Below are 56539 nucleotides of genomic sequence, written 5' to 3'. Positions count from 1 at the left end.
CGGCGGCCGCCGCCGATATCGAGGGTAGGCCGTCGTGGCTCGCCAGCCGCCCGATGGTCTGGCTCGGTGACATCTCCTACGCGTTCTATCTGGTGCATCAGGTGGCGCTGTACAGCATGTACCGGCTCTACGGCACCGAATTCCAGCCGACGCTCGCGCAATCGATCGGGCTGTGGGCAGTGGGGCTCGGCGGGACGGTCGTATTGGCATGGGGGATGCACCGGCTCGTGGAGCTCCCGATGCAGCGCCGATTCTCCACTCCGCGCAAGCGGACAACGCCCGACGCACCGCGGCTGACGCCTTCCTGACCGGCTCCGAAAAATTTCTATATGCGAGCATCCCCCGGGCTTGGTTAGAGTGTCCGAGAAGCCCGCTCGAGAATCACCCGGGGACGTATTCGCTTTCGTGTCAAGGAGATTGGAGGGACTTGTGAAGATACTCGTGCCGACCCGACGCTCTGAGAACGCCGACCTGCCGGTGCACACCGCGAAATTCGCTGCCGGAGTGGGGGTGTGGACGATGCCGTCCACCATGCCCACTCGGGCAGCGAATCGTGGTGGGGGAGCGGAGGCCGATCCGGTTCAGCGCAGCCGGGCCGCGGTGCCGGCCAGCATGGCGGGACGGGTGGTGCGGGTGAGAACGTGGGCGTCCTCGTCGACACCGAGGATCGCCGCGTGCAGTTCCTGCAGGCCACGATCCGGATCGAGCCCCAGCTCGTTGACCAGGGTGACGCGCAGGCGGTGGAACACCTCCAATGCCTGTGCACGCCGCCCGCTGAGATGCAGCGCGCGCATGTACTGCCCGTGCAGCCGCTCGTTCAAGGGGTATTCCGCGCACAGCGCGGCGAGCCGGGACAGGACTTCCCGATAGCGACCCAACCGGAGTTCGCCGTCGACCATGTATTCGATCGTGACAAGCCTCGACTCGGTCAGCTGGAGCGCCTTGGACTCCAGTACCCGCCCCGCGGTGATATCCACCAAGGCTGGGCCGCGCCACGTGCGCAGGGCGGCATCCAGATCGGCGATGCCCTTCTCGTCGTTTCCGGTGGCCAGCGCGGACAGGCCGGAATCGACCAGAGCCTCGTACCGATGCATATCGAGCGCATTCGGTTCGACGTGTAAGAGGTACCCGCCGGGCCGGGTGATCAGGATGTTCTTGGCGACCTCCGTCGCGGACAGGCCGGTGACGCCGACGAAATACTTACGCAGGTTGAGTACATATGTCTGGAGGGTGGTGAGACCGCTGGCCGGTGGCTGTTCGTCCCAGAGGTCGGTGATAAGTGAGGACACCGGCACCACCTGATCCGAGTGGACCAGCAGCATTGCCAATACGGTGCGGAGTTTTGGAGCACTGGGGACATTCGACCTCCCGTTATGTTCCACCGCGAGCGGACCGAGCACGCCAAATTCCATACTTCCCCCTTAAGGGCGGCACCCTTTTCCGGCGCCTTGGCCTCGAGAATTGGGGACTTTGCGATCCCCGTGGGTCCTGGAGTCTGCCCAGACCGAAATGGTCGGTACTTTTTGTCAGTACGTTTGTACGCTATACCGTTTCGTCCGGATTCGTCAACGGATTGCGTAGATATCGAGCTCTACTGTCCCCGTTGACATTTGGTGGCTTTCACCGAGAGAGTGGGGGCTTGACTGATCCGTGGGATCTAGTAAGGGGGCGCGACACCGGGAGCCGCACGAGTTGACACGATGAGGACGAAACGCTCTGTGAGACAGGCGAATTGGATCATGCGCCCGTCGAATCCGCTGGTCCGCAACGAGATACGTTACGGTCTGTATGTAACAGACTGCGCCACAGATGTACTGGTGTACCCGAGGTGAGCGCTAGAGTGCTTCTCTACCAGGCTTCGAGCGATGGCGGTGGGTCGGGTAGGGGTACGAAGACGCGACGCGTTGCCGGGGCGTGTCCGGCGGACTCGTGGACGAATGTCCAAGAATGCGATCCCGAATGCGGAATGCGCCGCAACGCCGCAGCGTACGACGGGCCGCGCACGTTCTATGTGCGCGAGTGCCCGGTGCCGGGATAGCTTGTTGGGCATGAAGATTCTTGTTACAGGTGCCACCGGAAACATCGGCCGCATGGTCGTGAACCACCTCGTGAATCTGGGGGCCGATGATATTCGCGCTCTGTCCAACCACCCGGAGCGCACCTCGTTCCCGCCCGAGGTCGAAGTGGTCAAGGGCTATCTGAAGCGGCCGTCCTCACTGCCCGCCGCCTTCGAGGGCGTCGACCGGATGTATCTCGCGCCGAGCCGGGAAACCGCCGGTGAGGTCCTCGAATTGGCGCGTGCGGCGGGGGTCGGGCACATTGTCGCGCTGTCCGGTGACGAGACCTCCACCTGGTCGGGCATCGCGGAGGCGGTCGACAAGTCGGGTCTGGGTCATACGCATCTGTTCGCATACGAATTCATGGAGAACGCCACCGACTGGGCGGATCAGATTCGCGCGACGGGTGAGGTGCGCGAGCCGTATCCGGATTCCGCGGACGCCCCCATCGCCATGGAGGATATCGCCCGGGTCGCCGCGACGGTGCTGGTCGGCGAGGGGCACCTCGGCAAGACCTACAAGCTCACCGGCCCCGAAACCATCAGCCGGGTGCAGCGTCTCGAGGCCATCGGCCGGGCGATCGGGCGCGATCTGAAGTTCGTGAAGGTCTCGCGCGACGAGCTCATCGAGCAGCTCGAGCCCGCGATGGGCGAATACTTCGTCCGGTGGTTCGTCGACGGCCTCGCCGCCCGGGTCGAGAACCCGCAGCTCGCCACCACCACCGTGGCCGACCTCACCGGTCGCGCCACCACATTCGCCGAGTGGGCGCAGGCGAACGCCGACCTGTTCCGCTGAGTCGAGCGATCGGCGTGCCGAAATGGGCGCGCTCGCACCGAGCTCGGTGGTCGGTGCGAGCGCGCCCGCGCGGCCCCACCGAAGTTCGAGTGTCTTTCGAACCGACCCTCTAGGCCGGTGCGGCAGGGTGGGTGCGGGTTCGCCTGCATCGGGTCGGCCTATGCACCCGGGCGGACCCGACGACATACGCCGCGCCGGTTCGCGCTGTCGGCGGGTCCCACCAGAAAGGAAGCGTGAATTCCATGGCAGAACGCGTCGTCTCCACAGCCGATCTCCGCCTGTGGACCGAAGATTTCGGCGACTCCGGCGATCCCCCGGTCCTGCTGCTCGGCGCGCACAGCTCGCGGGGCTGGCCCGACGAGTTCGTGGAGCGACTCGCGGCGAAGGGTCTGCACGTCATCCGGTACGACCACCGCGACACCGGGCGCACGGTGTCACTGAACGCCGACGAAAAGCCCTATACCTTCTACGAACTCGCCGCCGACGCGGTAGCGGTACTGGACGGCTGGGGCATCGATCGGGTGCACCTGGTCTGTTTCGCGCTGGGCGCCGCGACCGGGCAGCTCATCGCCATCGACTATCACGACCGGCTGCGCAGCCTGACCATGACCGGCGCGGCCGCGCTGAGCGTGGACTTCTTCACCAGCTGCGACTGCGCCTACAGCGGCGAGCCGACCCCGAGCGGGCTGCCCGCGCCGCGGCGCGAGGTACTCGACCTGATCATGCAGCCGCCGCTGGTCGACGATATCGACGCCGAGCTGGATCGGCGGGTCGCGTTGGCGCGGGCCATGTCCGGCTCCGTGCTGCCGTTCGATCCGGCCGAGTTCCGGCGCTGGGAGGAGCGGGAGATCGCGCACTCCGGCACGGCGGCACGGCGCGAGCCGAATATCGACGAGACCGCCGACCTCACCAGCCGCGGAGGCGAATTGGCCAATGTCACCGTGCCCACGCTGGTGATCCAGGGTCCGGAGGATCCGGTGCACCAGCCGCCGCACGGCGCGTTCCTCGCCGAGCAGATCCCGGGCGCCCAGCACCTGGTCATCCCCGGCCTGGGCCACACCTTCCCGACCGCCGTGCACGCCGCACTGGCCGATGCGATCGCCGAGCACATCCGGCGCGCCGAAGCGGTCGCCACCGTCTGATCTCACGCCGAAAGGACTTGCGCATGACGCATTCACATACGGATGAACGATGGGAATCCGCCTATCAGGTGCAGGTTTCCGAGGTCGAGGAGGAGGCCCCGCCGTGGAGTATCGGGGAACCTCAGCCCGATATCGCCGCGTTGATCGACGCGGGCAAGTTCCACGGGGAGATCCTCGACGCCGGATGCGGTGACGGCGCGACGTCGTTCTACCTCGCCGAGCGGGGTTTCACGACGGTGGGCCTGGATCTGTCGCCCACCGCGATCGAGCTCGCGCGCGCCGAGGCCACCCGGCGCGGCTTGTCCAATACCAGTTTCGAGGTCGCCGACATCGCCTCGTTCACCGGTTACGACGGCCGGTTCGGCACCATCGTGGACAGCACCCTGTTCCACTCGATGCCGGTCGCACTGCGGCGGGGCTACCAGGAGTCGATCGTGCGCGCGGCGGCTCCCGGGGCGTCCTACTTCGTGCTGGTGCTCGACAAGGCGACCGTGCCGGTCGACCCGATCCAGCCGGTGACCGAGGAGGAACTGCGCGCGGTGGTGGGCGCGTACTGGGAAATCGACGAGATCCGTCCGGCCCGCGTCCACGCCAACTTCCCCGCCAGCTTCCCGAACTTCCGCGACGTCGTCGGCCACGACGTGCGGGACGAAGGCGGTATCCGCAAATCCATGCCCGCCTGGCTGCTGTCGGCGCATCTGCCCCAGTAGCCCGGACGCTTCGAACAGGCCCGCGACCCCGCTTGGGGCGCGGGTCTTTTCGTGTGCCCGGCACGCCCGAGGGCTTCTCCAGCGGACCTCGACCGAGTACCGCCAGGTTTAGGGAAACAGTCCCAGTCGAGAGGCGGTAGGTCCGTGAGTGCAGTGGTAGGGGAGAAGACGTACGAGGAGATCTGCGCCGAGGTGGGCAGGTTCTACGCCCGGCACACCCAGTTGATGGACGAGGGGCGCGCCGAGGATGCCGCCGCCACCTTCACCGAGGAGGCCAGCATGGTCTCCCCGCCCAAGATCTCCACCCCGATCGTCGGGCGGGCAGCGTTGGCGGAAGCGCTGCGGCGCAACGCCGATCAGCTGGCCGCCGAGGGCATCCAGTACCGGCGGTGTTACAGCATGATCCTGGTCGAGGTGCGCGACGACGGGTCGATATTCGCCCGGTCCTACGTACAGGTCGTCAAGACCGAGCGCGGCACGGGGTCGCAGCTGCATGCCATGTGCGTCTGCGAGGACGTGCTCGTGCGCACGGCGGGCGAGTTGCGGGTCGCCGAACGGGTTGTCACGCGCGACGATTCGATCTGACCGCCATCCGATCTCCACCGTGCTGCGAGCGGGCATCCCTAATTTCGGGATATGACCTCGACGCAAAGACGCGGTGTGATCGTCACCGGCGGCGGAACCGGAATCGGACGGGCGCTCGCCCGTGGCTACGCCGCGGAGCACGATGTGCTCGTGGTGGGGCGGACCGAGTCCACCCTGCGGGAAACGGCCGCGGGACACAACAACATTCACGTGCTCGCGGCGGATATCACCGATCCCGGTGCCGCCGACCTCGTCGTCAAGACGGCACAGCGGGTGCTGGGCCGGGTCGATGTCCTGGTGAACAATGCGGCGACGGCGGCTCCGGCCCCGCTCGCGGACATCGACCGGGCCGCCGCCGAGAGCGAGGTGGCGGTCAATCTGCTGGCGCCGATCTTCCTCACCCAGGCGGCGCTCGACGCGCTCGCCGAAACCCGCGGCACCGTCCTGAATCTGAGCAGTTCCGGGGCGTCCGGCGGGCGCGCCTGGCCGGGGTTCTCCAGCTACGGCGCCACCAAGGTCGCGCTGGAATTCCTCACCCGGACCTGGTCACTCGAATTGGCGCCGAGGGGAATTCGCGTCGTGGCGATCGCGGCCGGAGTCGTGGCGTCCGGGATGGGCGTGCGCATGGGCTCCACGCCGGAGCAGTACCGCGCCTTCCTGGCCGACATCGCCGGACGCACGCCCGCGGGCCGCGTCGGGCAGCCGGAGGAACTCGCCTGGTGGGCGCGGCAGCTGACCGCGCCCGAGGCCGAGTTCGCCACCGGCTCGGTCGTCGTCGTGGACGGGGGTTTGAGCCTGATATGAGCCGAGATTCGAGCCGGGTACGAGTCGGCCCGAGCAACGTGGGTGCCAGAGCGAAAACGACCTTAGGAGCACAACGATGACGGCCTCGGCCCAGGATGCCAAGCAACGCTACGACGCCACCGACAAGGGCGTGGTGACCTTCGTCAACACCTTCACCGTGACCGGCGATCCGCTGGAGTTCGAGGAGGCGTTCGCCAAAATCGCGGAGTTGCTGGCCGAACAGCCCGGCTTCCTCCAGTTCACCCTGTCCCGGCATGTGGATCCCGCGCGGGCCAACGAGTACGTGAACATCGCGCTGTGGACCGACGTCCAGTCGTGGAAGGACGCCATCGCCGCGCCCGGTTTCGCCGAGCACGCCAAGGAGATCCGGGCCCGGGCGACCAACGTCGCCAACATGTACGAGCCGCGGCAGGAGTACGTGAAGGCCTGAGGCCGACCCGCAACCGTGAAGGACGTCTGAGAGATGAAACGTCGTGTCGTCATGACCGGCATCGGGGTAGTAGCGCCCGGTGGCACCGGTGTGAAGCCATTCTGGGATCTGCTGTCGTGCGGCCGCACCGCGACGCGGCGGATCAGTACGTTCAACGCGGAGCAGTTCCGCTCGCAGGTGGCCGCGGAGTGCGACTTCGACCCGGTCGCCGAAGGCCTTACCCCGCAACAGATTCGGCGGATGGACCGGGCCGCGCAGCTGGCCGTGGTCAGCGCCCGCGAATGCGTGTCCGACAGCGGTGTGGATCCGGCCGCGCTGGACCCGGCCCGGACCGGTGTCGTGGTGGGCAGCGCGGTCGGCTGCACGATGGGCCTGGAGCAGGAGTACGTGGTGGTGTCCAACGGCGGGCAGCACTGGAACGTCGACGAGGCCTACGCGGTCCCGCATCTGTACAACCACTTCGTGCCCAGTTCCCTTGCGAGCGAGGTCGCCTGGGAACTGGGTGCGGAGGGCCCGGTGGCCACGGTGTCCACCGGCTGCACCTCCGGGCTGGACTCGGTGGGCCATGCGGTGGAGCTGATCGCCGAGGGTGCGGCCGACGTGGTGGTGGGCGGCGCCACCGACGCGCCGATCTCGCCCATCACGCTGGCCTGCTTCGACGCGATCAAGGCCACCACGCCGCGCAACGACGATCCGGAGCACGCCTCCCGGCCGTTCGACCGCAGCCGCAACGGTTTCGTGCTCGGCGAGGGCTCGGCGATGTTCGTCTTCGAGGATTACGAACACGCCCGCCGCCGCGGCGCGCGGATCTACGCCGAGGTCGCCGGATACGCCTCGCGCTGCAACGCCTACCACATGACCGGCCTGCGGCCCGACGGCGCGGAGATGGCCGAGGCCATCCGGGCGGCCATGGACCAGGCGCGGGTGAATGCCGAGGACGTGGACTACATCAACGCCCACGGCTCGGGCACGGTGCAGAACGATCGGCACGAGACGGCCGCGTTCAAGCGCAGTCTCGGCGAGCACGCGTACCGCACGCCGGTCAGCTCCATCAAATCGATGATCGGCCACTCGCTGGGCGCCATCGGGTCGCTGGAGATCGCCGCGTGCGCACTGGCGATCCGCGACAACCTGGTGCCGCCGACGGCGAATCTGCACGAGCCGGATCCGGAATGCGATCTGGACTACGTGCCGCTGACCGCCCGCGAGGTGTCGGTCGACACGGTACTGACCGTGGGCAGCGGGTTCGGCGGCTTCCAGAGCGCCATGATCTTGCGCAGAGTCGCATGAGGACGGTCATCACCGGGATGGGCGTAATCGCCCCGACCGGCCTGAGCGCGGCCGAGCACTGGGCGAACACCCTTGCCGGACAACGGAAGATCGGGCGGATCACGGCCTTCGACCCGTCCGGTTACTCGGCCACCCTGGCCGGGGAGGTCCCCGGGTTCACCGCCGCCGACCATCTGCCCGGCCGACTGCTGCCGCAGACCGACCGGGTGACGCAGCTGTCGCTGGTGGCCGCCGATCACGCGCTGGCCGATGCGGCGGTGGCGGGTGCGGAGCTGACCGGGTTCGACGTCGGCGTGGTGACGGCGAGTTCGGCGGGCGGCTTCGAATTCGGCCACCGCGAGCTGGACAAGCTGTGGCGCAAAGGGCCGCAGCATGTCAGCGCCTATCAGTCCTTCGCGTGGTTCTACGCGGTGAACACCGGCCAGATCTCCATCCGACACGGCATGCGCGGGCCGAGCGGCGTGGTGGTCACCGACCACGCGGGCGGACTGGACGCGCTGGCCCTGGCCCGGCGGCGCGTGCGCACCGGACAGCCCGCGATGGTGTGCGGGGCGGTGGACGGCTCGCCCTGTCCGTGGGGCTGGGTCGCGCAGCTCACCAGCGGCCGGGTCAGCACCAGCGACGATCCCGCCCGCGCCTATCTGCCGTTCGACGCCGCCGCCCGCGGCCACGTGCCCGGCGACGGCGGGGCGCTGTTCGTCATGGAGTCGGCGGACGGGGCGCGCAGGCGCGGCGTGCGGTCCTGGTACGGCGAGGTGGCGGGCTACGCGGCCACCTTCGATCCGCCGCCGGGCTCGGGGCGGCCGTCGACGCTGCGCCGCGCCATCGAGGGCGCGCTGACCGACGCCGGGCTCGAACCCGCCGATGTGGACGTCGTTTTCGCCGATGCGGCGGGCACGCCGGAACTGGACCGGCTGGAGGCCGACGCGCTGCGCGCGGTATTCGGTCCGCACGGAGTTCCGGTCACCGCGCCCAAGACCATGACCGGCCGACTACACAGCGGCGGGGCGGCCCTCGATGTCGCCACCGCCCTGCTGGCGATGCGCCACGGCCGGATCCCGCCCACCACAGGTGTCACCGATCCGGTCCCCGGCTACGAGCTGGACCTGGTTACCGAGACCCGATCGCAGCCGCTGTCGGTGGCCCTGGTCGTGGCGCGCGGACTGGGCGGCTTCAACGCCGCGATGGTGCTGACCGAGCCGGAGCACAGCGCTGTCCGGCAAATCACCGAGGAGGAAGCAGCATGACACAGATGACGCTGGACGACCTGACCCGCATTCTGCGCGAGGCCGCGGGCGCGGACGAGGCCGTCGACCTCAGCGGCGACATCCTGGACACCCCGTTCGACGATCTGGGTTACGACTCGATTGCCATGCTGGAGACCGCCAGTCGCATCCAGGTCGCGTACAAGGTGGTGCTGTCCGACGACGCCTTCATCGGGGCCGAGACGCCGCGCGAGCTGATCGACCTGGTGAACGGCCTGCTGACCACCGCGCCGTCGACATGACCCGCACGGACACCGACCTGGGCAGGCAATTGCTCACCGAGCGCGGCATGCAGTGGCTGTTCGCGCACGGTGACGACCCGTACGCGGTGCTGTTGCGCGCCGAGGACGAGGACGTCGCGGCGCTCACCGCCCGCATCCGGGAGCGGGGGCCGGTGTACCGCAGCCGCCCCGGCGCCTGGGTGGTCAGCGATCCGGACCTCGCCGAGCGGGTGCTCACCGATGCGCGATTCGGGACCGAGCTGCCGTCCGGGCATGTGCTCGCGGCGGCCGACCCGTTTCCCGAAACGGATTGGACCGCACCGCCTTCCGCCGGGGGAGTGACCCTCGACGGGCTCGGCGCCGAGTTCGACCTGATGCGCGATGTCGTGCGCCCGGCGGTGGCCGGGCTGGCCGCCGAGGTGCTGTGTGTGCCGCGGACGGACCTGCCCGCGTACATCGGATATGCCGTGGCGGCCGGACCGGCGGTGGACGCCGTGCTGTGCCCGCCGCGGCTGGCCGATGCCCGCGCGATCGTCGCCGCGTGCGCGGGTCTGCGAAAGCTGGTGCCGGACTTCGCCCTCCCGCTGTCCATCCGCGGCGTCGAGCTGGCGGCGACGCTGGCCGGTGCGGCGGCACACGCGCTGCTGGCCGAGCCCGGGCGCTGGCAGGCGCTGGCCGCCGATCCGGTGACGGTCGGCCCGGTGCTCGACGGCGTGCTCGCCGAGAACCCGCCGATGCAGCTGGACCGCAGGGTCGCTCGCGCCGACCAGGACCTGGGCGCGGAGCGGATCGCGGCGGGCGAGGAGGTCGTCGTGCATATCGGAGCGGCCGGGCTCGGACTGCGCGGGGTGCCCCGGCTCGCGGCGTTCGTCCGCGGCGCGGCGGCGACGGTGCTGGCCACCGTGGCGGTCCGCTATCCGGGGCTGCGCCCCGCCGGTACGGCGGTGCGCAGACTGCGGGCGCCGGTGACCGGGGCATTGGTCCGCCTGCCGGTCGGCGACTCGAAATCCCTTACCTCACAATGATTCAGGAGCTGGCCGCATGCGCGTACTCATGACGTCCCTGGCGGTGGAGGCACACTTCAACGGGACCGTGCCGCTGGCGTGGGCGCTGCGCGCGGCCGGACACGAGGTGCGCTTCGCCAGTCAGCCCGCGCTCACCCGGGCGATCACGCAGGCCGGGCTGACCGCCGTCCCGGTCGGCGCCGACCACACCCACCACGAGATCGTGCGCGAGCTGGGGGCCGAGCTCACCGGCTTCTACCGCGATATCGATTTCACCGGCGAGCGCGGCGGGCCGCGCGACCGCAAGGCCGCCAACGTCCTGCTCACCGCCACGTTCTATGCCCAGGCCAACAACGACTCCATGGTGGACGACCTGGTCGCCTACGCCCGCTGGTGGCAGCCGGATCTGGTGATCTGGGAGCCGTTCTCCTTCGCGGGCGGGATCGCCGCCCGGGCCTGCGGCGCCGCGGGCGCCCGATTGCTGTGGGGGCCCGACCTTTTCGGCCGGATGCGGGACGCGATCCGCGCGGACACCGCCGCATCGCCGCCGGAGCGGCGCGACGACGCCCTCGAGGAGTGGCTGACCTGGACCCTGGCCCGGCACGGCCTGGACTACGACGAGCGGGTCGTCACCGGGCATTTCAGCATCGACCAGATGCCCGAGGGCGTGCGGGTGCCCGGCGCGGAGGAGATCGTGCCCATGCGGTACGTGCCCTACAACGGCGTATCCGAGGTGCCCGGCTGGCTGCGGGAAACGCCGGTGCGGCCCCGGATCTGCCTGACCCTGGGCATCACCTCGCGGGATATGGCCTACCCCAACCTGATCTCCCCGGGTGAACTCTTCGACGCGGTCGCGGATCTGGACGTGGAGATCGTGGCCACGCTCAACGAGGCCCAGGCAGCCGAGGTCGGCAAGATACCCGACAACACGCGGGTGGTGGATTTCGTGCCGCTGCACGCTCTCCTGCCCACCTGCGCGGCCATCGTCCACCACGGCGGCGCGGGCACCTGGTCGACCGCAGCGGTGTACGGCGTGCCGCAGTTGGTGGTCGCGGGCATGTGGGACAACGTCTATCGCGCCCAGCGGCTCGCCGACCTGGGCGCGGGCCTGTTCCTGCCACCGCACGAGCTCACCGGAAACCGGTTGCGGGAGGGCGTGATCCGACTGCTCGAGGAGCCCGCGTTCCGCTCCGGGGCCCTGGCCCTGCGGGACCGGATGCGCGCCGAACCCAGCCCGGGCGAGGTCGTGGAAACCCTGGTCGCCGCCGCTGCCCGCCACGGCGCCCGGCAGACGCACTGACAGTACCGACAAGCGAAGGAGCAATCATGGCGTTGTTCGCCGTTCTGGCCACGCAGGCCCCGGCCCCGGGCGAGGCGAAGGAGTTCCGAGAGCGTCTCGGCGAGGGCTTCGCCTACACGCGAAACCTGGTGGAGAAGGGCATTATTCGGCACAGCTGGATCCGGGTCGGTGCGTCCGGCGGGCTCAATATCTACGACGTGGCCTCACACGAGGAACTGCTGCGGGTGCTCTACGACAACCCGATCAGCCCGCATCTGAAGTTCGAGGTCATCCCGCTGGCCAGCCCCGACGCCTTCGACCGGCTGGTGGTCTGGAACAAGCGGGCGGAGCAGTCGTGACCGCGCTCCTGGACCGCCTGCTGCGCGCGGGCACGGCCTCGGACGCGGACATCTCCGTGCTGGCCAAGGAAGCGGGCGTGGACGCGGTGCTCGCCGCCCTGGTCGACGAAATCCTGTTCCGCGCTTCGGTTCCGGCCAATCCGGAGCCGGTGCACATCGCCTTGGACGTCACTCACGACACCGAGGTGCGGCGCGTGCTGTTCCACTGCGTCGGGGGCGAGCGCATCACGCGCTGGGACGGCGAGACACCGGCCGAGATCTGCCGCGAGCTGGGCATGTCGCTGACGCATCTGGTCCGCCGCCTCTACGGCCGCCCGGATCAGCGCCGCACCGGGGACTTCAGCGACGTCTTCCTGCCGACCCGCCCCGAGGATCTGTCCCGGCTGCCCGGCCTGGTCGCCTCGACCAGCCTGGCCTCGGGCGCGCTGATGACCGGGCTGAGCATCCCCCGCGACGATCTGGGCGCGCTGTGCGCGGCGTCCGGTTCGGACAAGTGGGCCAGTTTCCACTGGTACACCGGGCATTACGAACGGGAGTTCGCCCCGTACCGCGACGAGCCGGTGCGCATTCTCGAGATCGGCATCGGCGGTTTCGACGGCGACCTGGGCGGCGGCTCGCTGCGGACCTGGAAGCGCTACTTCCACCGCGGCCAGGTGTTCGGAATCGACCTGTTCGACAAGTCCGCGCTGAACGAGCCTCGGCAGACCGCGCTGGTCTGCGACCAGAGCGATCCGCGGGCGTTGACCGCGCTGGCGCGCGAGTACGGGCCGTTCGACATCGTCATCGACGACGGCAGCCACCACAACGAGCATGTGCGGATCTCGTTCGACGCGCTGTTCCCGCATGTGAAGCCGGGTGGGCTCTACGTCATCGAGGACATGATGACCGCCTACATCCCCAGCATGGGCGGCACCGCGGGCCCGTCGGCGGGCCCCGACACGTCCATCGGCCTGATCAAGCGGCTGGTGGACGACCTGCATCACCACGAGCACACCCCCGGCGGCACCCCGACGGTGACCCAGCGGGATGTCGTGGCGGTGCGGGCTTACCGCAATATCGCCTTCGTCGAGAAGGGCACCAACGGCGAGGTCGGTATTCCGCCGTGGATGGACGACGCCGCGTGGGCGGCGCTCGGCGCCCTGCCGCCCACCGAGTGACCCGCAAGGAGACCGCAGTGACCACAACCATTCGTCCCGGGCCCGCACCCGACCAGTCGGCGACCGAACTGCTGGCCGCCGTGCGCGCGTATGCGGAGCCCGATCCGCCCGCGCTGAGTCTGCCGCCGCAGATGTTCACCTCGCCCGAGGTGTACGAGTTGGAGCGGCAGCGGATCTTCAACCGCTCCTGGATCATGGTCGCGCACACCGATCAGCTGACCGCGCCCGGCGATTATGTGGCGCTGTCCATCGCGGGCGAGCCGGTGGCGATCACCCGCGGCGAGGACGGGCAGCTGCACGGCATGTCGCCGGTGTGCCGCCACCGGGCGATGCCGCTGGTGGAGCCGGGCGAGGGCACGGTGAAGGACTTCACCTGCTCCTACCACCTGTGGCGCTACAACCTGGACGGCTCGCTGCGCGCGGCGACCTATATGCGCGACAACCCCGACTTCGACCCGGCCACCTGCCGCCTGCCCGGTTTCGCGGTGCGCGAGTGGCACGGCCTGGTGTTCGTCAACCTCGACGCCGAGGCCCGCTCGTTCGAACCGGATCTGGCCGTCGCCGAGACCGAGATGACCAATTACCGGCTCGACGACATGGTCCAGGTGAACCACTGGACCGAGGAGTGGGCCTGCAACTGGAAGGTCGCGGTCGAGAACGGGTACGAGAACTACCACGCCATCGGCTTCCATCCGGAGACGGTGCGCCCGTTGATGACGGGCGGCATCGATATGACGGTGTACCAGGACTCCGAGTGGGTGACGCGGCTGCTCAGCGGAACGGGCAGCCCGTTCGAGGCGAAGATCCTGCCGCTCACCGAGGCCGAGCGTTCCATCATGTACAGCTTCCGGCTCTTCCCGGGCGGCGCGGTGGCGACCTTCGGCGAGACCGTGGCGTGGATCAGCATCATTCCGATCTCGTTGGATCGCACCCAGGTTCGCGGCGGCACCCTCGTTCCCCGCCAGGCGCTCGAACATGTCGACATCGAGGTGATGCGCAAGGAGGTCGAGTCGATCACCAGCGTCATCAACGCCGAGGACCGGACCGGCCTGGAGGCGGTGCAGCGCACGCTCGGCTCCCGCTTTCTGCAACAGGGGCATCTGAGCCCCAAAGAACCCGGCGTGCTCGCGTTCTACCGCAAGCTCGCGCTCGCACTCATCCAGGAGGCCTGATCCATGGGCGGTCCGCATATTCCCCCGAAACTGCGCACGATGATGGACGACTATGCGTACCGCCGCGTGCACGAGCCGGTCCGGTTCGACGAGCCGACCGGCCGCTGGGAGGTGCTGCGCTATGCCGACGGGCTGCGGGTGATCTCCGATTCGGAGGTCTTCTCCAACGACCTCACCGAGTTCATTCCCGACAACGAGGAACTGCGTGCCTTCCGCAAGGGCAACTTCCAAGCCATGGACGAGCCGCGGCACCGGGAGTTGCGGGGACTGGTCAGCCAGGGATTCACGCCGAAGTTCGTGCAGAGTCTGGTGCCCCGAGTCGAGCAGGTCGCGGCGGAACTGCTCGACGCGATGCTCGAGCGCGGCCGGCGGCGGGTCGACATCGTCGCCGAGCTGGCGGCCGCGCTGCCGGTGATCGTCATCGCCGAGGTGGTGGGCCTGCCGGTGAGCGACCGGCACCTGTTCCGCAAGTGGGCGGATGCCCTGCTCGTCGACAACGGCGTGGACGCGCTGTTCAGCGAGGAGGGCGTGGCCGCGATGGCGCCGTTCATCCGGGAGATGAACGAGTATCTGCTCAGCCACGTCGACAGCTATCGCCGCTCCGGTCAGGAGGGTCTGATTCGCGACCTGCTGGACGCGGAGCTGGACGGTCGCAGGCTGGACGACTACGAGATCATCGGATTCCTCGCGCTACTGCTCATCGCCGGGCATCTCACCACGAGCACCGTGCTCACCAACGCGCTGCTGTGCCTGGACGAGAATCCGAATCTGATCAAACAGTTGCGCGCCGAGCCCGCGCTGCTGGGCCCGGCGATCGAGGAGGTCATGCGGTATCGGTCCCCGCTGGTGTGGGTGGACCGGCGCGCGCTCACCGACGTCGAGCTGGGCGGCGTGCGGATTCCGAAGGGGTCGCTGGTCAGCGCGTCGCTGATCTCGACCATGCGCGACGAGGCCGAATTCGCCGAACCGGATGTGTTCGACATTCACCGCAAACAGGCGCGACATCTGGCCTTCGGTAAGGGCATTCACTTCTGCCTGGGCGCGCCGCTGGCCCGCCAGGAGGTCCGGATCGCGCTGACCGGCATGCTCGAGCGGTTGGAGGACTTCCGGGTGGCCGAGGACGAGGAGATCGTGTTCCACGACCCCAAGGACTTCAACGGCGCCAAGAAGCTGCCGATGGATCTGGTGCCCCGATGACCGGCACCCTCGATCGCACCGCCATCACTCCGGACGACCCCCGCTACGCCGAGGTCACCACGGCCGCCAACGGCCGCTTCCGGTGCACGCCGCGCCTCGTCCACGTGCCGGGCACAGCCGCCGAGGTGGTGGCGGCGGTGCAGGCGGCGGCCGATACCCGCGCGCGCCTGGCGATCCGCAGCGGGGGGCACTGTCTGGAGGACTTCGTCGACTCGGCGGAAACCGAAGTGCTGCTCGACCTTTCGCGGCTGAACCGGGTGGACTACGACCCGCGGATGGGCGCGTTCGCCATCGAGCCGGGCGCGCTGCTCGGGGATGTCTACCGCGGTCTGCTCAAGGGGTGGGGCGTCGCCATCCCGGCCGGGCTGGAGTATTCGGTCGCCGCGGGCGGGCACATCCTCGGCGGCGGCTACGGCCCGCTGACCCGCGCGCACGGATGCGTCGTCGATCACCTGTACGCGGTCGAGGTCGTCACCGTGGACGCGGCGGGCCGGGCGCGGATCGTCGTGGCGACTCGTGATCCGGGCGATCCGAACCATGATCTCTGGTGGGCCCATACCGGTTGCGGTGGAGGCAATTTCGGTGTGGTCACCAAGTATTGGATGCGCTCGCCGAATGCCGCGGGCGACGATCCGGCCCAGCTGCTGCCGCGGCCGCCCGCCGAGGTGCTGGACGGCCTGACGTTCTGGTCGTGGTCGGATCTGACACCGGAGTCCTTCCGCCGCCTGCTGGCCAACCACGGCCGCTGGCACGAGCGGCACAGCGCGCCGGGCATCGCCGAGAACGCGCTGTTCTCCATCCTCACGGTGCTGCGCGCGCAGACCGATACCATCGCCCTGCTCACCCAGGTCGACGCGGACGCCGACGGCGCGGCGGAGATGCTGTCGGACTACCTCGATGCGCTCAACGACGGTGTCGGGGTGGAGTATCGCCACGATGTGCAGCGGCGGCCATGGCTGCGGTCGATGCTGTGGCCGCGGCTGCGCGGCGACGTGTACGGGCAGCGGGCCAAGTGCAAGGCGGCCTATCTGCGGCGGCGCTACACCGACGAGCAGATCGATGTCATTCATCGCCATCTGACCGATGACGCGTACGACAACCCCGGTGCCGGAGTCATTCTCGCCGCGTACGGCGGGCAGGCGTCGGCGGTGGCGCCCGATGCCACCGCGACCGCGCAGCGGGACTCGGTGCTGAAGGCGTTCTACCTGAACAATTGGACCGACCCGGACCGCGACGACGAGCATATCGCCTGGATCCGATCGTTCTACCGCGATCTGTACGCGGGCAGCGGCGGTGTCCCGGATCTGAACGGGCAGGCGGACGGGTCGTATATCAACTACCCCGACACCGATCTGGCCGATCCGCACTGGAACAGCTCCGGGCTGGCCTGGCACGACCTGTACTACAAGGGCAATTACCCTCGCCTGCAACGGATCAAGGCCGCCTACGATCCGACCGGCTTCTTCACCCACGCCCTCGGCATCACGGCGTGAGTCGAGGCCCGGTCGCTGTCCCCGCACGCGACCGGGCCTCCTCCTGTCAGCCGTAGAAGGCGCCCGGATCCAACTCGGTCAGCGGGATCCAGTCCGGGTCGCCCGCCTCCGCCACCGCGGCACTGTCCATCCGCAGCTCCACCGCCAGCCGCGGGCGCTCGTCGACCCGCATCGAGAGCGCGTACAGGGTGGCGAGGATGTGTACGCACGGCCGCTTGCGGGTGCGGCAGTCGCAGGTCGCGACCTGCTCGTCCAGCGGAACCGCGAAAGTGATTCCCGCGGCGGTGAAGTCGGCCTCCAGACCGTCGGGCAGGTCGCCGGCGGCCAGCCCCGGATTGGCCGCCAGCGATTTTCCGATCAGGCGCTCGGCGTCCTTCTCGGTCTCCTCCGACCACGGCGGCAGCTCGATTCGCACATTGGCCTCGGCGCCCGACGCGACGACCTTCGCGGTGACCACCCCGACCTCGATGGTCAGCGTGGCGCCGTGATTGCGGGCGATGCTGCGCGCCTTGGGCAGCAACGGATTCGGGCCCGCGGCGGTGGTCTTCTCGATGGTGCGGGTCCAGGAGCGCCCCCAGGGGGTGGCACCGAATTCGGGTGGCATCAGGAGATCGCTCCCAGGTCGAGGTCGACGATGGCGTGCAGTTCGTCGTCGGACATCTTGGCGAGCGCGGCCTCGGTGTTGCCGCCGACGACGATATCGGCGAAACCGCGCTTGGTGTCGTGCATCTGGGCGATGCGGTCCTCGATCGTGCCGCCGGAGATCAGCGTGTACACATTGAGTGTGCGCTGTTGGCCGATGCGGTGGGCGCGGTCGGTGGCCTGTTCCTCGACGGCCGGATTCCACCAGCGGTCGTAGTGCATCACATGCGCGGCCCGGGTCAGGTTGAGCCCGAATCCGGCCGCGCGCAGGCTCAGCAGCAGCACCGGCGGCGAATCGTCGTCCTCCTGGAACGCCCGGACCATCTCGTCGCGTTTGTCGCCGGACAGTCCGCCGTGCAGGAACGGAATCGGGCCGGTGCCCAGCGTCTCGCCGAACGCCGTCGACAGCAGTTCGCCCATGGTGCGGTACTGGGTGAACACCAGGGCGCGGTCGCCGTCGTCGACGATCTCCGACAGCATTTCGGTGGCCCGGTCGAACTTGCCGGATCGGCCGGGACCCGCCGCCTCGTCCCCGAGGTACTGCGCCGGATGGTTGCAGATCTGCTTGAGCGAGGTCAGCAGGGCCAGCACCCGGCCGCTGCGCCCGATGCCCGCGCCCAGGCCCTCGCTGAACGCCCGGTCCACCGCCTCCCGGTACAACCGCACCTGCTCGTCGGTGAGGGTGCAGTACATCGAGGTGTACTGCTTGGGCGGCAGTTCGGCGGCGACCAGATCCTTGGTGCGGCGCAGCATATGCGGGCGTACCAGGGCATTGAGCGCGGCCGCGGCGGGTGCGGAACGGCGCTGTTCGATCGGCGCGACGAAGCGCTGCCGAAACCGGCCGCGGCTGCCCAGCAGGCCCGGATTGGTGACATGGAAGATCGACCACAGCTCGTCGAGACGGTTCTCCACCGGGGTGCCGGTCATAGCGATCCGCACGGTCGCGGTCAGCCGCGCGGCGGCCTTGCTGACCTGTGCCTCCGGGTTCTTGATCTGCTGGGCCTCGTCCAAAACGACGATGTCCCAGGCGGTGTTGAGCAGCCGCTTGTCGTTGCGCAGCACCGGATAGCTGGTGATGGCGACGGTGCCCGGTTCGAAGCGCTCGGGCAGGTCGCGATTGCCGCCGTGGTAGCGCAGCACCGGGGTGGTGGGGGAGAAGCGGGCGAGTTCGCGCCGCCAGTTGCCGATCAGCGAGGTCGGGCAGACCACGAGATGCGGGCGCTCGGAGCGCCGGATGGCCAGCAGGCAGATGGCCTGCAGCGTCTTGCCGAGGCCCATCTCGTCGGCCAGCACCCCGCCCGCGCCCAGGTCCAGACGCGAGCTGAGCCAGGCCACACCGTGTATCTGATAGGGGCGCAGCTGGGCATCCACCGCCGTGGTGGCCAGGGTGGCGGTGGTGTTCGCCGCCCGGCGGAACTGGGTCAGCAGCGCCGCCGGGGCGGCGACCGCCGTCCCCTCCGGATTCGTCACCGCGTGCGCGGCGATGGGCATCCGGGTGGCCAGCTCGGCGAAGTCGGGGTCCTTGGCCTCGCTGTCGCCGTCCACCAGGCGGGCGGCCTCCTGCCAGTTCTTGACCGACTTGCCGACCTTGGCCCGCCGGTTCAGTCCGTTGAGGGCGGCGATCGCCTCGTTCAGGTCGACGAGCCGGACGTCCCGGTCGGCGGCGACGACCGTGCCGCCCTCGGGCGCCGCCAGCGAACAGGTCGTGGTCCGTCCGCCGGGCAGGCCGTGCTCCCGCAGGGCCGCGTCCAGATCGTCGGGTCCCCACCAGGCGAAGGCGTTCTCGGCGGGGACGAATGTGGCCTGCAGGCGGGGAACGTGCGTTCGTCCAGACAGTAGGACCAACTCCTTGGAAATCCTGCGGTCGCGAGCGACCTGGCGTGGCGCGACTGCTGCTCACCGCACTATTGTGTGGCGGTGATATTGTGTACTAGAAATATTGTGGCGCGTGAAAGTTGTGCGACGCAAGGATACTTCAACGAATCGGGTCGTGTCACATGACTATGGGGCAGCAGGAAAAACCGCAGGTCAGCGCGTTGTTGGAGCTACTGCCGGACTGGATTCAGCAGGTGATCCGGATCAACAGCCTGGTCGCGGCCCGGATGGGCGTGGTCATGACCGACTTCCACTGTCTGCACGTCCTGCAGCAGGGCGGGCCGACCACGCCCGGTGCGCTGGCCGCCCGCGTGGGGCTCACCGCGGGTTCGGCCACGCGGATGGTCGACCGACTCGAGGCGGCGGGCTGCGTCACCCGCGCGCCCGACCCCAAGGACCGGCGCAAGGTTGTCGTCGTGCCGACCCCCGAGGGTCTGGAGCGAGCCGGTTCCTACTACGCGGGACTGATCGCCCGCACCCAGGCCGACCTGGCCGATTTCACCGAGCAGGAGTTGCGGGTGCTGCTCCGGTTCGTCGAGCGCAGCCTGGCCAGTGCCATCGCGGAGGCCGACCGGTTGAACGCGGGTTCGTGACGGCTCAGCGCTGGGTGAATGTCCATGTGCCGGAACCGATTCGGTAGGTGGCATGCCTGTCGTTCCGGTCGACCCGTTGCGCCGCGGTGGAAGTGGTGATCTCCGCGTCCGGCCGCAGCAGGGGCACCACGACGGTGGCGGTGCTGTTGGCCGGAATGAGGACCTCCAGTTCGACCGCGCTGCCGTCGCGGTGCCAGCGGCTGACGATCTCCCCGCGCACGGTTCGCAGGGTCGCGCACACCGTCGTGAGCGAGCCGACGAGGGCGGGGGCGATGCGGATTCTATCGAAGGCGACCGCGTCGGGGTCCTGCCGAATTCCCGCGAGGCCGTGGGTGAACCACGAGGGCAACCCGCCGAGGATGTTCAGGTCGGCCACGCCTTCGCGGCCGTTCCATTCCCAGCTCTCCGGTAGCGAGGTGGCGCCGTGCTCGATCCAGTATCCGTAACTGGGATAGCTGGTTTGGACGGCGACGTCGTAGAGCACGTCGTGACGGCCCGCGTCGGTGAGGACGCGGACGATCGCGGGCAGCCCGATCATCCCGGCGGTGAGGTGGTTTCCGGATGCTCTGATGTTCTCGACCAAAGTGGCGAGCACCGATTCCCGCAATTCCTTCGGGGGCGCGCCCATATCGAGGGCGAGCGCCGTGGCCGTCTGCGACCCGCGCCCGTACGTGGCGGTGGCGGGATCGAAGAACTTCTGGTGGTACACCGTCGCGATCGCCTCGGCCTTGCCGCGGTACTCCAGTGCGTGGTCGGCCTGGTTCAGGGCCGCCGCGATGCCCGCCATGGCGGTGGCGATCTTCCAGTACCCCCACGCCTCGGTCATCTCGGGCGGGGTGAAGTGGGCGTTGTCCGGATCGAACGGATGTTGCCAGTGCTGGCCCGGATACATCCAGTCGCCGAAGTAGCCCTCCGAGATGTCGCCCGGCGGATAGCCGCCGTCCCGCTCGCGCGATCGCAGCAGCCGAAAGTACTGCCGCATACCGGCATAGTGGCGTCGTAGCGCCGCGGTGTCACCGTAGCGGCGGTAGCTTTCGTATGCCTGCACGATCGGCGCGCCGCTCCAGTTGATATCGCCGTCGTACCAGAAATCGGTGGGATCGGGGACGATGCCGGGCAGGTCGCCATCCGGGCGTTGCGCGTCGAAGACCTCGCGCAGCATCGCCTGGTTGTAGGAGGCGAAGTCGTAGCGGTGCACACCGCTGAGCGCGAAGCCGCGGTCGGCCTGCCACCCGGCCTTCTCGCGGTTGGGGTCGGTGGGCATGGTCGGCGCGATCATGGCGCTGCGCATGCTGCGCTCGGCGATGCGGTCGATGGCGTTCAGCAGCGGATCGGAGCAGTCGAAGGCGGCGGTGGCGGCGACCGCGGCGCGCACCGCGATGCCGGTCACGCTCGACAGGTTCGGCCGGGTCGGCAGTCCGCGAATTTCGAGATACCGGAATCCGTGGTAGCCGAAGCGCGGATGCCACGCCTCCACCCCGTCGCCCGCCAACGTATAGTGGTCGGCCACAACCACATTCGGCACCCACCCGACCATGCCGCTCTGACTGACCCGGCCGTTGTCGAGATACCAGCCCGGAAACAGGCCGATCCGCGTCCCGGCGGGCCCTTCGACCTCGATCCGCGGCCAGCCGACGAAGGCGGTGCCGAAATCGAAGACGTATACGCCGGGTTCGGGTTCGGACATCTCGACCGCGGGCAGCCACTCCGCCTCGACGACAGCGGGCTCGAATTGCGCGCTGAGCGTCGCGGGGGTCTCGGAGGCAACGTCGGCGTAACGCCACCCGGAGTGGTCACCGTCGGGCCGATCCCAGCCGGACGGCCAGCGGCGGGCGTCGAAATCCTCGCCACCGTAATAGCCCGAGAAGTCCAGCGGGCCGTCGTCGACCCGCCAGGTGGAGTCGCTGGCCACCCGCTGAACGGTCCCGTCGGCATAGCGAATCTCCAACTGCGCGATGACCTTCGGTTCACCGGACAGCCGGACGGTCTCCCCGCTCCCGGCGACGCCGTTCTTCCAGGTCACCGACTCCCAGTAGCGGCCCTCCCGTTCGGGCACATTGAAAAAGCCGTTGCCGACGAGCATTCCGACGACATTGTCGCCGGGCCGCAGGTGTTCGGTGACGTCATATGTCCTGTACAGGGCGCGTTTTCGGTAATCGGTCACGCTCGGCGTCAGGACGTCCGCACCGACCTTGCGGCCGTTGAGCCGTGCCTCGTACAGGCCGAGGCCCGAAACATACAGCCGCGCTTGTTCGATCCGTCGCTGCGGCGGCACGCTGAAACGCTTGGCGAAGATCGGCAGGGGCCCCTGCTCGCGGGCCGCGGGCGACGCGCCGGTGATCCATTTCGCGGTCCAGTCGGCCGGTTCGAGCAGGCCCATCTCCCACCGGGCGATCGGACTCCACGCCGACTCCCGGTCATCGTTGGTCCATACCCGGACCTGCCAGAACCCCTGTGCGCGCGAGGACAGCGGCTGCCCCTCGTAGCCGATGTCCACCTGCCGATCCGAGGCGACCGGGCCGGAATCCCACAGGTCCGGCCGGTCCAGTGCGAGGAGTTCCGGAGTCGAGGCGGCTCGGATCCGGTAGGCCGACTGCACGATGTCCCGGTGCGCCGAGACCAGTCGCCAACCCAGCGCCGGTGTCGGGTCGTCTATTCCGCGCGGGTCCACCAGATAGTTCACGGTCAGGCCCGCGACGACGACGGCATTGCTGTCCATACAGGCTTTTCTCCCCAGTTGGAACGGGCCGGAAAAAAATTCAGTCCGCTGCTATCCTAGTCCACAAAATTGTTTGGTGCGAAGGGGTTCGAGTGAGACTCGAGCGGTCCTCGCCCGGGCGTGGATACAGTTCGGGACATGGTCGAATGTCGAGTCTGTGGCAAAGCGGTTATCGAATTCATCGATCTCGGACGGCAGCCGCTGTCGGATGCGTTCCGGGCCCCTGAGCAGGAGGGGGAGGAGTTCTTCTATCATCTCGCGGCCGGACAGTGCGAGTCGTGCGCGATGGTCCAATTGCTGGAGGAGGTGCCCCGGGCGAAGATGTTCCACGCCGATTATCCGTATTTTTCCTCGGGTTCCTCTGTGATGCGCGAACATTTCGAGAATACCGCGAACAAATTCCTGGAGAACGAACTGACCGGAGCCGATCCGTTCATTGTGGAAATCGGCAGCAACGACGGCATCATGCTCCGGACGATCGCGAAGGCGGGGGTGCGCCATCTCGGCGTCGAGCCCTCGGGCGCCGTCGCCGACCACGCCCGGGCACAGGGCGTCGACGTGCTCACCGAATTCTTCGAGGCGAGCACCGCGCGGGCAGTGCGCGCCGACCACGGCCCGGCCGACGTCGTCTACGCGGCCAACACCTTCTGCCACATCCCGTACGTCGACTCGATTTTCGCGGGGCTGGACGCGCTGCTCACCCCGGGCGGGGTGTTCGTATTCGAGGACCCGTACCTGGGCGAGATCGTCGAGCGCACCTCGTTCGACCAGATCTACGACGAGCACTTCTACTTCTTCAGCGCCACCTCCGTGCGTGCCATGGCCCAGCGATTCGGCTTCGAACTGGTGGACGTCGAACGGCTGCCGGTGCACGGCGGCGAAGTGCGCTACACCCTGGCCCGGGCGGGCGCGCGCGTGCCGACCCCGGCCGTCGCCGACCTACTGGCCGAGGAGTCGGCGCGCGGCCTGCACGACCCCGCCACCCTCACCGCATTCGCCGCCGCGGTCGCGGTCATCCGCTCCGAGCTGATGGCGTTGCTGCGCAAGCTGAAGGCCGACGGCGCCACCGTCGTCGGCTACGGCGCCACCGCCAAGAGCGCCACCGTCACCAACTACTGCGGCATCACCCCGGACCTGGTGAGCTACGTCTGCGACACCACTCCGGCCAAACAGCACCGGCTGACTCCCGGCGCGCATCTGCCGGTACGGCCCGCCGAGGATTTCGCGGCGTCGTATCCGGACTACGCGCTGCTGTTCGCGTGGAACCACGCGCAGGAGATCATGGCCAAGGAAACCGGTTTCACCGCCGCGGGCGGCAAGTGGATCCTCTACACCCCGGACGTCCGGGTCGTCTGACGGCCACGCTCGGACGGGCGGTCCGCTACCGGGCCGCCCACATGTCCCGCAGGGATTCCGTCAGCGACCACCGCGGTTTCCAGTCGAGCACCTCGGCGGCCCTGCGGATGTCGGCCTGTAGCCACGACCCGCCGTAGCTGTGCACCTCGCTGGCGGTGTCCTCCACCACCGACAGCGGGAAACCGGCGGCGGTGACGAAGGTTTCGACGAACTCGCGCATCGGCACCGCTCGGCCGCTGCCGATATTGACCACCCCGGTCACGCCCGGCCGCCGCGCGGCGGCCACCGCGGCGCGCGCCAGATCGCGCACGTCCAGCCAATCCCGGTGCGCGTCGGCGATCGGCAGCCGCACCGTGCCCGTCGCCAGCAGCGCCACCAGCTTGCCCGGCAGGCTCGCGGGCGACGGATGCGGCCCGCACACATTCACCGCCCGCAGCACGACGGCGTCCACCGCGCCGGTCCGCGTCGCGTCCAGCACCGCCTGGGAACCGGCGAGTTTCGTCCGCGCATAGGCGGATTCGGGCGCGCACGGCATGGCCTCGCCGATCGGTGTGCCGAAGGCGGCGGGAGAGTACTCGTGCATCGTACCGATGTGCACCAGCCGCACCGGCCGCGGCTGCGCCCGCACCGCCGTCAGTACCTGTTCGACCAGGGATACGTTGGCCCGCACCAGTTCCGCCTCGGTGCGGTCCCACCCGTCGGTCGCGTTCGCGGCGTCGGTGGCGTTGATGACGACCTCGGCCGACTCCTCGCGCAACAGGGCCGCCGTCGCCGCGGCGGGCGCGGTGGCCAGATCCAGCGCGGCGAACCGGTCGCAACGCAGTCCCGCGGTGCGGTTGCGGGCCACCGCCACCACCCGCGTCCCGCTCTCGGCCAGCGTCGCGCACAGGTGTCTGCCGACCCAGCCCGTGCCACCCAGCACCACGGCCGTTCTGATCTCGTTGTGTGCCAACGGCTTTCTCCTCCCGGTGGTCCCAGGCTAGAGGCGCCGCCGGGCGGCCGCCACCGCGTGGCGGCTCCGGTGCGGTCTCCAGGCAGGTTCGAGTCGCCATTGGTAGACCCGAAAGGGCGTATCGATCCGACTGCAGAGGACTGACCCTTGGCTACCCTAGTGTGGGACTATCTTCCCGAATACGACCGCGAGCGCGACGACATCCTCGCCGCCGTGGACAAGGTCTTCCGGTCCGGCCAACTCGTATTCGGCGAGAGCACTCGCTCCTTCGAGCACGAATTCGCCGCCTACCACGGGCTCGGGCACGCGGTGGGCGTGGACAACGGCACCAACGCGATCAAATTGGGCCTGCAGGCCCTGGGTGTCGGCCCCGGCGACGAGGTCGTCACGGTATCCAACACCGCCGCGCCGACCGTCGTGGCGATCGACGCCGTCGGTGCGATCCCGGTGTTCGTGGACATCCGGGCCGAGGACTATCTCATGGACACCACGCAGGTGGCCGCCGCGATCACCGAGCGCACCACATGCATTGTGCCCGTACACCTGTACGGTCAGTGTGTCGATATGGACCCGCTGCGGCGCCTGGCGGCCGAGCACGGACTGAAGATCCTGGAGGACTGCGCGCAGTCGCACGGCGCTCGCCAGCGCGGGCGCATCGCGGGCACGATGAGCGACGCGGCCGCCTTCTCCTTCTACCCCACCAAGGTGCTCGGCGCGTACGGCGATGGCGGTGCGGTCGTCACGGCCGAGGAGGAGATCGATCAGCGGTTGCGCCGCCTGCGGTACTACGGGATGGCCGAGCGGTACTACGTGGTCGAAACCCCCGGGCACAACAGCCGATTGGACGAGGTGCACGCGGAGATCCTGCGCCGCAAGCTCTCCCGGCTCGACGAGTACATCGCGGGCCGCCGTGCCGTCGCCGCCCGCTACGCCGAGGGCCTGGCGGACACCGAACTCGGCCTGCCCGCGCTGGCCGACGGCAACGACCACGTGTACTACCTGTACGTGGTCCGCCATCCGCGGCGCGAGGAGATCCTGGAAGCCCTGCTGGACTACGACATCAAGCTGAACGTCAGCTACCGCTGGCCGGTGCACACCATGTCCGGCTTCGCGAAACTGGGCTACGCCAAGGGATCGCTGCCGGTCACCGAGGCCCTGGCGGACGAGATCTTCTCGCTGCCGATGTACCCCTCGCTGCCATTGGACGTGCAGCACAAGGTGATCGACGCGCTGCGTGAAATCCTGGCCCGCTTCTGAGTGGGCGGCCCCGCACCACGCCGATCGGGATGCGGTGTGGTGCGGGGAAATACGCCTCGACGCGGCTTCAACCGGGCCTGTAGGCGTGCGCGTTAGCGTCCGAGCAGAGCGAAGACATTCGGGAAGAGAGGTCGGAGTGGACAGTGGGCTACGGCGACGCATGCAACTCGTGCGCGGGCTGCAATGGGTGCGGGCCGCGGCGGGCGACCCGCTGGCGGTGCTGCTGCGCGGTCATCCGGCCGACGGGTGGCCGGTGATCGCGGATCCGGTGTCGCACAGCACGACCGGGACGGTGCTGGTCGGCGGCGCGCACGCCGGTACCGTGTTCGCGGCCTCGACCGGGCTGGCCGACTGGCGCCCGACGGGGTCGCGGGTGATGGCGGTCGCGGCCGAGGACATCGAACCCGCAGACCCGGCGGGCGTCGCCGCGCTGGCCGACACCCCGGCGCCCGCGGTGACCGCCGTGCCCGGCGAGCTGACCGATCTGGTTCCCGCCGCGGAGCTGTTGTGCGCCAGGGCGTACGCGGAGCTGCTCGGCGCCGAGCCGGACGACCTGCTCGGCGCGACCCCGGTGCTGGACAACCTGCTGTGCCCGCAGCGGGCGGCGGCCACCGAGCGCATGCTCGCCGCCGTCGACGCCCTGCGCGCCGCGCTGGGCGCCCGCACCCCGGCGTTCTTCCTCGCCGTGGTCGCGCCGCGGCTCACCGCCGATCTGGTCACGCGCACCGCGGCCGCCCTGCTCGCGGACGGCCGGTGGCCGGATACCGAGGGCGCGGTCGAACGGACCCGGGCCGCACACCCACCCGTGCGGTTGCAGCTGACCACCACGGGCGCGGAGGTGACCGTGGCCGGGGAGGTGATTCCCGGCAACAGCCAGGTGGCCGTGCTCACCCGCCCGGATGCGTTGCCGCGCTGGGTGGAGCTGCCCGTGGTGTACGCCACCGCCGACGCCGTCCTGACCGCGATCGCGCGCCGCCATCCGCGGCTGGTGTCCACCGGCGCCCCGCTCGACCGCCCGCTGGCACCGGCCACCGGCGGTCTGGACCGGCTGCCGGTCGCGCCCCTGCCCACCGAGTTCCGAGAGGCGGTGTCCGCATGAAGGTCGTGCTGACCTGTTTCGCCGCGCCCACGCACTTCTACTCCATGGTTCCGCTGGCCTGGGCGTTGCGCGGCGCCGGGCACGAGGTCCGGATCGTCAGCCAGCCCGCGATGGCGGCGACCATCACCGGCGCGGGGCTCACCGCTGTCACCGCCGGACCCGCCGAGTGGTACGGCGACCAGTACGCCCCGGACGTGCTCGACGCGATCTTCCCCGGCTGTCTCGACCACGTGCGTGACTTCGACTACACGGCCACCGAAACCTGGACGCACACCGGACTTCTCGCCTTCGAGCACATGGCGAGCGCGGCGATGTGGGCCACGATGAACGACGATCCGATGGTGGACGACATGGTGGCGTTCGCCCGGGACTGGCGACCCGACCTGATCATCTCCGAGACCTACACCTTCGCCGGGAGCATCGCCGCCCGCGTGACCGGCGCGGTCGGCGCCCGCTTCAACTGGGGTCCGGACGTCGCCCTGCGCGTCCGGCAGGCCCTGCTGCGGATGTCGGCGGAACTGCCCGAGCCCTACCGCGAGGATCCGACCGCGGAGTGGTTGTCGCACACGCTGTCCCGGTACGGATCGTCGTTCGACGAGAAGGTGATCACCGGGCAGTTCACCGTGGACATCACCCCGCCCAGGATGCGGTTGGACACCGGGCTGCACTACGAGTCGCTGCGCTACATCCCCTACAACGGTCCGGCGGTCGTGCCGGACTGGCTGCGCACCCCGGCCGAACGACCCCGCGTCTGTATGACCCTGGGCCTGACCGACCGCTCACATGGGCAGCAGGTCGAGTACCTCGACGCCGTGCTCGGCGAGCTCGGTGCGGGCGAGCTGTTCGAGGCGGTGGCCGGGCTGGACTGCGAGGTGATCGCCACCATGGATCCGGAGCGGGTGGCGATCGCGGTGCCGGACAATGTGCGGCTGGTCGGCTTCGTCCCGCTCGACGCGCTGCTGCCCACCTGCGCGGCCGTCGTCCATCTCGGCGGCAGCGGCACCCGCGCCACCGCGGAGGTGCACGGGGTGCCCCAGCTGATGGTCGCCGAGGGCTGGGATGCCGTGCGCGGCAACGGCATTCAGGAAGCGGGGGCGGGACTGTGCGTGCCCGTGGACAAACTCACCGGCCCGGGGCTGCGCGACGGCCTGCGCGCCCTGCTGGAGGATCCGTCGTTCGCCGCGGGCGCGCGGCGGTTGCGCGAGGAGATCCACGCCCTGCCCACCCCTGTCGCGCTGGTGCCCAGGCTGGAGGCGTTGGTCGACGCCTATCGAGAGGAACGCTGATGTACGAGGGCGAGTTCGCCGACATCTACGATCGCATCCACGCCCACCGCGGCAAGGATTACGCGGGTGAGGCCCGGCTGATCGCCGACCTCGTCCGGGCCCGCAATCCCACGGCCGCGTCCGTGCTCGACGTCGCGTCCGGAACCGGACGTCACCTGGCGCACCTGCGGGCGGAATTCCCGGACGCGGCGGGCCTGGAGCAGTCGCCGGAAATGATCGCGGTGGCCAAGCGGCGCATCCCCGAGATCACCGTCCACCAGGGCGATATGCGGGACTTCGAACTCGGGCGGAGCTTCGACGTCGTCACTCTCATGTTCAGCAGCATCGGTTATGTGGACGACTATCCGGATCTGGCGCGGACGCTGGCCACCCTGGGGCGACATCTGACCCCCGGCGGGGTGGTGGTGATCGAACCCTGGGTATTCCCGGACACTTTCGCGCCCGGCTACGTGTCCACCGATCTGGTGCGCGACGACGAGGGCGCGGTGGCCCGCTTCTCCCACTCCATTCGCGAGGGGGATGCGGTCGTGATGAGTGTGCAGTATCTGGTCGCGACCGCCGAGCACGGCATCCGCCACCTGACCGACCGGCACCGGCTGGCGCTGTTCACCCGCGAGCAGTATCTCGCGGCATTCGAGGCGGCGGGCTGCCCGGCGGAGTTCGTCCGGCCGGAACCGTTCGGGCGGGGGTTGTTCATCGGGGTGAGGAAGAGCTGATCACCGCGGCCAGAGGCGGGGCCGGAAACGGCCCCGCCCCTTCGGATTTCGGCCGCCCGGATCAGGGCTCCAGCGCGAGGCAGTCCGCGTAGCGGGGGAGCAGGTCGGCGGCCAGCGCCTCGGCCAGGGTCGGGGCGGCGGTGTCGCGTTCGGAAAGCACCAGGGCCGCGGGCAGGTTCAACCCCAGCTCCGGGTCGCGGGGGTCGAGCGCGCGCTCGTTCTCCGGGATGTAGCCACCGGAGAGCAGATAGGTCATCACGGTGTCGTCCTCGAGGGCCAGGAAGGCATGCGCGACGCCGATCGGCAGGTACAGTCCGCGCTCGGCATTGCCGTCCAGCTCGATCACCTCGTGTGCGCCGAAGGTGGGGGAGCCGACCCGCACATCCATGACGATGTCCAGGCACCGGCCGTGCGCACACCACACGTATTTCGCCCGTCCGGGCGGCGGCATCGTGTAGTGCACCCCCCGGAAAACGCCCAGCCGGGAACGGCTCACGGCGCCCTGCGCCACCGGGAACAGCGGGCGGCCCAGTTCGGCGGCCAGCGCCTCGGCGTCCAGCGGGGTGGTGAAGCGACCCCGGTCGTCGGTGAAACCCGGGACGTCGAACTCCAGCGCACCGGCGACGGCCAGCTCGCGCGCCTTCATCGGGCGGGCCGGGCGGTCAGGCTGTGCAGGCAGGCCACCAGCGTGCGGGCCTGCACATTGACATAGTGGCTGTGCCGCAACAGATCCACCAGCTGATGCACGGGCATCCAGCGGAAGTCGGGGTGGTCGTGGCGCGGGGCACGCTCGACCTCGACGATCGTATAGGTGTTGCGCGAGTGGTAGAACCGGCCGCCCTCTTCGGAAAGCAGTGTGCGATAACGGATCTGCTCGGGCCGCGCGGACAGCACCTCGTGCACGAATCTGGGCAGGGCGGCGGCCGGAAGTTCGCGATAGTTGTCCGGGGTGCACTGCACGGTCGGGGCCAGCTCCACCACGTCGAGGTAGCCGGGTTCGGCGCGGGCATGGACCAGCGCGTGCAGCACGCCGTGCACCCGGGCCACCAGGAACGCCACCAGGCCGGTGCCCTTGGCCGCGATCATCGGCTGGCTCCAGCCGGGCACCTCCCGCGTCCGCGACTGCACCCGCACCCCGATGACGTCGAAGAAGCGCCCGCTCACATGCGAGATCACACCGTCGACCCGATGCCAGTCGGGCAGGGCGGCCAGCGGAAGTTCCCGGGTGGCGACCTCGGTGCGGGTGCGCACGTCGGTGATCCAGCTGAGCACCTCGGCCATGCTGTGCAGGCTGCCGCGGTCGGGGTCGCAGGAGGCCAGCAGCGCCGCGTGGAACTCGTCGCGGGGCACCGGCACCGCCTCGCTCAGCGCGGGCCCGGCAAAGGGCAGGCACGCCAGCACGGTGCGCGCGTCCATGTTGATCAGATCCTCGACGGCCAGCAGCCGGTGCACCTGGCCCAGCGTGAGCCAATGGAAGCCGGGCAACTCCGGGACGTCCTCGCTCACCTCGACGACCATGTTGCGGTTGCGTTTCTGCCGGAACCACGCGCCCTGTTCGGACTGGCGGACATCGGCGAGCACGCGGTGCCGCGCGACATCGCGGAAGATGTCGAGGTAGGGGACCGAGGAGCCGCCGTGCACGCGGGTGTAGTTCGACCGGGTGGCCTGCACGGTGGGCGAAAGCTGTAGTCCCAGCGCGTTTCCCGGTTCGACCTTGCCCTGCATCAGCAGGTGCGGCACCCCGTCGAACTCCTTGACCAGGATGCCGAGGATGCCCACCTCGGGCTGGTTGAGGATCGGCTGGCTCCAGGTCGGCACCGGCGCGCCGGTCAGGTGCACCTCCAGTCCGCCGACGGTGAAGAATCGGCCGCTGTCATGGGTGATGTCGCCGGTGTCCGGGTCGGTATGCCAGCCCGCCAGATCGTCGAGCGCCACCCGGCGCACCGTCATGGTCGCGCGCGCGTGACATTGATCGAACCAGTGCCGGAACGCGCCGAGATCCCCGTGCGGCCCGGCCGGGTCCGACCCCGCCACCGCCGACAGCGCGAACCGGCGCGGCGTGTCCTCGTCCGGACCCACGGACAGCGGTGAGCTCTGTTCCACGGTGGTGTGCTGCGCCACATCCAACTCCCTGCTCGGTCCGCCCGGATGGTCCGGGTCGACCCGTACGGGTCGACCCGAACTCACCCTGCCGCACCGGGCTAGAGACTCGGTTCGAAGGACGCTCGAACTTCGGTGGGAGCCGCGTGGATTGGATCGGGATCAGGAGGACGACGGCGCGAACCGCTGGTGCTCGGGGCCGCCGACCTCCATGAGGGGGTCCCAGTCGGCGGGTATGTCGGGCAGCGCGGCGGTGTCGCCGTAGACGCGCCCGCGGCGGATCTCGGGACCGAGGTTGCGGCCGAGCACCCATCCGGCGGCGCCGACGCCGGAGGCCATCGCCCCTTCGACGCCGGGTCCCCAGGAGTTGCTGGCCCCGGCGAGGAACAGACCCTTGATGCGGGTGCGGGGGATCGGACGGAACGGCCCGAATTGGTGCCAGGACAGGTCGATTCCGTAGGCGACGCCGCCGCTGGACAGTGTGTAGCGTTCCTGCGTGACCGGTGATCCGGCCTCCTGCCAGACGATGTGGTCGCGCAGATTCGGGATGATCGCGGCCGCGCGCTCGATGAGGACCTCGGTGATTTCCTCCTTGCGCTTCAGATACGTTGCCTCCCGACGGTATCGGCCGCCGTCGTACGGGCCGGTCGGCACACCCCAGAATCGCGGATCGGCCGGTGCGGCCGACATCACCTCGAGGTTGGTGTAGCCCGCCGGTGCGATGCGCTCGCAGGCCGGATCCTTCACCGACTGCACCGAGACGAATCCCGGCGTGCGCGCGTACAATTCGCCGATCTGCTGCTCGGACAGCGTGCCCGCCCGCTCGGCCAGGTCGAACGCCTTCTCCGAGGGTTCGAGGATCGGGTAGCTGAAGTAGTTGGTGATCGGCATCCGCCCACGCAGATCGATGTCGAGGGCGAGGTAGACGTTGAACAGCGGCAACGACATTCGATAGGAATCGACTCGCTTCACCGCCCACCACGGCAGCTTGTCGCGTCCCACCAGATCCAGGAAGGTCCGCTTGATATCGGCGTTGGACACCACCACATCGGTATCGATGCGCTCGCCGTCGGCGAGTTCCACGCCGGTGACGCGGCCCTGCTCGACCAGGATGCGCCGCACCCGGGCGTGGGTCCGCCAGTCACCGCCGTGCGCGCGCACGACCGAGGCGAGATGGGCGGCGAATACCTGTCCGCCCCCGGCGGGGAACCAGCCGCCGTCGCGAATGTAGTTGTGCAGGAACACCGCATGCACCATCGTGGCGGCGCGATGCGGTGGCGACAGGTACGACGCCTGTGACGACAGCACCGACCGCGCCGCATTGCCGAGTTTGCAGGCGTCGAGCAACCGGCCCAGGGGCACCATTGCCCAGAGCGCGGCCGGACCGGCCGAGGCGATCATTCGGGCGATGCCCTGGTTACTGCTCGGGGTGGTGATGCGGTCGGTCGCCTCGCCCAGCGCGCGCAGCACGCCGATGAATTTGCGCAACCCCGCGGCGTCGGCGGGGAACGCCTGAATGAGGTTGGCCAGGTAGGCATCCCAGCCGCGCGGCACCTTCACCGTCACCTCGGGATAGACGATGGTGTCGAAGCCGTCGGGATCCATCGGCCGGAACTCGATCCGATCGTCGAGGCCGACCCCGCGCAGCATGGTCGGGATTGCGCCGTCGGGACCGCAGTCACCGAGATAGTGCACACCCACTTCGAATTCGAACTGCTTGCGCCGGAACACATGGGTGCAGCCGCCGAGCACCTCACCGGCCTCGAGCACCAGCGTGCGTTTGCCGTTGGCGGCCAGATACGCCGCCGCGGTCAAACCGCCCATGCCGCTTCCGATCACGACGACATCCCAGCGCGTCGTCCCTCCCGAGCCGTGTGTCATGACTGTCCTTCTCTCCCTACCATTGCCCGCACCCAACCGCTGAGCTCGGATTCGACGTTGTCCAGTGGCTCGGAGCTGCGTTTGGCCTTGGCCAGCAGCAGCGCGCCTTCGATCGCCGCGACCGCCATCGTGGCGATGGATTCGGCCCGCGCCATCGGTAAACCCCGCTGCCACAGCGCCGCGGCGATCAGCTGCTCCCAGGAGGTGAACGCCTCACCCGCGACCTGCCGGGTCCGTGGCTGGTCCCCGCCCTCCAGCGCGGCGGCCGCGACCGGGCATCCGGCCCGAAAGTCGCTGGCGCTCAGTTGCTGTCGAAAGAACTCCACCACCATCCGCAGCGTCGCCACCGGATCACCCTGTGCCAGGCTCGCCGCGATCATCGAGCCCATCAGCGCACCGGCACGCCGGGTGGCCTCCTCGGCCAACTGCGCCTTGCCGTCGGGGAAGTGGTGATAGATCGAACCCCGCGGAGCGTGCGCGTGCTCGACGACATCGGCCATCGAGGTGGCATCGACGCCACGCTCCCGGAACAGTGCCGCGGCACTGTTCAGCATTTGCTCCCGTGCGGTCGACCGTCGTCCCATTGCACCTCCTCGCGATCCGGCAAACGGGTGGTAACTATGTCGAGAGGCATAGTATCGACGGCCGCATTACTATGCAACCCGTTGTATATGAGCGAGGAGTGCCGCTGGTCAGGCAGGCCTTCCTGCGACAAGGGTTATGCCATGTGACATAGTTGCGAGCCGCCTCGCGAGCTCAGCGGGTCCCGCCGGGTGTGACGAGGCCGGTTTCGTAGGCGACGACGACGGCTTGGGCGCGGCTGCGGAGTCCGAGTTTGGTCGTCATGCGATAGACGTGAGTTTTGACGGTGCCCTCGCTGAGGCGTAGCCGGGTCGCGATCTCGGTATTCGATATGCCGGTGCCGACGAGGCGGAGTATCTCCATCTCGCGGGCGGTGAGGGCGGCGAGATTCGGGTGCGGTCCCGGCGGCGACGTTCGGCAGGCGAATTTCTCGATCAATCGCCGGGTGACGGTCGGCGCGATCAGCATGTCGCCGGTGGCGACCGCGCGAATGGCGGAAAGAACTTGTTCCGGGGATGCTTCCTTGAGTAGGAATCCGGACGCACCGGCGCGCAGTGCGGCGTAAACGTACGCGTCGAGATCGAAGGTGGTGAGAATGAGTACCCGGGGCAGTGGGTGGGCGTTCGACGTCGCCAGAATTCGCTCGGTGGCAACGATTCCATCCGTTCCCGGCATGCGGATGTCCATCAAAACCACATCCGGCCGGTGGGCGGCCACCAGGTCGACCGCCTCGGCACCGTCGGCGGCCTCACCGATCACCCGAAGCCCATCGCTGGCGCGGATCAGCGCGGCCAGAACGCCGCGTACCAGAGGTTCGTCGTCGACGACCAGTACGTTGATCATCCGGCTGCCTGTCGCCCGCCGGGCCGCCCGGACCGCCGCGAACAGCGTTCAGCTGCAAGTACATTCCGAGACATCGTCGTACCGGACACGACCCGAGAACCCCCTTGGTGCGGTGTCTGCTGCGAGCGTAGCCGGACGCTCCCCGACGCGTGGTCCGAATGTGATCGCCCCCCTGTTACTCGAGTTGACGAAGCCGGCGCCGTCCGCAGCGCCGCTGATCATCCGGCAATGACGGTAAACCTCCGTCGTATTCGCTCGTGGAGACGAATTTCGCCCGGCGAAAACGGCGGTGCTCGACGAATGTGATCGCCGTATTCGCCCTACGATGAGTGCGTGCCGCCCGGATGTCGATCCCCGCTCGCCAACGCCCGGACGTTTCGGGATTGGCTGCGGCACAACCCGCGAGCGGTGGACGCGGCGATGGCACTGATCATGTTCGCCGCCATGGCCGTGATCGGCAGTGTCTATCGTCCCGGCGGATGGCGAGAATTCGATCTCGTGGGTTATGCCCTGACCGGGTGGATGTGTCTTCCCTTGGCGGCGCGCAGAATTGCCCCGATGACGGTGCTGGTCGCGGTGACGGCGGTGTATATCGGATACCTGTCGCTGGGTTATCTCCCGAGCATCAATCTCTATCCGCCGATGGTGGCCTTCTATACGGTGGCCGCGAACAAATCGCCCTCGACGACGACTGTGGGTGCGCTGCTGCTGGCGGCCGGGTTGTTCTACAGCGGTCTGGTGGTGCCGGAATTGCCGATGGCGGCCGCGGCGGCCCAGTCGGTCGCGGCGCCGGCGGTGCTGTGGGTCATGGCTGGCGTCGCCCGGCGGCTGAACCTGCGCAACAGGCAGTTGGCCGAGGCCACCGAACAGTTGCGGCGCGAACAGGAACACCGTGTCGAACTCGCCGTCGCCCAGGAACGCCTGCAGATCGCCCGGGAGCTGCACGACGCTGTGGCCCACCATATTTCGGTGATCTCGCTGCAGGCCGGACTGGCCCGATACGTCTTCGACAGCGATCCGGACACAGCCCGCGCGGCGGTGCGCACGATCGGCGACACCAGCCGCGAGACACTGGACGACCTGCGGCGCGTGCTAAAGCTGCTGCGCCCCAGCGAACCGTCCACGACCGATATCGCGCCAGCCGAGATCGAGCCCGCGCCCGGGCTCGCACGATTGGAAGCCTTGCTCGACCGTGTCCGCGGCGTCGGCGTGAACGCCGGGTTGCGGATCATCGGACCGGTCGACGACCTGCCTTCGGGATTACAGACGACGGTGTATCGGATCATTCAGGAGTCGTTGACCAACGTGATCAAACACGCCGGTCGGTGCGAGGCCAGCGTGACGGTGCGGCGCGACTCCCGGCACCTCCGCGTCACGGTGTCCAACCGCGGAAACGATACGGCCGCGCCACCTTCGGCCGACGGCCTCGGCTGTGGACATGGCCTGCTGGGGATGCGGGAACGCGCCCGATTGTACGGCGGAACGGTCACGGCGGGTCCTCGGGCGGATGGCGGGTACGCCGTCGAACTGATCGTGCCATGGCCTGCCCCGGGCACCGGCGAAACGGCCGTGGCGCGCTAGGCCCCACCTCCGCTAATCGCCTCCGAAGCTTTCGCTAAGCGTCGAATTTTACCGTTGTCTCGTCCATTCGGGATCGACCGGGAGGGGCGGAAATGACAAGTGCCGATGGGGATTACGGGCGGATGCCCGCCCAGACGGTGGTCGACGCCATCGCGCGTAACGCGGGCGACGCGACCGTGACCGTGCTCGGCGAGGACAACCTCGGGACCGCCGTCTGCTGGGCGAGTGTGCATCAGCAGGCTCGCCGGTTGGCAACCGTGTTGAGCGCCGAAGGAATCGGCCCGAACCGACGGGTGGGGCTACTCGGTGACACCAGCACCGAGCTCATCTCGGCGCTGCAGGCGGTGTGGCTGTGCGGGGCGGCGGTCACGATGCTGCCCGCCTGCGCACCCGGCTCCCGCGACGAGCTTGCCCGAAACGTCGCCGCGACAACCGCCGACGCCCGACTCGACCTCGTCGTCGTGGACCCGCCGACCGCGCCGGTCGCGCGATTCGTGCCGACCCGGGCGATGGCGCTCACCGATCTCCTCGCCGCGGCCCAGCGCGTCGATCCGAGCGATCCGCGCCGCACCGACCCCGACAGCCTGGCACTGCTGCAATACACCAGCGGATCCACGCGTGCGCCCCGCGGCATCCCCGTGTCACATGCGCACCTGGCCGCCAATATCGCGGCGATCGGAGCGGCCGTCGAGTATCACGGCGGTCCTCGCGACCGCGTGCTGAGCTGGCTGCCGCTCTATCACGATCTGGGGCTGATCTGCTTTCTGGCGCTGCCGATGTCGTGCGGTGGCGAACTCGTGCTGGCGTCTCCGACGGCGTTCGCGCGACGACCGGCGTTCTGGCTGGAGGCGATCTCGAGGTACCGGATCACGGCATCGGGCGCGCCGAACTTCGCCTACGAGCTGATGGCCCGCGTCCTCGCCCGCGACCCCCGGCTCGACCTGAGCTCGCTTCGACTGCTCATCAGCGGCGGCGAACCGGTGAATGCCGACACCATGGCGCGCTTCACCGCCTCGGCGCGGCGATGCGGTGTGGAGCCGTCGGTGGTCGTGCCCGCCTACGGACTCGCCGAGGCCACCGTGGCGGTGACCATCGCGCCCCTCGGTGCCGGGGTCGTCGTGGACCGGGTCGATTCACTCGTCTTGGAATCGACCGGGCGGGCGATTCCGGCGGCGCCGGGCGCGCGTGTCCGGGAATTGGTGAAGCTCGGTCCCGCGGTGCGCGAGACCTCGATCCGAATCGTCGACCAGCGCACGGGCGAGCCGCTCGCCGAACGGACCGTCGGCCACATCGAGGTTCGCGGTCCCGCCGTTGTCGGCCACGGCTGGCTGCGCACGGGCGACATCGGCTATCTGACCGAGGACCGGCAGCTGGTCGTGTGCGGTCGGGCGAAGGACATGCTGATCGCCTGCGGCCGCAACATCTTTCCGCAGGACGTCGAGGCGGCGGCGGCCCGTGCGCCGGGAGTGCGTCCCGGTCGGGTCGCCGCGTTCGGGGTACCGGGCGAGCTCGGTGACAACCTCGTGCTCGCCGTGGAGTCGGACGGCGACGGCACCGACGAGCTTCGCCGCGACATTTCCGCGGCCGTTGTCGACGGCGTGGGCCTGCGTCCGCACGCCGTCATCGTGCTACCGCCCGGCGGCCTGCCGAAGACCTCGTCGGGGAAGTTGCGCCGTGCCGAGGCTCGCCGCCGCTATGCGGCGCAGGTACCGACCGGAACCCGGGAAAGGACATTCCAGTGACCACGATCGACCGCATCGACGTCCGCACGGCCGCGCCGGCGGCGAACCGGGAAAGGCTGCGCGCCGAGCTCGCGGACCTGGTGCACCACGACCCCGCGGCCCTTCCGGATACCGCTCGTCTGATCGAGGACCTCGGCCTGGACAGCCTCGCCATGATGACCGTGTCGGCGTGGTTGGGCTCGCACGGTGTACGCATGCGGACCGACCAGGGACGCCGCGGCACCGTCGGCGATGTCCTGTCGCTCGCGGAAACCGTTGCGGACAAACCCGTTCGGCTCACCATCCGCGCCCCGGCTGGGTCGTCGGGCCCGCACGTGGTCCCCGAACCACCACCGTCGCAACCCGATCCGCTCGCTCCTGTCCTTCAGAGCGCGGTGTTTCGGCTCGATGCCCTCCAACCGCTCGACACCGAATACCTCTACGCGCTCGCGGTTCGTCCGGAGAACTGCTTCCGCTGGCGCTACCGCGGGGTGCCACCGGCGCCCGAACGCTTCGTCGAAGAACTGTGGGCGCAGGTGGTGACGCAGTACGTCGTGCGTCGCCTCGACGACAACCAACCCGCCGGGCACGTCGTCGCCTACGGCGCCGATCGCAACGTCGGTCACGCCTACGTCGGCGCCGTCTTCGAGCCGACGTACGCCGGAACGGGACGGGCTGCCGAGGTGATCACCCTGTTCGTCCGATATCTGTTCCATACCTTCCCGTTTCGCAAACTGTATCTGGAGGTCCCCGGATTCAACTGGCCACAGGTGAGAAGTGGCGAGGGCCGGTACTTCCAGGTCGAGGGCCGACTGCGCGACCACGTCTACTACGCCGGGCGCTATTGGGACCAGTACCTCTGCGCGATTTACGCGGATCAGGCGTTCGAGGAACCGACCTCGGATTGTAAAGATGAAAGGAAACCGTCATGAAGTCGACCGTTCGCCGCCGGATGCTCGTCGGCGCATCCAGCCTCGGCGTCGCCGCCGCGGCCCTCGCGCCGTCCGGCGCATATGCCCAGGCCGCTCCGTCCTCGACACCGGAACCCCTGGCCGCGGCAAGGTTCGAGGTCGCCAACGACCGCACCCCGCTGCCGCCGTGCGTCGATGTCCGTCACTCGACCGATTGGCGCCAGAACAAATTGGACGTCAGGAACAATTGCAGCTACGGGGTCAACTGGTTCGTCGACAAGGAAGGGCCCAACCTGGATTGTCGGCATACTCCGGCAGGGGGCCGCGACCGCGTGACCTGGGGTATCCAAGACGCATACCACGGGACGTACAAGTGCGGGTGAGCGAGCGGGCGAATCCCAGGGCTTGCCCTGGGATTCGCCCGGCTACTCCTCGGCGAGGATCTCGACTCGCATGGCGGTCGAACCGATTCGGATCGTATCGCCGTCGGTGAGCAGGGTGTCGTCCACGATTTGTGTTCCGTTGACATAGGTTCCGTTCGCCGAGCCGAGGTCGACGAGCAGCATCCCGGCCTCACGAACGACGAGCCTCGCATGATGTCGGCTGACGCGCGCGTCGTCGACGACCAGATCGTTGTCCGGAAGTCGGCCGATCCGAATCCCGCTGTCGATCTCGACCGTTCGCCCGTCCGACAGGCGCAGTGCCGCGCGCGGTGCGGATTGCGTGGTCTCCAAAGTGGTTCCGCCGCGCGGTAACTCGATCGGCAGCAGCGGCTGCTGGCGTCGCACCTGCCGCTCGAGGGCAAGGGTGACCGGATCGGGATCGAGCCCCTCCAGCTCCGCCAGATTCGTCCGTAACCGTCGGCACGCGTCGAGCGCCTCGGCTTGCCTTCCGGCCAGATACAGCGCGGTCACGAGCCTGCGCCACACGGCCTCGTTGACCGGATGCTCGGCCGCCAGTGCGGCCATTGCGCCGACCGTCTCGGCCGCATGCCCCAGGGCGATCTCGGCGTCGACGCGGCCCAGCACCGTGGTCATGCGGCGGTCGACCAGCTCGGCCGCGAAGTTGTCGGCGAATTCGAGGTCACGCAGGTCGGCGAGCGGATCGCCGCTCCACTGCGCCAGTGCCGCATCGAAGTGCTCGAGCGCGCCGGCGTGATCACCGGCCGCGGCCGCCGCGGTGGCGGCGGCTCGCTCCGATTCGAAACGTGCTACGTCGCAACAGTTGTCGGGGAGGTCGAGCTGATAGCCCGGGTTGATCGTCCGAACGATCGCGGCCGGGTCGGTCCCGGCCGTGCGCAGGGCCTTGCGAATATCGGCGACGAACACGTGCAGGGTCGGGGCGAAGCGACGGGGCGGACGGCCGTTCCAGATGCCGTTGGCCAGCGCACGAGACGACACCACCCGACGCCGATTGACGGCGAGCATCGCCAGCACCGCCCGGGACTTGGTGCCACCGATATTCAGTGTCGAGCCGTCGACCAGCAGGCATACGGGTCCCAGCAAGCGCACATCCACCGACGGCACCTTCTCGTCGGGCATTTGTCCAGAATACCGTCGGCCGCAGGCGGTGGAGCAGCGAGTATTCTGGAATCCGTTCTCGCCCAGGAGGGGAGGTGCACGATGGCCGCCCCGTCGTTGCAGCGGGGCACCGTTTTCGCTGACCACATGATCGTGGAACGTCTCGGCTCCGGCGGTATGGGCACGGTGTACCTGGCACACCACCCGCGCCTACCCCGGTCGGTGGCGTTGAAGGTGCTGGATCCCGAGCTGGGTTCCGATCGTCGCTTCCGGATCAGGTTCGAGCGGGAAGCCGATCTGGTCGCCCAGCTCGAACATCCGAATATCGTCGGCATTTACGACCGCGGCATCGAAGGTGGGCTGCCGTGGATCTCCATGCACCACGTCCCCGGCGGTGACCTCGCGCGCCTCATCCGCCGACATCGGCGCGGCCTGGATCCGCGCCGCGCGGTACACATCGTGACCGAGGTCGCCAAGGGCCTCGACCACGCCCACCGGCGTGGCATCGTGCACCGAGATGTCAAGCCCGCCAACATCTTTCTCGGCACCGACGGCCGCGTGTTGATCGGGGATTTCGGTATCGCCCGCGCCACCGACGCGGAAGCCACCCAGACCGGCGGCCCGCCCATGCTCACCCGGGCCTACGCCGCGCCGGAACAGTGGGCGGGCGGTGGCACCGAACCGCGGACGGACGTCTACGCCCTCGGTGTCACGTTGTTCGAACTGCTCACCGGCCGGCTCCCGGGTACCGGTGTGCCGCAACGGCTCCCGCCGCGCCTGGCGGCCGTCATCGCCAAGGCCTCCGCTTCCGACCCGGCCGACCGCTACCGGTCCTGCGGCGAGCTGGCTGCCGCCGCGACCGCCGCGCTGTCGACGAACCCTCGCCGCCCCATCGCAGCGGTCGCGGCGGGCGCGACCGTGATCGCGGGGGCGGCCCTCACGGTCTGGAACCTCATGCGCCCCGACCTCGTCGACGGCGATCCGTGGCCCGCACCGGCGATGGTGGAGATACCCGGCCCACCGTTCCCGCTGCTGTGCCCCACGCCCTACCTGAAGTCCGACCGCGGCCCCAAAGGACTGTGTACCGCGGTCGACGCCGCCAAGAACGAGGCCACCTTCTACTTCTACTACCCGCGCACCGGGGAACGGGAGTACCGGGAAGGACCCTTCGCGATCGAGGGCCCGAGCGATCCCGTCAAAACGCAACGGGACGGCACCATCTATGTGAGCGGCCCCATTGTGAAGTCGCGGTTCATAGGCGCGGTCAATGTCGGGCACCGCTACGACGCCGACCGGGCGCACGGCGCCTTCGCCCGCGACACCTTCGGCGGCCTGTTGCCTTTCCAGTCCGCCTTCGAATCGCTACCGGTATGCCGCACCATCGCGGACTGCTGACCCCGATCCGGTCGTCACCGCCTGCCGCGCCGATGCGGGCTGGCCAGCGTGAGCTCGGAGGGTGAGAACGCGAGTGTGTCCGTGGATCCCGCCGGGCGCACCCGCAGATAGTCGGGTTCGGACGGGTCGGCCATGCCGACAACCTTTCCCGATCGGCCCGCCTCGATGCCGACCGCGGCGGCGGTGAACCACACGGTGGGTTTCTGTCCCGCCTCGATACGGGCGGCGAGCTGCCGGATCTCACTGTCCGACAACGACTTCGATGTGGTGCGAGGAAGCGACACGATGCACTCCGGACAAAACGGCGAAACCTGGTCTACTGACGAGCATGCCCGAGGGCGGCCCGGTCCGCCGAATGAGAGCGACGGCCCCGGCCCGCACTCGAACATGCGTTCGAGAACGAGGGTAGCCTACCGGAGTCGTGCTGCCTACCCGCCCACGGACCTCGCCCGCGCGTCCGCAGGCTCGACGACCAACGCCTCCGCGCTACCCGGCAGACGGCACAGGACCGTCCCGAGCACCCGTTCGGCCGGAACATAACCCACCCTGCGGGAGTCGAAACTCACCCGCTTGTTGTCCCCCAGCAGCACCAATCGACCTTGCGGCACAGATGTTTCCGGAACGCGGGCCAATGCCGGGACCTGTTCGCGCGGCACCGGGTCACCCGGGGCGGCGGCGACCCGCTTGATCATCCACCGGCGGGCGGAGAGCCCGGCGGCCGCGTGTACGCAGCGCCGCCACGGCTCGCCGCCGATCCCGAGGTGCTCCACCACGACGACATCGCCGCGCGCCGGGAGCCCGCCCCGACGAACCAGCACCCGATCACCGCTGCGATAGGCGGGCTCCATGCTCGCGCCGCGAACCGTCACCGCGACCAGTTCCCCCCGCAGCGCGGCGACGGCCAACCGCGTGACCGCACGCAGGGTTCTCATCGCTCCCATGCGAATTCCTGCTCGCCGACCACGCCGTCCCGATAGCCGGTGGCCTGCAGGGTGAACAGTTCGGCGTACCCGCCGCCCGCGGCCATCAGCTCCTCGTGGTTGCCCTGCTCCACGATTCGGCCCTCGGACAGCACGGCGATCCGGTCGGCCTCCCGGACCGCGCTCAGGCGGTGCGAGATGAGCAGGCTGGTCCGTCCGGTGCGGTGCCGCCGCAGTGAGCGGTGGATTTCGTGCTCGGCGGCGGCGTCGAGATCGGCCGACGGCTCGTCCAGGATCAGCAGCTCGCGTTCGTCGCGCAGGAAGGCGCGGGCCAGCGCGATCCGCTGCCACTGCCCGCCGGACAGCGAGACACCCGACGCCGGATCCTGCTTGTCCGCCTCCAGGAAGAACATGCGAGACAGCAGCGTGTCGTAGCCGCGCGGCAGTGCGGCCAGCGTCCGATGCACACCGGCGAGCTCCGCTGCCGCCCTGATCCGAGCGGGATCGGCCCGCCGCAAGTCACCGACGCCGATGTTCTCCGCGGCGGTCAGGTCGTAGTGCATGTAGTCCTGGAACACCGCGCAGATCCGCTCTCGCAGCACCGCGGGATCCACGTTCCGGATGTCGACGCCGTCCCAGAGGATCGCGCCCTCGGTCGGGTCGTAGAACCGGCACAGCAACTTCACCAGGGTGGACTTTCCGGCCCCGTTCAAACCGACCAGGGCCAGCGAAGTTCCATGGGGGATGCGCAGATTCACCCCGCGCAGCACCCACGGATGGTCCGGGCTGTAGCGGAACCACACATCCCGCAGCTCGATTCCGCGTCGCAGTCGCGGCAACTCGGCGGGTGGGTCGGCGACCGGCAGATCCCGGTCGGCCGCGACCACCGCGAGATAGTGGTCGAACATCAACAGCGCCTGATGCGATCGCGCCACCTCGCCGGCGAATGCGACCAGCCCGCTCTGCACTCCGGCGACCGCGGCGATGAAGAGCGTGACCTTGCCGACGGAGAACCTGCCGTCCAGCGCCCCCGAGACCGCCCAGAACAGGCCGCCGGATGCCACGATCACACCCAGCGTCGCCGAGGCCGCCTGGATGCCCACCTCGCGCCGGTCCACCAGCTGCCGGGCCAGGTTCGCCGCGCGGCGGTCGGCCCGCATGCGTTCGCGCAGGAATGCGCCGATCGCGAACAGCCGCACCTCTTTCGCCGCTTCGACACTGCTCAGCAGCCTGCCGTAGAAGACCTCCCGCCGCTCGATGGGTCCGATGGTCCACAGCATCGTGGCCCGCTGCCGGGACAGCCAGATCTCGGCCGCCAGGGTCGGCACACCGGCGGCCAGCACGATAGCCGCGATCACGGGACTGAACAGCAGCAGCGATCCGAGGAATCCGGCGATGGTCAGCACCGCCGTGACGAGGCCGAGCACACCGTCGACGACGGCGCCCGGTGTCGCACCACCGGCCTGCTGGGCCAGCCGCAACCGATCCAGAAAGCGGGGATCCTCGAAACGACCCAGCCCGCCGAACCTTTCGACGGTCGCGAACAGCCGATCCTGGGCGACGAGCCCGACCTCGCGATCCAGCTGCGCCCGCAGATACCGCGTCAGCTGCGGGCCGACGGCCGCCGCCGCGCCGGTCACGCCCAAACCCGTTGCCAGCCATAGCAGAACGGTGGGCTGCGCCTTGGCCACGAGCGAGTCCAGCAGCAGGGTCGTCAGCCACGCCCCGACCACCGGTAGTACGCCGATGATCAGACTGCACGCCAGATGGAATGCCAGAATGCCCGGCGCGGCCGTCACGGCGAGCCGACCGGCCGCCCGGATGCGCGGTGCCACGGCGGCCGGTCGGCTCATGCGGCGGTCCTCGCGGGCTGCTCCAGATCGACCCTATTCGTCTTCACCACCACCGAATTCCCCTTGCCGGGACCGACCTTGACCAGGGTCGGGAAGGCATGCGCCTGGAACGCCGCGGCCATTGTTCCGTCGGTGCCGTCCAGCACCACCCGCGACACCGGACGCAACGCGGCCACGAACTCCGTCGCCTCCTCGGGTGCGCCGACCACCACCGCCACCGGACGTGGCGTCCCGGCGGCGGTGGCTCGGGCGTGCTCCACGAATTTCGGCAGCTTGGCCTGGCACGGCGCGCAGGTCGGCGAGAAGAACGCGACGAGGGTCTCGTCGGCCAGCAGATCGGTGCGCAACGGTTCGCCGTCGACGGTGGCGGTCTCGAATTCGCCGACCTGCTCACCGATTCCTATGATCGGGGCCTCGCCCCGATTGGACAGCAAATCGGTGTGCTCGCGCAGCCGCGCGATCACACCCACGGTCAGTATCAGGTTCAGGATGCACAGCGCGCCCACCAGTACAACGCCGAAAATAAGGAAATTCATTGCGATTCCTCGTCTCTCACCGGGCGCCGACGGCAGCGCCAGGAACTTTCTCGATCGGCTGGAACAATTCGACGATGTGATCCGCGAAGACGACCAGGCAACCGGTCAGCACTCCACCGAGAACGGCGATGGTCGCCGCGCCGAATTGCGCGGTATCGGCCGCCCGGCCCGACAACAGCGCCGCGGCGCCGATGGCCGCGACGAGGGCGAGGACCAGATTGCGCCCGGCCTGCCAATAACTCATCGGAGTACTGGACCGACCGAAACACCGGCACGGCTCGCGCACCCCACGGTGCACCGCCGACGCCACCGCGACCGCGAACACCGCGAGCATGACCGCGGCCGAAACCAACCCGATCGCCCTGGCCTCCCGGAGGGGGTTCGCGAGCAGTACGCACACCGCGACCTCGACCGCGACGATCGAAACGGCCAGTTTGCGTGTCATATTCGAGGGAACCGCCCGCATGCCGCGCACCGACTCGGTGAATGCCGCGAGCGATCCGCGCCGCGCGAGCTTGCCGAATGCCGACACGAGGAAGATCGTTCCGATCAGACAATTCACCCCGATAGCCAGATACTGCACCGGTACACCTCTCGATAGATTTCCGTCCCGGGTTGGGCCGCATCGAAACCGCGCCGGTAGCCACGGCCCAACCCGAGAGTTCGCGATTACAGGCAGCGGATGTCGTAGCAGCTACCGGTGTCGCAGCAAACCCCGGTGCACGGCCGGCCGTTGCACTGCCAGCACTTCTTCCAGCTGCCCGGCCAACACTTGGCCTCCATGGCCTCGGCCTCGACCGCGGGCACGAACTTGCCGAGGAGTGTGGCCCCCAGATTCTCGATCGCCTTCAACATTCGGAATCTCCTTGTCTCATTTCCGTCAACCCGCCTGGGTGACATCAACAACGTTGCCCGCAATATCCGGCCGAGTATTGAAGGAATTCGCAACGGCGACAGCCGGTTCCAGGTCCGAAAGTGTGGTAGTCGCGGCCGCGCAGGCCCGATGCCAGGCGGGCTCGCGGGTGACCAGGGCGCGGGCGGCGAGATGCTGGCGCGGGGTGCGCCCCACCATGGCCCGCATCTCGCGAGACAGATGCGCCTGATCGCTGAAGCCGCAGGCCATGGCCGCGGCGGCGGGTTCGGCGGTGCGGTCGAGTTCGAACAGGGTGCGGCGCAGGCGCAGCACCCGGGCCGCGGTCTTGGGACTCAGGCCGATCTGTTCGCGGAACCGGTTGTCCAACTGCCGCCAGCCCCAGCCGGTGCGGTCGGCGAGGCGGCGGATCGGTATGGTCCCGCCGCTCGCGGCCAGCAGGCGCCAGGCCCACTCGATCTGGGGCGCGCACCGCGGGGCGTGCTCGAACCAGCGCAGGAGCGTGGCGTCCACGAGTGCGAATCGCTCGGCCCAGGAACGGGTTTCGGTGAGTCGCTCCGCCAGTTCCCGGACCCGGCCGCGGGGCGCCACCAGTCGGTCGGCCAGCTCGTACATGGGGTCGGAAAACAGCGAATAGGCCGCCCAGGGCTCCAGCATCACCTCCACGCCCGCCAGTCGGCCATTGTGCTCGGAAACCCTTGCGCCGGTGCGCAATCCACCGATCGCGGGCCCTTGGATTCGACCGCCGCCACGATGGCCGGCCAGGCGCACCGACAGGTTCTCGTCGAACAGCCACAGCGACACCACGCCGTCGGGAGCGTCCCACCGTCGCCTCCCTTTCTCCAGATCGAACCGGAATCCCCGGTAGCCCAGCACCCCGGGCGACAACCGGGGATGCGGGCGGGCGGAGGCCCATTCCCACGTCGAGTCGGGGCAGATCGAACATCGCATGAATCGCTCCCTTTCGTGCATCGGAGTTCACGCCTGCCTTCCGAAAGCGTTGGGAGGCAGGCAATGCGCGCGAACCACGGCCACCGCCCCCTCGTCCAGGGCGCGAGGCGGTGGCCGGGCTTCTCGGGCGCTAGCCCGCGGTGTTCAGGGTCGGCATCTTGACCGCCTTGACGGCGTTGGCGACCTCGGTGCAGTCGGCCTCGGTGGTGCCCGCGACCCTGTTGGTCACGTTGGCCCTGCACGCACTGGTCAGCGTGCTGCCCAGGGTGCGGTAGGTCGCGTTGGCGGTCAGCATCGTCTGGGTGGTCCAGTACAGTGCGGCGGCCTTTTCGATGCCGATACCGGATACGGTGACGCCGTTGTGTTTTCCGCCGTCGACCATGAGCTGGGCGGCCTTGTTGCCGACGCCGCTGTTGGTGTGCACACCACCGCTGTCGGCGGTACCGGTGTACCAGTAGGCGCCCCGGTAGGTATCGGGCTGGCGGTGTGCCTTGGGGTTCTTCATGTCCCGGACGACTCCCGCGGCACTGCAGGCGCCGAGCTTCCACCGGTTGGCCGGGGTGTTGCATTTGTTCGCGGTGTCGGTGAGGAAGACGAGTTCGCCGAAGATGTCGGACATCGACTCGTTGATGGCGCCGGGCTCGTTGCGGTAGACCAGCCCGCTGGTGTGCTGGGTGACGCCGTGGGTGAGCTCGTGGCCGACGATGTCCTCGGTGGCCATGCCCTCGGCGAAGGCCATGGTCCCGCCCCGCCACATGGCGTTGACCCGGACGGTGGCACGCAGGGCCTTGCCGTGCTCATCACCGGCGTCGGTGCCGAGGAGTGCGGTGAGATCCTTCAGCTGGGTGTGCTTGCGGTAGAACCCGTCGGTGTTGCCGAGGTAGTCGTACACCTCGTCGACGTCCTTGATGCCGGTCGGTGACTGGCCCTCCACACGGGCGGGTGTCACACCGTTCGGGCCGCCGCATACGGGGTCTTTCGGCCCATTCGGATCGGGCGGCTTGTTCTCGGCATCGCACACCACCCGGGTGAGATGCATTGTGGTGTCCCAACTGTCGAGCACCCTGCCGGTGTCGGTGGCATCGACGAAAACGACGAATCGGCCGACTTTGTCGCCCTCGACCTCGACCTTGAACGCGGGCACGGCGACGCCCGTGCCGTCCGGTGCGGCCGCCAGCTTCGCGTCGTACCAATAGGGCTCGATCGCACCGGGAGTCAGCTTGCCGGGCGAGGTCTTGGCTCGCTCGGCGATCGCCCGCACCGCCGTCTCCGCCACCGCCCGCGAGGGTTCGGTGGTGGCGAAGCGGCCCTGCGACCTCTGGGTCAGCGACCCGGCGGCCGAGACCAGCGAGCCGTCCTCGGCCAGCAGCTGTGCGACCGAGGCGCCGAATACCGGCACCGAGTCGATCTCCTGGCGCAACCGGACGGTGGCGCCCGCACCCACGGGCAAAACCTGGTCGACCACCAGGGTGCCGATCTGGCGGCCGGTGAACATCTTCGCCACGCCCGGGGCGTGGGCCCGGGCGGCGGCGGGGGCCTCGCGCGGAGTGCCGGACGGGACCGGGAGCGGCTGCTGGGGCACCACCTGCTGGGTCGTGCCCTCCGGATCCTGCAGTACCGCTTTGGGAACGGCGATCAGATCCGAACTGTGCGGCGGGGGCGTGGGCGGCTCGCCGTAGGCGCTCGTCGACACGAAAATCGTTGTGGCCAGCATGATTACGGAGAGGGCGGTGTAGCGTGCCGCCCGCTTTCTGGGATCCATACTGCTAGATGGAATCATGGGAGCAGCGGAACTGGGTTCGAAATATGTTGTGGTACAACGGTTTACGGAAAACCGGCTGGTTTACCCCGCCTACCGTGGTTTACCTGGAAGGTAAACCTCCGACGGAGGCGATCGGGCGGAGCGGCCGCCTTCGGCGACCCGACCACTTGTCGGCCAGGATGACGACCGGATGGTTCCGTGCGATGCTCGGCCGATGACGTGGTCGATTCTGAGTGGATTCGTGCTGGCGGTGACGTTGGCGGCGATGGTGCCCGGTCCTACCACCGCCCTGGTGATTCGACGCAGCGCACTCGGTGGTGCGCGGGCGGCGGTGCCGATCATCGGCGGGATGGAGATCGGCATCTACGGGTGGGTCGTTGCCTCGGCGCTCGGATTGTCGGCACTGGTCGCGGCGAGCAGTGCCGCGTTCGTGGTGATCCGGATCGTGGGGGCGGTGGTGTTGGTCGTGCTGGGCGTACAGGCCTGGCGTGCGGCCCGGCATCCGGTCGCCGAAGCGGTGGACGAGCGTGCCGTCGGCGCGACGATGTGGCGTGCCGTCTCCACCGGGCTGCTCACCAATCTGACGAATCCGAAGGTCGCGGTCTTCGCCTTCGCCTTCTATCCGCAGTTCGTCACCGCGGGAGCGGATATCCTCACCACCACCCTGCTGCTCGGACTGCTGCATGTCGTCATCGACACCGTGTGGTTCCTGGTGGTCGCCACGTTCGTCGGCCGTGCCCGCGCCTTCTTCACGCGAGCACGGGTGCGGCAAGGGCTGGAGCGGGTCACCGGCACGGTACTCATCGCCCTCGGCGCCCGGCTCGCGCTGGGTGAGGTGTGACGTCCAGGAACTCGTCGGGGACTCAGGGGAGCGCGCGCACCCGTTGCCCACCAGGGAGGACGGGGGTGATCAGGGCTGTGCGGGCATCGAACCGAGCGGCCGCCGCGTCACGGTCTCCGGCAGCACCCAGACGCTGGCCAGCGTGCACAGGGCCATGAGCATCAGGAATCCGGATACCGCCGCCGTGCCGCCGGTCGCGGCCAGCAGCGCGGTCATCAGGAATGGGGTGCCGCCGCTGACCAGGATCGCGGCCAGCTGATAGGCCAGGGTAATGCCCGAATAGCGGATCCGCGGCTCGAACATCTCGGCCAGGAACGCGGCCACCGGCCCGTACAGCAGACCGCCGCCGATACCGCTACCGACCAGTGTCGCCAGCACGATGGCGACAAACGAGCCGGTGTTCACTAGCCAGAAGTAGGGAAAGGCCCAGACGGTCATGATCGCCGCACCGGCCAGCATGAGCGGGCGGCGGCCGTACCGGTCGGACAGCGATCCGGCGAGGTAGCAGACCGGAGCGGACGCGGCAGAGGAGAGCATCGATACCGTCAGCAGCTCGTCCCGGGCCAGTCCGAGTTCGCGGACGCCGTAGTCGAGCAGGCCCGCGACGCTGATGTAGAAGCTGGCGTTGCCGCTGAACAGCAGGGCCGCGCCGAGCAGCACCCGCTTCCAATGTCTGCTCAGTACTTCGAGAACGGGCGCCTGGGCCACGGCGTTCGAGGCGTCGAGGGCGCGCGCCCGCAGTCGGCGGAACTCCGGCGAGTCCTCGATCCGGAGCTGGATGAACAACACCACGGGGAACAGCAGGACGCTGGCCAGAAACGGTATGCGCCAACCCCATTGGAGGAAGGCCGGGCCGGAGACCAGCCGTCCCACGAGCAGGAAGGCCCCGGTGCCCAGCAACAGCCCGAAGGGCACGCCCAGCTGTCCGAAGGTGCCGGCCCGGCCCCGGCGGTCGGGCCGGGTGGTCTCGGTGAGCAGCAGGGTGACTCCGCCCCATTGGCCGCCCACCGCGATGCCCTGCAGAAATCGCAAGGTCACCAACAGGATCGGCGCCGCCGTCCCGATCGTCGCGGCGGTCGGCAGCAGGCCGATGGCGCAGGTCGCCGCCGCGACCAGGGCCAGACAGGTGACGAGCGCGGGCTTGCGTCCGACCCTGTCGCCGATGTGCCCGAAGATCAGTCCGCCCAATGGCCGGGCGATGAATCCCGCCCAGAAGGTGCTGAAGGACAACAGCGTTCCCACCAGCGGGGAGGAGCCGGGGAAGAACAGCGTGCCGAAGACCAGGGCCGCGGCGGTGCCGTAGATGAAGAAGTCGTACCACTCGATCGAGCTGCCGATCAGGCCCGCGGCCATGAGTTTACGCAGCTTCCGCTGATCCGATGTGGTGGCAGCAGCCGGCTCCGATGTCATGGCGATCTCCAGATGGGCAGGGGGCAATTATATTGGCCGACTGGATGAATGGGCGGGTAAACGGCGCGGGCCGCGATCGGGTTGTCGGTCATGGGCTTTCGTCGTCGATCGGTGTGCTTGTCGATGACCGTGACGGACCGTTTACGGCGCTTCGGTGAACCGTTCATCACGCGGCCCCGTGCTCGGTCCTTCCGCCGCCGATATCCTCCGCCCACTCGTTCGGTTCGGCGACCGCCACGGCGTTGCCGCCCCGGCGTTTCGCTCGATACATCGCGGCGTCGGAGCAGCGCAGCACGCGGTGGCCGGTACTCGGGTCGTCGGTGTGCGAGGTATCGACGACCGCGATTCCCACGCTGGCGGTGATCGTGATCGGCAGCCCGGGCATCGTCTCGACGGCGCGGCGCAATCGATCGGCGACCGCGACCGCGGGCTCCTCGCGCAGGCGGCCGACGACCACGAATTCCTCGCCACCGGTACGCGCCACGAGGGAGTCGGCGTCGGCCGCCGCGCGCAGATGCGCCGCGGCCCGCCGCAGGACCTCGTCGCCGGCCGGGTGGCCGAAGGTGTCGTTCACGATCTTGAATCGGTCCAGGTCCAGCGTGGCGGCGTAGACCGAGCCGTTCGCGCCGGGGGTGAGGTACCGCCACAGGTAGTAGTCGAGCCCGCGTCGGTTCAGCAGCATGGTGAGCGGGTCGATCAGCGCGTTGAGCCGCCACAGCCAGCGGCAGAACTGGGCCGTCGGCAACCCGATCACGTTCAGCGAGACCGAGATCAGCACAATGGCGGCGCCGAGCCGATAATCACCGGCCGCGGCGCCGGTATGCGCCGGATCGTCGATGGCCAGCAGGACGACCAGCGCAAGTATCGATACCGACGTCCAGCCGACATGCGCGGCCAGCACCCGCTGCCCGTGGAATGCGCCCACGTACAGTCCCGGGACCGCCAGCAGGGTGGTCACCAAGGCGCCGTAGAGCCGGTTCTCGGCAGCCACCGCACCGAAGGTGATGGCGAGGTCCGCACCGGCGCACCAGAGCAGTGATTCGGCTCGACCCGGCCACGGCAGCAACCACCAGCGCAGCGCCCACATCGCCGTCAATGCCACGATGAGGGTGCATCCCGCCGCGAAGAACGCGTTGCGCGGCCCGATGTGCGACATCATCGACAGGATGGTCACCAGTGACATCACCGCGCCCCCGGCGCCGATCATGAATTTCACCGGTCGCACCGCCGAATGGAACTCGAGCACGGCGACCAGCCCGCGGTAATCGACCCGGTCGTGCCACCAGGTTCGAAGCAACGATTCGTCGAACATTCGCCACCGCCTCGCACCATTGCTGTAGCTGGAGCGTAGCTGCGATGTCATGGATTTCGGTCCGGGCGGAGTCGACCGGTTATCCGCGCGCGGATTCTTGTTACGGGATTTTGACCAGTATCTCGCGTGCTGTTCACCCGACGCGCTTCGGTGACCGAGTTCGGGTCTACGAGAGTAGGCTCTGTTGTCGCAGGCCGAGAGTTTGCTGAAGGAGGCGATCTTCATGCGAAGAAAGGGTCTTGTCGGAATTCTCGCTGCTCTGATCATCGGTGGCTGGGGTGTCACGGCGAGCGGTGCCGTGGGCGATCCGCCGGATATGGATGTGTGCCCGAACCCGGCCCTGCCCACGGGCGATCCGTACTGCCCACCGCCCGAGGACGAGCACTCGGATGTCTTTCCCAGCGACGGCGTGCCCGATCATCCGCCCGCGTACGATCCTCCGTTCCCGTGACGTCAGAAGGTGAACTGGTCGCCGTAGGCGGCGGTCTGGACGGTGCCGGTGGCCGTGGTCACCGAGGCACTGACGAACGGCACGGCGGAGACCGGGGACATGCACTGCCCGACGTCGAGGGCGGCATGGTTGACGGTGACGCTGTACGGAAATTCGGATCGACTGTTCATGGGTGCGGAGGCGAGGGCCATCGGCGCCACCTGTCCCGGTGTCAGGGTGATCGACAGCGATTCCGACACGCCCGCTCCGACGCTGACGCCGGGGGCCGGGGCGATGGCGACCGTCAAGCTCTGGTTGGGTGACAGGCCCACGCTGACACCGCCGCTCGCGCTCACCCCGCAGCCGACGATGAATCCGGCCGTGACGATTCCCTCCTGAATCGGAGCACCGGAAACGGTGACCGAATAGCGGCCACCGACATCGGCCCCGTGCGCGAACGGAACGCCGCTGGGCAGGCGGTTGCCCGCCGGTGCCCAGAAGATCTCGTCGACCGAGGCGATCAGGTCGACCCCGGCCCCCGTCACCGAGGCGTCGGCGGCGTACGCCGGGCCCGCCGTATTCGGCAGCGGCGCCCCGCCGCCGACGGCCCAGCATGCGCACAGTCCTATTGCCGCCCACCGTCGCACAGTGCATTCTCCTGAGTAGATTCCACTCACCTGGTTCGTGACGCCCGCGCCTTGGATCGCAGGGTCCGATGCTACAACCGGACGCGGCGAAAGTGATTGAAGACGCCCGGGACTCGATCCCGCATGTCGTCATCCGCGGGCGGGGTAACAGCCGGTGAGTCGGGCTGTCGGACTACGCTTGCCGGACGGGTAGGCAGGAGTGGGGCAAAGGCGGGTGCGAATGCGGGCCTCGATTACGGTCTTCTTCGGTGCGCCGACGAAGCTGATGCTTGCGGTATCGGGATTTGTACGGTCCCAAGCCTTTTCCGGACGCGACGCTGCTGTTCTATGACAACGGGCTGTACGCGATCCTGTCCGAAGGTGAAAACCATTACGGCACCTACGTCATCGGCCGCGGCGACTTCGGTCACGACGAGTTCGAGATCGACTTCATCTCCTTGCCGTCGGCCGATTGGAACGGCAGGGCGGTGCGACACGAACTGCGATTCGACTGTCGCACAGTAAGTTTCGTCCAGCAGCTGACCAATCCCGACGATCCGAACGTCGCGCCGCAACGGGGGACGTTCACGATCACCGCCAACCCGGTCGCGGACCCGACCACCCTGACCTGGGAGCACGCGCGACAGCTCGGGGTCACCCCCGAAGCCGACCGAGGCTGACGGCGACGTGCACGGCTTCGGGCGCTCAGCGGACGCCCGGCTCGTCGGCCTGGTACGGCGGGGCGGGCTCGTACTGCATGTAGCGCATCACCTCGCGGGCGTGGTCGCGGCCGTGTAGCTGCCCCACCAGCCACAGCGCCATATCGATGCCCGCCGAAACCCCTTGGCTGGTAGCGAGATTCCCCTCGATGACATACCGGGCGTCCGAGACCAGCGTGACATCGCCCCTGGCGCGCACGGACTCCTCGAACATGTGATGCGTGGCGACGCGATGGCCGCGGGCCGGACCCGCCTCGCACAGCAGCTGCACGCCGGTGCAGACGCTGGTGATCCACTCGGCCGCCGCAGCGGTCCTGGCGATCCACTCCAGGGTCGCGGAGTTGCCGAGCTCTCGCTTGACGCCTTTGCCGCCCGGCACCAGCAGCACGTCCAGCGGCGGGTGGTCGTCGAGGGTGTGATCGGGTAGCACCCGCATGCCGCGGACGCAGCGCACCGGATCGGATCGCTCGGCGATCAGCACGGCGCTGTCGGCCCCGTCGCGCACCGCCGCCGACGAGGTGAACACCTCCCACGGGCCGACGAAGTCGAGCTCCTCGACATCGTCGAAGATCAGCAGACCGTACCGTGTCACGCCCTGCTCCTTTCGCACGACCCACGTCCACGACCACGGCTCCGGGACGAGCATAGGCCAGCGGCGCGAAGTGAACCCTTCCGCCGCCCGGGCCGTGCCGCCGGCCCGCGGATCAGGCGGTGAGCATCGCCTCGAAGTGTTGAGCGAACAGGTATGCGTCGCCGGGCCATCGGGCGGACAGATAGTTGCGGTCCCGGACGATGAAGGCTCCGGTGTGGTCGGTGGCGGTGCCGTGCCGGGTCAGGACGGGTTTGCCGCGGACGAATTGGCTGTCGTCGGCGAGGGCGGTGCGGACCTCGTCTTCGACGTACGCGGGGTAGGTGCGGTAGTAGCGGCCGCGCCGCCAGGCGGTGAGGAAATAGCCGGTTCGTTCGAGGTATTTCGGGAGACAGGTTGTCTTGCGGTCGTGCAGGACGCTGTGGCCGGTGCCGGGGTCGATGGCGCGGGCCAGCAGGACCACGCCGTGGCAGATCGCGCCGACGGGGCGGTGCAGTTGCCAGAAGGCGGCGATCCTCTGTTGCAGGACAGTGGATTCGAGGTATTGGCGAACACCGGAGGCGTGTCCGCCGGGCAGGAGGAGTCCGTCGTATTCGATGGGATCGATGTCCTCCCACGCGATGGTGTCGGCGAACTCGCTACTGAGTTGCAGGCGGCGATAGAGTTTTTTGGCCTCGGGTTTCGCGCCGAGTCGGCCGAAGAGTACGCCGGTCAACAGCAGGGGATCGGCGGCGGGCCACGTCCCGCGGTGTTCGGTCGCGAATACGACCCGGTGTCCGGCGGTGGTCAGGATGTGCCAGGGGACCGCGACCTCGGTGACGTCGAAATCGGTATCCGGTAGGGGGAGTAGGACCTTCACGATCATTCCTTCCTGGCGGAGGTGAGCCCACGCCATAAGGGTTAATTGCCAGGCATTTGCTGGAGTATGACCCGTGTCACTTTACGTTCCGGCGATGCCGCTGAGCTGCGTGGATGACTTCTCCGCGTGGATTCGCCGCGGATTGCGCGCGGCGAATATTTACGGGCGCGGCTCTTGTTCGTGAGACGATGAGTGCCGATTTGTTTCGAGCGTATGCCGAGCGCTGACAGGGGGAGAGCCCGTGACCGAGGCCGTGGTGAATGCGCTGACCGCTCTGGTCGCGCCCGATGCCGAATTGGTTCGCCACCTCGGGGACGGCGATGAGGTCACGGCCCGGATCGTGGCCGCCGCCTACGAGCAGATGGCGGTGGTGGGGTGGCGGCGCTGCACGATGGACGACGTGGCCCGGCGCGCCCGGCTGGGCCGCGCGACGGTGTATCGGAAGTTTCCAACGCGGCAGGCACTGCTGGACGCGGTCGTGCTGGCGGAGGTGCGCAAGTATCTGGCCGACAGCACCGCCGCGGTGTCGGCGCAACCGACCGTCGCCGACCGGATCGCCGAAAGCGCCGCCCACACCATGGAATTCCTGCGGGGGCATCGGGTGCTGCGCAGGCTGCTGGAAACCGAACCCGAATCCGTGCTCCCCGCCCTGACCACCCACTCCGGCCCGCTGCTGGATCTGGTGCGCGAATTCTGCGTGGCGGTGTGGCGGCGCGAATTGGCCGGGGACACACCGATATCCGAAGAGCGCGAGCAGCATCTGCGCACGGTCGCCGAGCTGCACATTCGAATCACGCTGTCGTTCATCCTCGGCGAGCACACGTCGATCCCGCTCGACACCGCCGAACAGGCGCGCGAATTCGCCCGGACC

At 68.8% G+C, this 56539-nt stretch carries 56 protein-coding genes (2 of these 56 cut by a window edge); 32 read left to right on the top strand and 24 right to left on the bottom strand.

The window, feature by feature from the left end:
* Window positions 1–308, top strand: partial view of an acyltransferase gene (locus NDR87_RS03845; protein WP_251908720.1) — the 3' end only. Its footprint begins 832 nt before the window's first position; 308 of the gene's 1140 nt are visible here — the last part of the coding sequence; its start codon lies beyond the left edge, outside the window; the stop codon is at window positions 306–308.
* Window positions 309–581: 273 nt separating this feature from the next.
* Here the strand turns inward: NDR87_RS03845 and NDR87_RS03840 are convergent, their stop codons facing one another.
* Complete coding sequence (locus NDR87_RS03840) at window positions 582–1322, bottom strand: AfsR/SARP family transcriptional regulator (protein ID WP_251908722.1); 741 nt, start codon at window positions 1320–1322, stop codon at window positions 582–584.
* 726 nt (window positions 1323–2048) lie between these two features.
* Between NDR87_RS03840 and NDR87_RS03835 the strand changes: the two genes are divergently transcribed.
* From NDR87_RS03835 to NDR87_RS03760, 16 genes are all read left to right on the top strand, one after another.
* The gene (locus tag NDR87_RS03835; protein ID WP_251908726.1) at window positions 2049–2852 is read left to right on the top strand and encodes an NAD(P)H-binding protein; all 804 of its coding nucleotides are present in this window, start codon (window positions 2049–2051) and stop codon (window positions 2850–2852) included.
* A gap of 242 nt (window positions 2853–3094) precedes the next feature.
* Entirely contained in the window at window positions 3095–3994 is a 900-nt protein-coding gene (locus NDR87_RS03830; protein WP_251908727.1) for an alpha/beta fold hydrolase, read from the top strand.
* A gap of 23 nt (window positions 3995–4017) precedes the next feature.
* The gene (locus NDR87_RS03825; protein ID WP_251908729.1) at window positions 4018–4704 is read left to right on the top strand and encodes a class I SAM-dependent methyltransferase; all 687 of its coding nucleotides are present in this window, start codon (window positions 4018–4020) and stop codon (window positions 4702–4704) included.
* Between the two features lie 144 nt (window positions 4705–4848).
* Window positions 4849–5289 carry a nuclear transport factor 2 family protein gene (locus tag NDR87_RS03820; RefSeq protein WP_251908732.1) on the top strand — a complete coding sequence of 147 codons (441 nt, stop codon included), beginning with the start codon at window positions 4849–4851 and terminating at the stop codon, window positions 5287–5289.
* 51 nt (window positions 5290–5340) lie between these two features.
* On the top strand, window positions 5341–6093 hold the full coding sequence (locus tag NDR87_RS03815) for an SDR family NAD(P)-dependent oxidoreductase (RefSeq protein ID WP_251908734.1): 753 nt from the start codon (window positions 5341–5343) through the stop codon (window positions 6091–6093).
* 76 nt (window positions 6094–6169) lie between these two features.
* Complete coding sequence (locus NDR87_RS03810; protein WP_251908737.1) at window positions 6170–6523, top strand: antibiotic biosynthesis monooxygenase; 354 nt, start codon at window positions 6170–6172, stop codon at window positions 6521–6523.
* 33 nt (window positions 6524–6556) lie between these two features.
* Entirely contained in the window at window positions 6557–7813 is a 1257-nt protein-coding gene (locus tag NDR87_RS03805; RefSeq protein ID WP_251908739.1) for a beta-ketoacyl synthase, read from the top strand.
* Window positions 7810–9060 carry a ketosynthase chain-length factor gene (locus tag NDR87_RS03800; protein WP_251908742.1) on the top strand — a complete coding sequence of 417 codons (1251 nt, stop codon included), beginning with the start codon at window positions 7810–7812 and terminating at the stop codon, window positions 9058–9060. The genes NDR87_RS03805 and NDR87_RS03800 overlap by 4 nt, the downstream gene beginning before the upstream one ends.
* Window positions 9057–9320 (top strand): acyl carrier protein, encoded by a 264-nt coding sequence (locus tag NDR87_RS03795; protein WP_251908743.1) that lies wholly within the window; start codon window positions 9057–9059, stop codon window positions 9318–9320. Before NDR87_RS03800 ends, NDR87_RS03795 begins: the two co-directional genes overlap by 4 nt.
* Complete coding sequence (locus NDR87_RS03790; RefSeq protein ID WP_251908744.1) at window positions 9317–10324, top strand: hypothetical protein; 1008 nt, start codon at window positions 9317–9319, stop codon at window positions 10322–10324. Before NDR87_RS03795 ends, NDR87_RS03790 begins: the two co-directional genes overlap by 4 nt.
* Window positions 10325–10340: 16 nt before the next feature.
* Window positions 10341–11603, top strand: a complete 1263-nt coding sequence (locus NDR87_RS03785) for an activator-dependent family glycosyltransferase (RefSeq protein ID WP_251908745.1) — start codon at window positions 10341–10343, stop codon at window positions 11601–11603.
* A gap of 26 nt (window positions 11604–11629) precedes the next feature.
* Window positions 11630–11941, top strand: a complete 312-nt coding sequence (locus NDR87_RS03780) for a muconolactone Delta-isomerase family protein (RefSeq protein WP_251908746.1) — start codon at window positions 11630–11632, stop codon at window positions 11939–11941.
* Window positions 11938–13098, top strand: a complete 1161-nt coding sequence (locus tag NDR87_RS03775; RefSeq protein ID WP_251908747.1) for a class I SAM-dependent methyltransferase — start codon at window positions 11938–11940, stop codon at window positions 13096–13098. The genes NDR87_RS03780 and NDR87_RS03775 overlap by 4 nt, the downstream gene beginning before the upstream one ends.
* A gap of 17 nt (window positions 13099–13115) precedes the next feature.
* Window positions 13116–14270 (top strand): aromatic ring-hydroxylating dioxygenase subunit alpha, encoded by a 1155-nt coding sequence (locus NDR87_RS03770; protein WP_251908748.1) that lies wholly within the window; start codon window positions 13116–13118, stop codon window positions 14268–14270.
* A gap of 3 nt (window positions 14271–14273) precedes the next feature.
* Entirely contained in the window at window positions 14274–15467 is a 1194-nt protein-coding gene (locus tag NDR87_RS03765) for a cytochrome P450 (RefSeq protein ID WP_251908749.1), read from the top strand.
* The gene (locus NDR87_RS03760) at window positions 15464–16960 is read left to right on the top strand and encodes an FAD-binding oxidoreductase (RefSeq protein WP_251908750.1); all 1497 of its coding nucleotides are present in this window, start codon (window positions 15464–15466) and stop codon (window positions 16958–16960) included. The genes NDR87_RS03765 and NDR87_RS03760 overlap by 4 nt, the downstream gene beginning before the upstream one ends.
* A 46-nt stretch (window positions 16961–17006) precedes the next feature.
* Here the strand turns inward: NDR87_RS03760 and NDR87_RS03755 are convergent, their stop codons facing one another.
* On the bottom strand, window positions 17007–17564 hold the full coding sequence (locus NDR87_RS03755; RefSeq protein ID WP_251908751.1) for an SWIM zinc finger family protein: 558 nt from the start codon (window positions 17562–17564) through the stop codon (window positions 17007–17009).
* A complete protein-coding gene (locus tag NDR87_RS03750) occupies window positions 17564–19447 on the bottom strand; it encodes a DEAD/DEAH box helicase (protein WP_251908752.1) in 1884 nt (627 codons plus the stop codon). Before NDR87_RS03750 ends, NDR87_RS03755 begins: the two co-directional genes overlap by 1 nt.
* A 152-nt stretch (window positions 19448–19599) precedes the next feature.
* Between NDR87_RS03750 and NDR87_RS03745 the strand changes: the two genes are divergently transcribed.
* Entirely contained in the window at window positions 19600–20070 is a 471-nt protein-coding gene (locus tag NDR87_RS03745; RefSeq protein WP_251908753.1) for a MarR family winged helix-turn-helix transcriptional regulator, read from the top strand.
* 4 nt (window positions 20071–20074) lie between these two features.
* Here NDR87_RS03745 and NDR87_RS03740 read toward each other — a convergent pair whose 3' ends face one another.
* On the bottom strand, window positions 20075–22789 hold the full coding sequence (locus NDR87_RS03740) for a family 78 glycoside hydrolase catalytic domain (protein ID WP_251908754.1): 2715 nt from the start codon (window positions 22787–22789) through the stop codon (window positions 20075–20077).
* Window positions 22790–22927: 138 nt separating this feature from the next.
* Here NDR87_RS03740 and NDR87_RS03735 point away from each other — a divergent pair, with 138 nt between their 5' ends.
* Window positions 22928–24145, top strand: coding sequence for a class I SAM-dependent methyltransferase (locus tag NDR87_RS03735; RefSeq protein WP_251908755.1), 1218 nt, complete (start codon window positions 22928–22930; stop codon window positions 24143–24145).
* Between the two features lie 25 nt (window positions 24146–24170).
* On the opposite strand, the gene NDR87_RS03730 is transcribed toward NDR87_RS03735, so the two are convergent.
* Window positions 24171–25097 carry an NAD(P)-dependent oxidoreductase gene (locus tag NDR87_RS03730; protein WP_251908756.1) on the bottom strand — a complete coding sequence of 309 codons (927 nt, stop codon included), beginning with the start codon at window positions 25095–25097 and terminating at the stop codon, window positions 24171–24173.
* A gap of 147 nt (window positions 25098–25244) precedes the next feature.
* Between NDR87_RS03730 and NDR87_RS03725 the strand changes: the two genes are divergently transcribed.
* The 4 genes from NDR87_RS03725 (at window position 25245) to NDR87_RS03710 (ending at window position 29455) form a co-directional block, all read left to right on the top strand.
* A complete protein-coding gene (locus NDR87_RS03725) occupies window positions 25245–26354 on the top strand; it encodes a DegT/DnrJ/EryC1/StrS aminotransferase family protein (protein ID WP_251908757.1) in 1110 nt (369 codons plus the stop codon).
* Between the two features lie 160 nt (window positions 26355–26514).
* Window positions 26515–27453 (top strand): hypothetical protein, encoded by a 939-nt coding sequence (locus NDR87_RS03720; RefSeq protein ID WP_251908758.1) that lies wholly within the window; start codon window positions 26515–26517, stop codon window positions 27451–27453.
* Window positions 27450–28739, top strand: coding sequence for an activator-dependent family glycosyltransferase (locus NDR87_RS03715; protein ID WP_251908759.1), 1290 nt, complete (start codon window positions 27450–27452; stop codon window positions 28737–28739). Before NDR87_RS03720 ends, NDR87_RS03715 begins: the two co-directional genes overlap by 4 nt.
* Window positions 28739–29455 carry a class I SAM-dependent methyltransferase gene (locus NDR87_RS03710; RefSeq protein ID WP_251908760.1) on the top strand — a complete coding sequence of 239 codons (717 nt, stop codon included), beginning with the start codon at window positions 28739–28741 and terminating at the stop codon, window positions 29453–29455. The genes NDR87_RS03715 and NDR87_RS03710 overlap by 1 nt, the downstream gene beginning before the upstream one ends.
* Window positions 29456–29516: 61 nt before the next feature.
* Here NDR87_RS03710 and NDR87_RS03705 read toward each other — a convergent pair whose 3' ends face one another.
* From NDR87_RS03705 to NDR87_RS03685, 5 genes are all read right to left on the bottom strand, one after another.
* Window positions 29517–30101, bottom strand: coding sequence for a dTDP-4-dehydrorhamnose 3,5-epimerase family protein (locus tag NDR87_RS03705; RefSeq protein ID WP_251908761.1), 585 nt, complete (start codon window positions 30099–30101; stop codon window positions 29517–29519).
* The gene (locus tag NDR87_RS03700; protein ID WP_251908762.1) at window positions 30098–31576 is read right to left on the bottom strand and encodes an NDP-hexose 2,3-dehydratase family protein; all 1479 of its coding nucleotides are present in this window, start codon (window positions 31574–31576) and stop codon (window positions 30098–30100) included. Before NDR87_RS03700 ends, NDR87_RS03705 begins: the two co-directional genes overlap by 4 nt.
* Before the next feature lie 141 nt (window positions 31577–31717).
* Complete coding sequence (locus tag NDR87_RS03695; RefSeq protein ID WP_251908763.1) at window positions 31718–33436, bottom strand: NAD(P)/FAD-dependent oxidoreductase; 1719 nt, start codon at window positions 33434–33436, stop codon at window positions 31718–31720.
* Window positions 33433–34020, bottom strand: coding sequence for a TetR/AcrR family transcriptional regulator (locus tag NDR87_RS03690; protein ID WP_251908764.1), 588 nt, complete (start codon window positions 34018–34020; stop codon window positions 33433–33435). The genes NDR87_RS03695 and NDR87_RS03690 overlap by 4 nt, the downstream gene beginning before the upstream one ends.
* A 172-nt stretch (window positions 34021–34192) precedes the next feature.
* On the bottom strand, window positions 34193–34861 hold the full coding sequence (locus NDR87_RS03685) for a response regulator transcription factor (protein ID WP_251908765.1): 669 nt from the start codon (window positions 34859–34861) through the stop codon (window positions 34193–34195).
* Between the two features lie 333 nt (window positions 34862–35194).
* On the opposite strand from NDR87_RS03685, the gene NDR87_RS37655 reads away from it, so the two are divergent.
* The 4 genes from NDR87_RS37655 (at window position 35195) to NDR87_RS03665 (ending at window position 39457) form a co-directional block, all read left to right on the top strand.
* The gene (locus NDR87_RS37655) at window positions 35195–36442 is read left to right on the top strand and encodes a histidine kinase (RefSeq protein WP_251908766.1); all 1248 of its coding nucleotides are present in this window, start codon (window positions 35195–35197) and stop codon (window positions 36440–36442) included.
* A gap of 92 nt (window positions 36443–36534) precedes the next feature.
* The gene (locus NDR87_RS03675) at window positions 36535–38184 is read left to right on the top strand and encodes an AMP-binding protein (RefSeq protein ID WP_251908767.1); all 1650 of its coding nucleotides are present in this window, start codon (window positions 36535–36537) and stop codon (window positions 38182–38184) included.
* Complete coding sequence (locus NDR87_RS03670; protein WP_251908768.1) at window positions 38181–39095, top strand: phosphopantetheine-binding protein; 915 nt, start codon at window positions 38181–38183, stop codon at window positions 39093–39095. Before NDR87_RS03675 ends, NDR87_RS03670 begins: the two co-directional genes overlap by 4 nt.
* Entirely contained in the window at window positions 39092–39457 is a 366-nt protein-coding gene (locus NDR87_RS03665) for a hypothetical protein (RefSeq protein ID WP_251908769.1), read from the top strand. The genes NDR87_RS03670 and NDR87_RS03665 overlap by 4 nt, the downstream gene beginning before the upstream one ends.
* Window positions 39458–39499: 42 nt before the next feature.
* Here NDR87_RS03665 and NDR87_RS03660 read toward each other — a convergent pair whose 3' ends face one another.
* Window positions 39500–40615, bottom strand: coding sequence for a BTAD domain-containing putative transcriptional regulator (locus NDR87_RS03660; RefSeq protein WP_251908770.1), 1116 nt, complete (start codon window positions 40613–40615; stop codon window positions 39500–39502).
* 126 nt (window positions 40616–40741) lie between these two features.
* On the opposite strand from NDR87_RS03660, the gene NDR87_RS03655 reads away from it, so the two are divergent.
* Window positions 40742–41989: a serine/threonine-protein kinase gene (locus tag NDR87_RS03655; RefSeq protein ID WP_251908771.1), complete on the top strand. Its 1248-nt coding sequence runs from the start codon at window positions 40742–40744 to the stop codon at window positions 41987–41989.
* A gap of 14 nt (window positions 41990–42003) precedes the next feature.
* On the opposite strand, the gene NDR87_RS03650 is transcribed toward NDR87_RS03655, so the two are convergent.
* The 8 genes from NDR87_RS03650 to NDR87_RS03615 form a co-directional block, all read right to left on the bottom strand.
* A complete protein-coding gene (locus tag NDR87_RS03650; protein WP_251908772.1) occupies window positions 42004–42273 on the bottom strand; it encodes a hypothetical protein in 270 nt (89 codons plus the stop codon).
* A 144-nt stretch (window positions 42274–42417) separates the two neighbouring features.
* Entirely contained in the window at window positions 42418–42921 is a 504-nt protein-coding gene (locus NDR87_RS03645; RefSeq protein ID WP_251908773.1) for a S26 family signal peptidase, read from the bottom strand.
* On the bottom strand, window positions 42918–44762 hold the full coding sequence (locus tag NDR87_RS03640; protein WP_251908774.1) for an ABC transporter ATP-binding protein: 1845 nt from the start codon (window positions 44760–44762) through the stop codon (window positions 42918–42920). Before NDR87_RS03640 ends, NDR87_RS03645 begins: the two co-directional genes overlap by 4 nt.
* Entirely contained in the window at window positions 44759–45298 is a 540-nt protein-coding gene (locus NDR87_RS03635) for a TlpA disulfide reductase family protein (RefSeq protein ID WP_251908775.1), read from the bottom strand. Before NDR87_RS03635 ends, NDR87_RS03640 begins: the two co-directional genes overlap by 4 nt.
* A gap of 16 nt (window positions 45299–45314) precedes the next feature.
* Window positions 45315–45881: a MauE/DoxX family redox-associated membrane protein gene (locus NDR87_RS03630; RefSeq protein WP_251908776.1), complete on the bottom strand. Its 567-nt coding sequence runs from the start codon at window positions 45879–45881 to the stop codon at window positions 45315–45317.
* A gap of 86 nt (window positions 45882–45967) precedes the next feature.
* Window positions 45968–46153 (bottom strand): hypothetical protein, encoded by a 186-nt coding sequence (locus tag NDR87_RS03625; RefSeq protein ID WP_251908777.1) that lies wholly within the window; start codon window positions 46151–46153, stop codon window positions 45968–45970.
* Between the two features lie 25 nt (window positions 46154–46178).
* The gene (locus NDR87_RS03620; protein WP_251908778.1) at window positions 46179–47120 is read right to left on the bottom strand and encodes a helix-turn-helix domain-containing protein; all 942 of its coding nucleotides are present in this window, start codon (window positions 47118–47120) and stop codon (window positions 46179–46181) included.
* A 130-nt stretch (window positions 47121–47250) separates the two neighbouring features.
* A complete protein-coding gene (locus NDR87_RS03615; RefSeq protein ID WP_251908779.1) occupies window positions 47251–48882 on the bottom strand; it encodes a M4 family metallopeptidase in 1632 nt (543 codons plus the stop codon).
* A 214-nt stretch (window positions 48883–49096) separates the two neighbouring features.
* Here NDR87_RS03615 and NDR87_RS03610 point away from each other — a divergent pair, with 214 nt between their 5' ends.
* Entirely contained in the window at window positions 49097–49723 is a 627-nt protein-coding gene (locus NDR87_RS03610; protein WP_251908780.1) for a LysE family translocator, read from the top strand.
* Window positions 49724–49792: 69 nt separating this feature from the next.
* On the opposite strand, the gene NDR87_RS03605 is transcribed toward NDR87_RS03610, so the two are convergent.
* Window positions 49793–51133, bottom strand: coding sequence for an MFS transporter (locus tag NDR87_RS03605; protein ID WP_251908781.1), 1341 nt, complete (start codon window positions 51131–51133; stop codon window positions 49793–49795).
* A gap of 166 nt (window positions 51134–51299) precedes the next feature.
* Window positions 51300–52445, bottom strand: a complete 1146-nt coding sequence (locus tag NDR87_RS03600) for a diguanylate cyclase (RefSeq protein WP_251908782.1) — start codon at window positions 52443–52445, stop codon at window positions 51300–51302.
* Window positions 52446–52629: 184 nt separating this feature from the next.
* On the opposite strand from NDR87_RS03600, the gene NDR87_RS03595 reads away from it, so the two are divergent.
* A complete protein-coding gene (locus tag NDR87_RS03595; protein ID WP_251908783.1) occupies window positions 52630–52896 on the top strand; it encodes a hypothetical protein in 267 nt (88 codons plus the stop codon).
* Window positions 52897–52898: 2 nt separating this feature from the next.
* On the opposite strand, the gene NDR87_RS03590 is transcribed toward NDR87_RS03595, so the two are convergent.
* The gene (locus NDR87_RS03590) at window positions 52899–53522 is read right to left on the bottom strand and encodes an MspA family porin (protein ID WP_251908784.1); all 624 of its coding nucleotides are present in this window, start codon (window positions 53520–53522) and stop codon (window positions 52899–52901) included.
* A 269-nt stretch (window positions 53523–53791) separates the two neighbouring features.
* Between NDR87_RS03590 and NDR87_RS03585 the strand changes: the two genes are divergently transcribed.
* Window positions 53792–54181 (top strand): hypothetical protein, encoded by a 390-nt coding sequence (locus tag NDR87_RS03585; RefSeq protein ID WP_251908785.1) that lies wholly within the window; start codon window positions 53792–53794, stop codon window positions 54179–54181.
* 25 nt (window positions 54182–54206) lie between these two features.
* Here NDR87_RS03585 and NDR87_RS03580 read toward each other — a convergent pair whose 3' ends face one another.
* Window positions 54207–54812, bottom strand: coding sequence for a DJ-1/PfpI family protein (locus NDR87_RS03580; protein ID WP_251908786.1), 606 nt, complete (start codon window positions 54810–54812; stop codon window positions 54207–54209).
* Window positions 54813–54924: 112 nt separating this feature from the next.
* Window positions 54925–55668, bottom strand: a complete 744-nt coding sequence (locus NDR87_RS03575; protein WP_372494063.1) for a type 1 glutamine amidotransferase domain-containing protein — start codon at window positions 55666–55668, stop codon at window positions 54925–54927.
* A 241-nt stretch (window positions 55669–55909) separates the two neighbouring features.
* Between NDR87_RS03575 and NDR87_RS03570 the strand changes: the two genes are divergently transcribed.
* Window positions 55910–56539 carry the 5' portion of a TetR/AcrR family transcriptional regulator gene (locus tag NDR87_RS03570; RefSeq protein WP_251908788.1) on the top strand. It continues 36 nt past the right edge of the window, so 630 of the gene's 666 nt are visible here — the first part of the coding sequence; its start codon is at window positions 55910–55912; its stop codon lies beyond the right edge, outside the window.

This window comes from Nocardia sp. CDC159, from assembly GCF_023740735.1.
In the GTDB taxonomy this organism is placed as follows: Bacteria; Actinomycetota; Actinomycetes; order Mycobacteriales; family Mycobacteriaceae; genus Nocardia; species Nocardia pulmonis.
The sequence above is the reverse complement of the archived record's forward strand: the minus strand, read 5'-3'. Positions and strand labels throughout refer to the sequence as shown.

Excerpts from the sequence above, each read along its gene's own strand:
- NDR87_RS03665 (WP_251908769.1), top strand. The coding sequence starts at position 39,092 with ATGAAGTCGACCGTTCGCCGCCGGATGCTCGTCGGCGCATCCAGCCTC.
- NDR87_RS03815 (WP_251908734.1), top strand. The coding sequence starts at position 5,341 with ATGACCTCGACGCAAAGACGCGGTGTGATCGTCACCGGCGGCGGAACC.
- NDR87_RS03765 (WP_251908749.1), top strand. The coding sequence starts at position 14,274 with ATGGGCGGTCCGCATATTCCCCCGAAACTGCGCACGATGATGGACGAC.
- NDR87_RS03715 (WP_251908759.1), top strand. The coding sequence starts at position 27,450 with ATGAAGGTCGTGCTGACCTGTTTCGCCGCGCCCACGCACTTCTACTCC.
- NDR87_RS03635 (WP_251908775.1), bottom strand. The coding sequence starts at position 45,298 with ATGAATTTCCTTATTTTCGGCGTTGTACTGGTGGGCGCGCTGTGCATC.
- NDR87_RS03755 (WP_251908751.1), bottom strand. The coding sequence starts at position 17,564 with ATGCCACCCGAATTCGGTGCCACCCCCTGGGGGCGCTCCTGGACCCGC.
- NDR87_RS03605 (WP_251908781.1), bottom strand. The coding sequence starts at position 51,133 with ATGACATCGGAGCCGGCTGCTGCCACCACATCGGATCAGCGGAAGCTG.
- NDR87_RS03740 (WP_251908754.1), bottom strand. The coding sequence starts at position 22,789 with ATGGACAGCAATGCCGTCGTCGTCGCGGGCCTGACCGTGAACTATCTG.
- NDR87_RS03735 (WP_251908755.1), top strand. The coding sequence starts at position 22,928 with ATGGTCGAATGTCGAGTCTGTGGCAAAGCGGTTATCGAATTCATCGAT.
- NDR87_RS03830 (WP_251908727.1), top strand. The coding sequence starts at position 3,095 with ATGGCAGAACGCGTCGTCTCCACAGCCGATCTCCGCCTGTGGACCGAA.
- NDR87_RS03810 (WP_251908737.1), top strand. The coding sequence starts at position 6,170 with ATGACGGCCTCGGCCCAGGATGCCAAGCAACGCTACGACGCCACCGAC.
- NDR87_RS03685 (WP_251908765.1), bottom strand. The coding sequence starts at position 34,861 with ATGATCAACGTACTGGTCGTCGACGACGAACCTCTGGTACGCGGCGTT.
- NDR87_RS03720 (WP_251908758.1), top strand. The coding sequence starts at position 26,515 with ATGCAACTCGTGCGCGGGCTGCAATGGGTGCGGGCCGCGGCGGGCGAC.
- NDR87_RS03640 (WP_251908774.1), bottom strand. The coding sequence starts at position 44,762 with ATGAGCCGACCGGCCGCCGTGGCACCGCGCATCCGGGCGGCCGGTCGG.
- NDR87_RS03825 (WP_251908729.1), top strand. The coding sequence starts at position 4,018 with ATGACGCATTCACATACGGATGAACGATGGGAATCCGCCTATCAGGTG.
- NDR87_RS03675 (WP_251908767.1), top strand. The coding sequence starts at position 36,535 with ATGACAAGTGCCGATGGGGATTACGGGCGGATGCCCGCCCAGACGGTG.
- NDR87_RS03840 (WP_251908722.1), bottom strand. The coding sequence starts at position 1,322 with ATGCTGCTGGTCCACTCGGATCAGGTGGTGCCGGTGTCCTCACTTATC.
- NDR87_RS03760 (WP_251908750.1), top strand. The coding sequence starts at position 15,464 with ATGACCGGCACCCTCGATCGCACCGCCATCACTCCGGACGACCCCCGC.
- NDR87_RS03620 (WP_251908778.1), bottom strand. The coding sequence starts at position 47,120 with ATGCGATGTTCGATCTGCCCCGACTCGACGTGGGAATGGGCCTCCGCC.
- NDR87_RS03600 (WP_251908782.1), bottom strand. The coding sequence starts at position 52,445 with ATGTTCGACGAATCGTTGCTTCGAACCTGGTGGCACGACCGGGTCGAT.
- NDR87_RS03610 (WP_251908780.1), top strand. The coding sequence starts at position 49,097 with ATGACGTGGTCGATTCTGAGTGGATTCGTGCTGGCGGTGACGTTGGCG.
- NDR87_RS03805 (WP_251908739.1), top strand. The coding sequence starts at position 6,557 with ATGAAACGTCGTGTCGTCATGACCGGCATCGGGGTAGTAGCGCCCGGT.
- NDR87_RS03660 (WP_251908770.1), bottom strand. The coding sequence starts at position 40,615 with ATGCCCGACGAGAAGGTGCCGTCGGTGGATGTGCGCTTGCTGGGACCC.
- NDR87_RS03655 (WP_251908771.1), top strand. The coding sequence starts at position 40,742 with ATGATCGTGGAACGTCTCGGCTCCGGCGGTATGGGCACGGTGTACCTG.
- NDR87_RS03615 (WP_251908779.1), bottom strand. The coding sequence starts at position 48,882 with ATGGATCCCAGAAAGCGGGCGGCACGCTACACCGCCCTCTCCGTAATC.
- NDR87_RS03800 (WP_251908742.1), top strand. The coding sequence starts at position 7,810 with ATGAGGACGGTCATCACCGGGATGGGCGTAATCGCCCCGACCGGCCTG.
- NDR87_RS03695 (WP_251908763.1), bottom strand. The coding sequence starts at position 33,436 with ATGACACACGGCTCGGGAGGGACGACGCGCTGGGATGTCGTCGTGATC.
- NDR87_RS03625 (WP_251908777.1), bottom strand. The coding sequence starts at position 46,153 with ATGTTGAAGGCGATCGAGAATCTGGGGGCCACACTCCTCGGCAAGTTC.
- NDR87_RS03710 (WP_251908760.1), top strand. The coding sequence starts at position 28,739 with ATGTACGAGGGCGAGTTCGCCGACATCTACGATCGCATCCACGCCCAC.
- NDR87_RS03705 (WP_251908761.1), bottom strand. The coding sequence starts at position 30,101 with ATGAAGGCGCGCGAGCTGGCCGTCGCCGGTGCGCTGGAGTTCGACGTC.
- NDR87_RS03745 (WP_251908753.1), top strand. The coding sequence starts at position 19,600 with ATGACTATGGGGCAGCAGGAAAAACCGCAGGTCAGCGCGTTGTTGGAG.
- NDR87_RS03795 (WP_251908743.1), top strand. The coding sequence starts at position 9,057 with ATGACACAGATGACGCTGGACGACCTGACCCGCATTCTGCGCGAGGCC.
- NDR87_RS03785 (WP_251908745.1), top strand. The coding sequence starts at position 10,341 with ATGCGCGTACTCATGACGTCCCTGGCGGTGGAGGCACACTTCAACGGG.
- NDR87_RS03645 (WP_251908773.1), bottom strand. The coding sequence starts at position 42,921 with ATGAGAACCCTGCGTGCGGTCACGCGGTTGGCCGTCGCCGCGCTGCGG.
- NDR87_RS03780 (WP_251908746.1), top strand. The coding sequence starts at position 11,630 with ATGGCGTTGTTCGCCGTTCTGGCCACGCAGGCCCCGGCCCCGGGCGAG.
- NDR87_RS03790 (WP_251908744.1), top strand. The coding sequence starts at position 9,317 with ATGACCCGCACGGACACCGACCTGGGCAGGCAATTGCTCACCGAGCGC.
- NDR87_RS03835 (WP_251908726.1), top strand. The coding sequence starts at position 2,049 with ATGAAGATTCTTGTTACAGGTGCCACCGGAAACATCGGCCGCATGGTC.
- NDR87_RS03690 (WP_251908764.1), bottom strand. The coding sequence starts at position 34,020 with ATGGGACGACGGTCGACCGCACGGGAGCAAATGCTGAACAGTGCCGCG.